Annotated in this window: 46 protein-coding genes, 1 pseudogene, 1 riboswitch and 1 other annotated feature (1 of these 49 running past the window's edge); of the genes and pseudogenes, 41 read left to right on the top strand and 6 right to left on the bottom strand. The window is 44.7% G+C overall.

Annotated features, from left to right (window positions below; translation table 11 throughout):
- From A8708_RS18550 to A8708_RS37195, 6 genes and pseudogenes are all read left to right on the top strand, one after another.
- On the top strand, positions 1–2,021 hold the 3' portion of the coding sequence (locus A8708_RS18550) for a glycosyltransferase family 39 protein (protein WP_082927621.1). The gene continues 1,225 nt to the left of window position 1, outside the view; the window shows 2,021 of its 3,246 coding nt (coding positions 1,226–3,246); its start codon lies beyond the left edge, outside the window; its stop codon occupies positions 2,019–2,021.
- A gap of 166 nt (positions 2,022–2,187) precedes the next feature.
- Positions 2,188–2,730 (top strand): NADPH-dependent FMN reductase, encoded by a 543-nt coding sequence (ssuE, locus tag A8708_RS18545; RefSeq protein WP_068666107.1) that lies wholly within the window; start codon positions 2,188–2,190, stop codon positions 2,728–2,730.
- A 241-nt stretch (positions 2,731–2,971) separates the two neighbouring features.
- Positions 2,972–3,847 carry a 5'-3' exonuclease gene (locus tag A8708_RS18540; RefSeq protein ID WP_068666105.1) on the top strand — a complete coding sequence of 292 codons (876 nt, stop codon included), beginning with the start codon at positions 2,972–2,974 and terminating at the stop codon, positions 3,845–3,847.
- A 568-nt stretch (positions 3,848–4,415) separates the two neighbouring features.
- Positions 4,416–5,759 carry an ABC transporter substrate-binding protein gene (locus A8708_RS18535; protein ID WP_068666103.1) on the top strand — a complete coding sequence of 448 codons (1,344 nt, stop codon included), beginning with the start codon at positions 4,416–4,418 and terminating at the stop codon, positions 5,757–5,759.
- A 182-nt stretch (positions 5,760–5,941) separates the two neighbouring features.
- A pseudogene (locus A8708_RS37200) lies at positions 5,942–9,333 on the top strand (rhamnogalacturonan lyase family protein); the annotation flags it as partial.
- Positions 9,334–9,486: 153 nt separating this feature from the next.
- Positions 9,487–10,551, top strand: a complete 1,065-nt coding sequence (locus A8708_RS37195; RefSeq protein WP_461824336.1) for an S-layer homology domain-containing protein — start codon at positions 9,487–9,489, stop codon at positions 10,549–10,551.
- 41 nt (positions 10,552–10,592) lie between these two features.
- Here A8708_RS37195 and A8708_RS18520 read toward each other — a convergent pair whose 3' ends face one another.
- A complete protein-coding gene (locus A8708_RS18520; RefSeq protein ID WP_068666097.1) occupies positions 10,593–11,435 on the bottom strand; it encodes an AraC family transcriptional regulator in 843 nt (280 codons plus the stop codon).
- 177 nt (positions 11,436–11,612) lie between these two features.
- Here A8708_RS18520 and A8708_RS18515 point away from each other — a divergent pair, with 177 nt between their 5' ends.
- Complete coding sequence (locus tag A8708_RS18515) at positions 11,613–13,097, top strand: tagaturonate epimerase family protein (RefSeq protein ID WP_068666095.1); 1,485 nt, start codon at positions 11,613–11,615, stop codon at positions 13,095–13,097.
- 59 nt (positions 13,098–13,156) lie between these two features.
- On the opposite strand, the gene A8708_RS18510 is transcribed toward A8708_RS18515, so the two are convergent.
- Entirely contained in the window at positions 13,157–13,468 is a 312-nt protein-coding gene (locus A8708_RS18510; protein WP_068666093.1) for a hypothetical protein, read from the bottom strand.
- 52 nt (positions 13,469–13,520) lie between these two features.
- A complete protein-coding gene (locus tag A8708_RS18505) occupies positions 13,521–13,814 on the bottom strand; it encodes a DUF3055 domain-containing protein (protein WP_068666091.1) in 294 nt (97 codons plus the stop codon).
- A 204-nt stretch (positions 13,815–14,018) separates the two neighbouring features.
- Between A8708_RS18505 and A8708_RS18500 the strand changes: the two genes are divergently transcribed.
- Both A8708_RS18500 and tyrS read left to right on the top strand, forming a co-directional pair.
- Complete coding sequence (locus A8708_RS18500; protein WP_068666089.1) at positions 14,019–15,032, top strand: HRDC domain-containing protein; 1,014 nt, start codon at positions 14,019–14,021, stop codon at positions 15,030–15,032.
- A gap of 65 nt (positions 15,033–15,097) precedes the next feature.
- Positions 15,098–15,360: a binding site (T-box leader), on the top strand.
- Between the two features lie 61 nt (positions 15,361–15,421).
- Positions 15,422–16,678 carry a tyrosine--tRNA ligase gene (gene tyrS / locus A8708_RS18495; protein WP_068666684.1) on the top strand — a complete coding sequence of 419 codons (1,257 nt, stop codon included), beginning with the start codon at positions 15,422–15,424 and terminating at the stop codon, positions 16,676–16,678.
- 83 nt (positions 16,679–16,761) lie between these two features.
- Here tyrS and corA read toward each other — a convergent pair whose 3' ends face one another.
- Complete coding sequence (gene corA, locus A8708_RS18490) at positions 16,762–17,700, bottom strand: magnesium/cobalt transporter CorA (RefSeq protein ID WP_068666087.1); 939 nt, start codon at positions 17,698–17,700, stop codon at positions 16,762–16,764.
- Between the two features lie 301 nt (positions 17,701–18,001).
- Positions 18,002–18,229 (bottom strand): hypothetical protein, encoded by a 228-nt coding sequence (locus tag A8708_RS18485; protein ID WP_068666085.1) that lies wholly within the window; start codon positions 18,227–18,229, stop codon positions 18,002–18,004.
- A gap of 241 nt (positions 18,230–18,470) precedes the next feature.
- A riboswitch (SAM riboswitch) is annotated at positions 18,471–18,597 on the top strand.
- A 109-nt stretch (positions 18,598–18,706) separates the two neighbouring features.
- Here A8708_RS18485 and metA point away from each other — a divergent pair.
- From metA to A8708_RS18440, 9 genes are all read left to right on the top strand, one after another.
- A complete protein-coding gene (gene metA / locus A8708_RS18480; RefSeq protein WP_068666083.1) occupies positions 18,707–19,651 on the top strand; it encodes a homoserine O-acetyltransferase MetA in 945 nt (314 codons plus the stop codon).
- A gap of 58 nt (positions 19,652–19,709) precedes the next feature.
- Positions 19,710–20,879 carry an aminotransferase class I/II-fold pyridoxal phosphate-dependent enzyme gene (locus A8708_RS18475; protein WP_068666682.1) on the top strand — a complete coding sequence of 390 codons (1,170 nt, stop codon included), beginning with the start codon at positions 19,710–19,712 and terminating at the stop codon, positions 20,877–20,879.
- Positions 20,876–22,054 (top strand): aminotransferase class V-fold PLP-dependent enzyme, encoded by a 1,179-nt coding sequence (locus A8708_RS18470; RefSeq protein WP_068666081.1) that lies wholly within the window; start codon positions 20,876–20,878, stop codon positions 22,052–22,054. Before A8708_RS18475 ends, A8708_RS18470 begins: the two co-directional genes overlap by 4 nt.
- Positions 22,055–22,201: 147 nt before the next feature.
- Positions 22,202–23,338, top strand: coding sequence for a cyclic dehypoxanthinyl futalosine synthase (mqnC, locus tag A8708_RS18465; RefSeq protein ID WP_068666079.1), 1,137 nt, complete (start codon positions 22,202–22,204; stop codon positions 23,336–23,338).
- Positions 23,339–23,910: 572 nt separating this feature from the next.
- Positions 23,911–24,876: a putative sporulation protein YtxC gene (locus A8708_RS18460; RefSeq protein ID WP_082927618.1), complete on the top strand. Its 966-nt coding sequence runs from the start codon at positions 23,911–23,913 to the stop codon at positions 24,874–24,876.
- A gap of 445 nt (positions 24,877–25,321) precedes the next feature.
- Positions 25,322–27,256 (top strand): threonine--tRNA ligase, encoded by a 1,935-nt coding sequence (gene thrS, locus A8708_RS18455; RefSeq protein WP_068666077.1) that lies wholly within the window; start codon positions 25,322–25,324, stop codon positions 27,254–27,256.
- A gap of 206 nt (positions 27,257–27,462) precedes the next feature.
- Entirely contained in the window at positions 27,463–28,125 is a 663-nt protein-coding gene (locus A8708_RS36865; protein WP_068666075.1) for a 3D domain-containing protein, read from the top strand.
- Between the two features lie 316 nt (positions 28,126–28,441).
- Positions 28,442–29,965 carry a methyl-accepting chemotaxis protein gene (locus A8708_RS18445; RefSeq protein ID WP_068666073.1) on the top strand — a complete coding sequence of 508 codons (1,524 nt, stop codon included), beginning with the start codon at positions 28,442–28,444 and terminating at the stop codon, positions 29,963–29,965.
- A gap of 78 nt (positions 29,966–30,043) precedes the next feature.
- Positions 30,044–30,424 (top strand): hypothetical protein, encoded by a 381-nt coding sequence (locus tag A8708_RS18440; protein ID WP_239696769.1) that lies wholly within the window; start codon positions 30,044–30,046, stop codon positions 30,422–30,424.
- A 45-nt stretch (positions 30,425–30,469) separates the two neighbouring features.
- Here A8708_RS18440 and A8708_RS18435 read toward each other — a convergent pair whose 3' ends face one another.
- A complete protein-coding gene (locus tag A8708_RS18435) occupies positions 30,470–31,759 on the bottom strand; it encodes an ammonium transporter (RefSeq protein WP_068666071.1) in 1,290 nt (429 codons plus the stop codon).
- A 271-nt stretch (positions 31,760–32,030) separates the two neighbouring features.
- On the opposite strand from A8708_RS18435, the gene liaF reads away from it, so the two are divergent.
- The 23 genes from liaF (at position 32,031) to A8708_RS18320 (ending at position 57,523) form a co-directional block, all read left to right on the top strand.
- Complete coding sequence (gene liaF / locus A8708_RS18430; RefSeq protein WP_068666069.1) at positions 32,031–33,092, top strand: cell wall-active antibiotics response protein LiaF; 1,062 nt, start codon at positions 32,031–32,033, stop codon at positions 33,090–33,092.
- A 24-nt stretch (positions 33,093–33,116) separates the two neighbouring features.
- Positions 33,117–34,142 (top strand): HAMP domain-containing sensor histidine kinase, encoded by a 1,026-nt coding sequence (locus A8708_RS18425; RefSeq protein WP_239696768.1) that lies wholly within the window; start codon positions 33,117–33,119, stop codon positions 34,140–34,142.
- Positions 34,139–34,789, top strand: coding sequence for a response regulator (locus A8708_RS18420; RefSeq protein ID WP_157264879.1), 651 nt, complete (start codon positions 34,139–34,141; stop codon positions 34,787–34,789). Before A8708_RS18425 ends, A8708_RS18420 begins: the two co-directional genes overlap by 4 nt.
- Before the next feature lie 102 nt (positions 34,790–34,891).
- Positions 34,892–35,305, top strand: a complete 414-nt coding sequence (locus A8708_RS18415) for a YugN family protein (RefSeq protein ID WP_068666066.1) — start codon at positions 34,892–34,894, stop codon at positions 35,303–35,305.
- Positions 35,306–35,443: 138 nt separating this feature from the next.
- The gene (locus A8708_RS18410; RefSeq protein WP_068666063.1) at positions 35,444–37,039 is read left to right on the top strand and encodes a S1C family serine protease; all 1,596 of its coding nucleotides are present in this window, start codon (positions 35,444–35,446) and stop codon (positions 37,037–37,039) included.
- Positions 37,040–37,154: 115 nt separating this feature from the next.
- Positions 37,155–37,844: a response regulator transcription factor gene (locus tag A8708_RS18405; protein WP_068666061.1), complete on the top strand. Its 690-nt coding sequence runs from the start codon at positions 37,155–37,157 to the stop codon at positions 37,842–37,844.
- A 1-nt stretch (position 37,845) separates the two neighbouring features.
- Positions 37,846–39,321 carry a sensor histidine kinase gene (locus A8708_RS18400; RefSeq protein ID WP_068666059.1) on the top strand — a complete coding sequence of 492 codons (1,476 nt, stop codon included), beginning with the start codon at positions 37,846–37,848 and terminating at the stop codon, positions 39,319–39,321.
- Between the two features lie 46 nt (positions 39,322–39,367).
- On the top strand, positions 39,368–40,324 hold the full coding sequence (locus A8708_RS18395; protein ID WP_068666056.1) for a 4-hydroxy-3-methylbut-2-enyl diphosphate reductase: 957 nt from the start codon (positions 39,368–39,370) through the stop codon (positions 40,322–40,324).
- 63 nt (positions 40,325–40,387) lie between these two features.
- Entirely contained in the window at positions 40,388–40,900 is a 513-nt protein-coding gene (locus A8708_RS18390) for a DUF2062 domain-containing protein (protein WP_239696767.1), read from the top strand.
- A 153-nt stretch (positions 40,901–41,053) separates the two neighbouring features.
- Positions 41,054–42,097 carry a 3-deoxy-7-phosphoheptulonate synthase gene (aroF, locus tag A8708_RS18385; protein WP_068666052.1) on the top strand — a complete coding sequence of 348 codons (1,044 nt, stop codon included), beginning with the start codon at positions 41,054–41,056 and terminating at the stop codon, positions 42,095–42,097.
- 238 nt (positions 42,098–42,335) lie between these two features.
- Positions 42,336–43,760: a type I glutamate--ammonia ligase gene (glnA, locus tag A8708_RS18380; RefSeq protein ID WP_068666050.1), complete on the top strand. Its 1,425-nt coding sequence runs from the start codon at positions 42,336–42,338 to the stop codon at positions 43,758–43,760.
- A 164-nt stretch (positions 43,761–43,924) separates the two neighbouring features.
- Positions 43,925–44,479, top strand: coding sequence for an NADPH-dependent FMN reductase (locus A8708_RS18375; protein ID WP_068666049.1), 555 nt, complete (start codon positions 43,925–43,927; stop codon positions 44,477–44,479).
- 126 nt (positions 44,480–44,605) lie between these two features.
- Positions 44,606–45,934: a DUF1800 domain-containing protein gene (locus A8708_RS18370; RefSeq protein ID WP_068666047.1), complete on the top strand. Its 1,329-nt coding sequence runs from the start codon at positions 44,606–44,608 to the stop codon at positions 45,932–45,934.
- Positions 45,935–45,945: 11 nt separating this feature from the next.
- Positions 45,946–47,178: a DUF1501 domain-containing protein gene (locus A8708_RS18365; protein ID WP_068666046.1), complete on the top strand. Its 1,233-nt coding sequence runs from the start codon at positions 45,946–45,948 to the stop codon at positions 47,176–47,178.
- Between the two features lie 20 nt (positions 47,179–47,198).
- On the top strand, positions 47,199–47,708 hold the full coding sequence (gene mug / locus A8708_RS18360) for a G/U mismatch-specific DNA glycosylase (protein ID WP_068666044.1): 510 nt from the start codon (positions 47,199–47,201) through the stop codon (positions 47,706–47,708).
- A gap of 80 nt (positions 47,709–47,788) precedes the next feature.
- Positions 47,789–48,877, top strand: coding sequence for a 3-phosphoserine/phosphohydroxythreonine transaminase (serC, locus tag A8708_RS18355; RefSeq protein ID WP_068666042.1), 1,089 nt, complete (start codon positions 47,789–47,791; stop codon positions 48,875–48,877).
- A gap of 592 nt (positions 48,878–49,469) precedes the next feature.
- A complete protein-coding gene (gene nrdI / locus A8708_RS18350) occupies positions 49,470–49,829 on the top strand; it encodes a class Ib ribonucleoside-diphosphate reductase assembly flavoprotein NrdI (protein WP_056609533.1) in 360 nt (119 codons plus the stop codon).
- Positions 49,816–51,900 (top strand): class 1b ribonucleoside-diphosphate reductase subunit alpha, encoded by a 2,085-nt coding sequence (gene nrdE / locus A8708_RS18345; protein ID WP_068666040.1) that lies wholly within the window; start codon positions 49,816–49,818, stop codon positions 51,898–51,900. The genes nrdI and nrdE overlap by 14 nt, the downstream gene beginning before the upstream one ends.
- A gap of 21 nt (positions 51,901–51,921) precedes the next feature.
- Positions 51,922–52,908 (top strand): class 1b ribonucleoside-diphosphate reductase subunit beta, encoded by a 987-nt coding sequence (gene nrdF, locus A8708_RS18340; protein ID WP_068666037.1) that lies wholly within the window; start codon positions 51,922–51,924, stop codon positions 52,906–52,908.
- Between the two features lie 898 nt (positions 52,909–53,806).
- Positions 53,807–54,436, top strand: coding sequence for a YhbD family protein (locus tag A8708_RS18335; RefSeq protein WP_068666035.1), 630 nt, complete (start codon positions 53,807–53,809; stop codon positions 54,434–54,436).
- Between the two features lie 13 nt (positions 54,437–54,449).
- A complete protein-coding gene (locus A8708_RS18330) occupies positions 54,450–55,130 on the top strand; it encodes a polymer-forming cytoskeletal protein (protein ID WP_068666032.1) in 681 nt (226 codons plus the stop codon).
- Between the two features lie 24 nt (positions 55,131–55,154).
- Complete coding sequence (locus A8708_RS18325; RefSeq protein ID WP_068666030.1) at positions 55,155–55,895, top strand: hypothetical protein; 741 nt, start codon at positions 55,155–55,157, stop codon at positions 55,893–55,895.
- Positions 55,896–55,972: 77 nt separating this feature from the next.
- Positions 55,973–57,523, top strand: a complete 1,551-nt coding sequence (locus A8708_RS18320) for an MDR family MFS transporter (protein ID WP_068666028.1) — start codon at positions 55,973–55,975, stop codon at positions 57,521–57,523.
- The last annotated feature ends 148 nt before the right edge of the window (positions 57,524–57,671 follow it).

Raw genomic sequence — 57,671 nt, 5'->3', positions numbered from 1 at the left:
GGAGGCTTTTCGTGAAATGGGATGGGAATGAAACTGTGAGGGAGACAACGCCTCCAGTTAACGACAAGGTCGAGAATCTTCCTCTGGAAGAAGTTGACCTGCAAGAGAAAACAACGAATCTAAGAGAAACTTCACCGTGGAAGGCGATTTTCCATAGGGCAGAGGATCATATAGAAAGAGGGAAGCGCGGCCGCTTTTTCTCACGTAAAGATGCCATGTATTTAGGCGCTCTTATGCTTGTTTATGTGATCATTGCGCTGTTCCATTTGGGGGGACATAAGGCTCCGACGACTTTTTGGCAGCCAACACAAGCAGGGGAAACGGTCATTGCAGATCTCGGCGGCCCGCATCAGATTACTCGCATTAATAGCTTTGCAGGCGTTGGAGAAGGTGCTTATTCCTACTGGTTTTCTAATGATGGTGAACAGTGGCAGGATGCCATGCCAGTTAAATCTGACCATACGAAGGTGTTCACTTGGCATACGGTAGAAGCTAACAAAGTGGCGCGATATGTGAAGATTGTGATCGATACACAAGAAAGTGCGAAGCTGCATCTTCATGAAATTGGGATTTTCGGAGATGGAGGGACGATACCACTACCAATTGCTAATGTGAGAGAGATCGATGTCAACGCCTCTGACCAGGGGGAAACCGCCCATTTATTTGATGAGGCAAGCGTTGTTCCTTATACACCTACCTATATGAATGGTACGTATTTCGATGAGATTTATCATGCAAGAACGGCTTATGAGCATCTCCACAAGATTGAGCCATATGAAAGTACGCATCCGCCGCTGGGCAAAATATTCATTTCCATCGGTATTTACTTGTTCGGATTAAATCCATTCGGCTGGCGTATTATCGGCACGCTATTCGGTGTAGGCATGATTCCGATTATGTATGTGTTCGCGAAGCGAATGTTTGGCCGTTCTGAATATGCCCTTATTGCTGCCTTTTTACTCAGCTTTGATTTCATGCATTTTGCTCAGACAAGAATTTCCACGATTGATGTATACGGCGTGTTTTTCATTATGCTCATGTTCTATTTCATGTATCGGTATACCACGTTGAGCTTTTACCGTGACAAGCTGTGGGCGACATTAATCCCACTAGGACTTTCGGGTCTTTTCTTCGGAATCGGCGCGGCTTCCAAGTGGATCGTTATATACGGTGGTGCTGGCTTGGCTGTCCTATTATTCATTTCGCTATGGGAGCGGTACCGAGAGTACCAATTTGCGAAGCGTATAAGGAGGGAGAACAGTCGTGATGAAGGGGAAGAGGGTAATGCCGGTTACGATGACCTTCTCTCTGTAGAGGAATCTACGAAGCTTCAGCATGTCCAAAAAGTTTTCGTACGAAACACTCTCCTTACGATTCTCTGGTGCGTGCTCATGTTTGTTATCGTGCCGGTAGGCATCTACACGTTATCCTATATTCCTTTCATGATGGTTCCAGGTCCTGGACATCAGTTGAAAGATGTTGTGACGTATCAGGTACATATGTACAAATACCATAAGGATCTCGTCGCGACACATCCGTTCTCCTCCCCATGGTGGGAATGGCCGATGATGATACGCCCGATCTGGTATTATCAAGCGAAGTTGATGCCTCAGGGCATGCTTTCGAGTATCGTCTCATTCGGTAACCCATTGGTATGGTGGCCAGGCTTTCTAGCCGTATTAATGTCTTTCTATCTCGCGTTCAAACGCAAAGATAAATTGCTTCGTGTGCTGCTAATTGCTTACTGTTCACAATACCTGCCGTGGATGTTAGTGCCACGACTCACGTTTATTTATCACTATTTTGCTATGGTACCATTCCTAGTGCTGATTCTGACCTACTACATCAAGGACTATTTGGAGCAGGGACAACTGAAACTGCAACGGAGAAGATGGGTCTATGGCTACTTAGCTGCCGTTTTCGTGTTATTCGCATTGTTCTATCCGATTCTATCGGGGATGATCATACCCGCGAAATATTCGTTCTTCTTACGATGGTTGCCGGGTTGGAATTTCTTTTAAAGGGACGGATTGACGTCGCTTAGAAGGCATGGTAATATAATTCCAAGTGAATTACTATGAATTGGAAGAAGTCGACCAAACAGCAGGAGACTCCCACTATGTACCCGAATACATGGAGGCGGAGTCTCTTTATTTACCCACAAATTGCTAATGGAGCGTGAATTCGATGGCTAAAGTAGTAATTATTTCAGGCAGTCCAACTCCAACATCCCGATTACATGGTGTAATTGAAGTGGCTAAGAGTGAACTTCTGCAAGCAGGACTAGAAGTAGATTGGATCAAGGTTCGCGATCTGCCTCCAGAGGATTTGTTATATGCGAAGTTCGACAGTGAAGCCATTGTTGATGCGAGTAAGCGCGTAGCTGAAGCTGATGCTGTATTCGTAGCTACACCTGTTTACAAAGCTTCCTACACAGGCGTGTTGAAGGCATTCTTGGATCTGCTCCCGCAAAAGGGACTCGAGCGTAAAATTGTACTCCCATTAGCAGTTGGAGGAACTTACGCGCACTTGCTCGCGATTGATTATGCACTCAAACCTGTGTTGTCTGTCCTAGGTGCCCAGAATATTTTACAAGGCGTATATGTGCTTGATAAACAAGTGACATGGGGAGAACAAGGACAAGCGATTCTCGACGATGAGATCACTGCTCGTTTGCAGGAGTCCGTATCCCAATTCATTCAGGAAATCAAATGGCATACAAGCCGCTAATCGTCATTGCTTAGAATAACGAAATGGGAGTTGTCTCAGAGGTCATGATGACCGTGGTACACTCCTATTTATTGTGGTTTGGCTGATGATTGGCAGCAAGAGGACTTATTTGAATAGTTAGGATAAAACCCGTCATTGGTAACTTTTGCTGATGGCGGGTTTTTGCGTGTCGGGGATGTATGTACCGTGCTATACTGGTTGTAATGAATTCATATCTTCACAGGAATGGGAGCAATTATTTATGTCACAACATTCATCTGAATCTGTGCTGCTTGTAGACGGCATGGCCTTATTATTTCGCGGGTATTACGCAACATCATCCAGTGGTTATATCATGAGAACCGATCACGGCGTGCCGATCAACGGTGTATATGGATTTCTGAAATATTTGCTCGATGCGATTGGGACATTCAAACCCACTCACGTCGTATGTTGTTGGGATATGGGAAGCAAGACCTTCCGTACGGAGAAATTCGAAGCGTACAAAGCGAATCGCGGACCTGCGCCTGAAGAGTTGATTCCACAATTTGACCTGGTCAAAGAAGTGACAGCTTCTTTCAATATTCCGAATGTCGGTGTTCCAGGTTATGAAGCAGATGATTGTATCGGCACTTTGGCTCGTTTCTACAGCCCGCATACGAAAGTCCAGATCTTAACTGGGGATCATGATATGCTCCAGCTGGTAGATGAGAATACCGAAGTTATTATTATGAAAAAAGGGCAATCCAACTACATGGTGTACACGCTAGAAACGCTCATGGAGGAGAAAAGCCTAACCCCAGCTCAAATCATTGATTTGAAGGGGTTAACGGGGGACACAGCAGATAATTATCCAGGGGTCAAAGGGATAGGTGAGAAAACAGCAACGAAGTTACTCAATGAGTATGTGAACATTGCTGGCATACTAGAGAACTTAGCTGCACTCCCGAAGGGCGTGCGTGCGAAGATCGAGGCGGAGCTGGATATGCTGCATCTTTCGCTAGATCTGGCGACGATTCGCTTGGATGCACCGGTTGCTTGTGCGCTTGAGGATTGCATGTGGGCGATGGATCGGGAGAAGGTCATTAGCAAATTCGATGAGATTGCCTACAAAGGACTAATCAGATTGATTGGATAGGATAGGTAATCGGGACAGTGCCTGTAATGGGGTGCTGTCTTTTTCTATACCGCATAAGGAGTAGAAGTTTGATCAGTTGAGTAGCTGGATTTATAAATAAATGTAAAAAGTACAGCTAATATTGGAAATTAACTTGAAATATTGCGAATAGATGGAAAATGTACAGCTAATCTGAGAAGAATAATTAGATTGGTGCATATTAGCAGAATTTAACTGTATGAAATCCATCTATTGCTCTCAAATAGCGTGAATCAGCCCAAATAACAACATAAAATCTATTTAATTTGTTTGGGGAGGCGGGGAAATGTTAAGTTGCGGTAGCAGAGGTGTGAGTGGAAGTAGATTTAGTTGAAGTTGAAGTTGAAGTTGAAGTTGAAGTTGAAGTTGAAGTTGAAGTAGCTGTAGAAGGAGAACGACATTAGGCATGGTTACTAAGTTACACCTAGCAGAATCGGAAATTTGAACAAAGATGACGGTTTTTTCAATTACGTAATGTTAATTTTTAGCAGATAATAGAAATGTAAGCGATTACGGTTTCTGACAAGTACGTACAAAGGGGAGAAAAACCATGAAAAAGGCAGTAGTTTCATTAATGTCATTATCCATGATTTTCACAGCAACCGCTTGTTCTTCGGGTACTTCTAGCAACTCAAGTGGAGGAGCTACAACTGCGCCCACTACAACAACAACGACTCCTAGTGCAACAGTAAGTGCAAGTAAGGAACCAGTAAAGCTTCGCATGGCTTGGTGGGGTGGTCAAGCGCGCCACGATTATACGCTGAAAGTAATCGAAATGTACGAGAAAGCACATCCGAATGTGAAGATTGAAGCTGAATATGCGGCTTTCGATGATTATTGGAAAAAGCTTGCGCCTCAAGCAGCTGCGAATCAACTGCCAGATATTATACAGATGGACATCTCTTATTTGACACAATATGGTGGGAGAAACCAATTAGCGGATTTAACGACTTTTACGAAAAATAAAGTTCTTAATGTGGATGATGTAAGCCCGAACGCCTTATCAGGTGGTCAAGTGGGTGGGAAGCTCGTCGCTATGAACTTAGGGGTTAATGCGTTAACGAGCATGATGGACTGGGATATGTTGAAAAAAGCAGGTATCGACACACCTACGAATAACTGGACGTGGACGGATATGGATGCATTAGCTACGAAAGCCAAGGCAGCCGGTAAAATCATGGGCGGTTTCCGGGATGATGTGTTCTTCCCTTACTATCTGCGTACCCTTGGTCAAAAGATGTATAACGCAGAAGGTACTGCGTTAGGTTATACCGACGATAAGATGTTTATCGATTATTTTAATCGAATTCAAAAGTGGTACGATGCTGGCGTCTTGCTGCCACTTGATAAAGCTGCCCAAAAGAAAGGCACACCAGAAGATGATGAAATGACTTTGGGAAATGCGATTTCCTCTAACGGTTGGTCTAATCAATACATTGGTCTAGCGAATGCAGCTAAACGTGATCTTGTTCTGCAGCCGATGCCAGGTCCAGACGCGAACAAAGGGTTGTTCTTGAAACCAAGTATGTATTGGTCCATAGCAAACAGTTCCAAAGTACAAGAAGAGGCTGCTAAATTTATTGATTTCTGGATTAATGATATCGAAGCCAATAAAATTATTAAAGGCGAGCGTGGAGTGCCTGTTGCTTCCAAAGTGAAAGAAGCTTTGAAGCCACTTTTGAGTCCGAATGAGATCAAAGTATTCGACTATGTTGCATGGGCTGAGAAAAATAGTTCACCGATGGATCCTCCGAATCCAGTGGGCTCGATTGAAATTGAGAAGCTGCTGAAAGATACCGGCGAGAAAATTTTGTACAAAAAAATAACTGTGCAAGAGGCAGCAGTCGCTTTCCGTAAAGATGCAACAGCTATTTTGGATAAAAATAAAAAGTAATAATACGTACTAGTGGGGGCCTTAATCGGTCCCCTGTTTAATTTTTACTCTAATTACAAAAATACCCTCTGAAAATTAAACGTTAAAGTCTGTTATTTCAATTCTGTTTTCGGAGAGAACTTCTATAATTGATTTCATCCCGTGTAAATACATGAGGAATAGAACGTTATTAGGAGGCTATAATGCTAATCACTAACAAGCTAAGAAGTGGTCAACGGTTATTGTCGAAGTTATTATCTTGTTCAATTGTGGTGACGCTGCTCATCTCCATGATGGTAGTTCCTGCTTCTGTTTCTGCTGCAGATGCCGCTCTTGTATCCGACGACTTTAGTAGCTATCCACCAGGCTCATTCACAATTGGAAGCGGCAATACATGGACCAAAGAGGGAACTGCTCCTGAGATTGCGATTGTGAAGCAACAGACAGTGTCTGGGGCAACCTATGCTTCCATTAGCCATGGTGTAGATGCCTCCTCCTATGTAGGACAGCGGTTTACCGCACAGAATGCAGGTATGATTTTCGAGTTTGATGTTAACTTACCTTCAAATAAGGGTGCAACGTTGTTCCTGATGGATGGTAAAATCAATGCAACGACTTCTGCAGCACTTCGATATCAGCTTGATGCAGGTATAATCAAACGCTATAACGGCACAAGTCAAATCACTTCTAATACGTCGCATTGGTATCGCTTTCAAATGATCTTTAATATTCCGCAAAGAACCAATAAGTGCGTATTCTCGATCTAAACGATGGTACAAGTGTGAATTGGTCGGAAACTTTTAATAATACGAATGTATCAAAAATAAGTAGCTTTGGATTCTCCATGACTCGTAGTGGAGGAAAACTTAATCTTGCGAATGTACGTGTAACGTCGTTGGACTTGAATCTAAGCAGTCTTCAGCTAAGCAGCGGTAGTCTTAACCCGCCATTAGTGCCTAATTTCGATCCGAAAGTCGACAGCTACTCGGTAGACGTTCCTTACTCCGTTAATACGCTCACGGTGAACCCGACAGCTAGCAATGCGAGCGGTTCAACTGTACGCGTTGGAGGAACGGAAGTGGCAAGTGGGGCATCATCAGTACCAGTTACCCTTACAGGAGCTTCAACAAGTATTGGAATAACGGTCACGTCAAATGTATACACCGATATTGCCAAGACATATACCGTGAACGTTAATAAATTGAATAAGGCACCGAATTTGGACTATGTCAATACGGAAGCACATGATGCCAAGGTGCAAATCGGATGGGAAGAAACGATGGATACTTCCTACGAGAAAGCCAATATCTATCAAGTAAATGAGGATCAATCCCTGACACTTGTGGATACGGTAGCCAAAGGCAAGTATATCTCAACTCTGACTGGGCTTTCGAATGGCACTGCATATACCTACATGGTGAAAGGTGTATATCATTATGACAATGAAGCACCAATTGAATCCTCTGGTGTGACGGTATCCGCAACGCCCAAAGCACTTCCTGCAAGGCAAATGGAAGGACTTAACCGTGGATTGGTCGCTATGAAAGATGGCAACAGCGTATATGTTGGATGGCGTATGCTAGGCACAGATCCAGAAAGTATTTCGTTTAATCTGTATCGCAATGGCGTGAAAATTAATCAAGAACCCATTACAGGAAGCACGAACTATGAAGATGCGCTAGGTAAAAGCGATTCGACATATTATGTTATTCCCGTGTTGAATGGCAATGAGCAGAATCGGTCTGAAACAGTTCATGTATGGGATATGAACTATTTGACCGTGCCCATCCGTAAACCGGCTGACGGTACGACACCGCTTGGCGAGGCATATTCTTATCGTGCTAATGATGCCACAGTAGGTGACCTCGACGGAGACGGACAGTATGAAATCGTATTGAAATGGGATCCTACAAATTCCAAAGATAATTCCATTTCTGGTTATACAGGAAATACGTATGTGGACGCATATGAACTGGATGGAACGTTCAAGTGGCGAATTGATTTGGGCAAGAACATCCGTGCAGGGGCTCACTATTTGGATGTCATGGTGTACGATTTGGATGGCGACGGCAAAGCTGAGGTTACCTTCCGAACAGCTGATGGAACAATTGACGGCCAAGGCAATGTCATTGGTGATGCAACGGCAGATCATCGAAATGCAAGCGGCTACATTTTGACTGGCCCAGAATTCCACACCGTATTTGAAGGCGCAACAGGTAAAATGCTCGCAACCGATGCCTATGAGCCTGAGAGAGGGAATGTTGGCGATTGGGGCGACACCTACGGTAATCGGGTTGACCGCTTTGGAGCAGCCATTGCTTATCTCGATGGAGAAAGACCGAGTATAGTTATGCAGCGTGGCTATTATACAAGAATGGTATTTGTTGCGTATAACTGGAGAGATGGACAACTTACCAAACTATGGACCTTTGATACGAAAGATTCTGGGAGTGCCAGCTATGCAGGACAAGGCAATCATCAACTGAGTATTGCTGACATCGATGGGGATGGCAAGGATGAAATCGTAACAGGTGCAGCAGCTATTAATGATGATGGCACACCGTTATGGAATTCACTATTAGGACATGGGGATGCGATGCACTTAGGCGACCTAGATCCGGATAGGCTGGGACTAGAGTTATTCGCTGTTCAAGAAACAACAACGGCTGCATATTCCTCAGATCTGAAGGATGCCAAAACAGGCCGAGTTCTCTGGGGACAGCCACAGCTTGGACTTGATGTAGGTCGCGGTCTGACGGCGGATATCGACCCGAGATACAAAGGTGAAGAGGCCTGGAACATTGGCGGTGAGTGGAACAGTAAAGCGGGTTCTTTATTCTCTGCAAAAGGTGAAAAAATATCAACTTCCATTCCTTCCTCTAATTTTGCCATATGGTGGGACGGAGATTTAGGAAGAGAACTATTAGACCATAATTGGTTAGATGAACCGCTGCGAGTCGGTATTCCAAAGATTGATAAGTGGAACTATCAAACCAATCAATTGGAAAACATATCGACGTTCAACGGCACTTACTCGAATAACGACACGAAAGGCAACCCGGCATTACAAGCTGATATCCTTGGCGATTGGCGCGAAGAGGTGATTGCAAGGACAGAAGATAGCACGGCGCTACGCATTTATTCGACTACAGAGGTAACAGATCATCGTATATACACGCTAATGCACGATCCTGTTTATAGACTCGGCATCGCTTGGCAAAATACAGGCTATAATCAGCCGCCGCATACTAGCTTTTATCTCGGTAATGGTATGGATGCACCGCCTAAGCCGAATATTCGGGCAACAGAAGTGCTTGCTTCAGCCGTTATGATAGCCAGTCCTGCGAATGAGATAAGAGTTGGACAACAGCTGAAATTTAGCGCAAGTGTTATACCAGAAGCCGTGACAAATAATACGGTGACATGGTCCGTTTCTCAAGAAGATGGTTCATTAACGAATGCAGCGACAATTAGCGTGGATGGGTTATTAACAGCTGTTGCGGAAGGCAAAGTAAAAATTACCGCTACAGCTAATGATGGTTCAGGGGCTATAGATAGTGTAGTCATTACAATTAAGACTAGTACGGATACAGGAAATACCGATACACCTGCTCCGACGGGAACCAGTACGGGCTCGATTCCACCAGTTTCACCTGAGTCGCCGACAGGATCGATTAAACAAGTATTGAATGTGGATACAAGCGGGAACGCAGTTGCAAATATTCAAGCTGCAGACCTAAATAAGGCTATGAAAGAGGCGAATGGTGGAACGGTTACAATCGAGCTTAGTTCCGCAACTGGTTTAAAGGCTGTCGAAGTGAAGCTGCCTGCTGCATCCTTTCATTCATCGGCAGACCCGAAGGTTCAAAAAGTAGAAATTGCAACTGGATTGGGTACAATCAGTCTGGATTCCCAGTGGTTCAACGATCATGTGAGTGATACATCTCAGCAAGTGGAGCTATCGGTTAATAAAGTTGATGTATCGACGCTTTCCACACAAGTTCAAGAGCAGTTGAAGGGCAGTCCAGTTTATGATTTCAACTTAACCGTGGATGGCTTAAAGGTAAACGATTTCAATGGCCATGTGCTCGTTTCGTTAGACTATACGCTGCAACCAGGGCAAGATGCTGGGAAGATCGTCGTCTATTATATAGATGATAATGGAGTCATTCAAACTGTTACGAATGGGTTTTATAATGCAGTGACTGGTAAAGTAGTATTTAAACCAGCGCACTTTAGCAAGTATGCAGCTGCGTACGTACAAGTTAGTTTCGATGATATTTCCCATGTTGGTTGGGCACAAGCAGGGATCGAATCGCTGGCGGCTCGAGGGGTCATTGATGGGATGGGAGACCATACATTTGTGCCAGACAATCAAGTGACCCGAGCACAATTTTTGAAAATGTTGATGGGAGCTTTCGAACTTGCTGATAGCAAGGCGACTAGCAAGCTAAGTGATGTTAGCGTTGGCGAGTGGTACTACAGCTCAATTGCCGCTGCGGAGAAACTAGGTATTGTGGAAGGCAAATCGGATGGAACTTTCGGTGTCAATGACCCGATTTCGAGAGAGGATATGGCTGTGATGGCCTATCGCGCAGCAGAACTGCTTCGATTAAATCTCAAGGGTTCAGCTTCCCAAGAGACGTTTATTGATAACGCCAGTATTGCGAGATATGCGGTTGCAGCGGTAGACGCTATGCAGCAGGGTGGAATCATTCAAGGCGATGCGGCTCATGCATTTGAACCGAAAAATGTTGCAACTCGCGCGCAATCAGCCGTCATTATTTATCGTTTATTCCAGAAACAACAATAGTAGAAAAGGGACACTGCTTATTCATAGGCAGTTGTCCCTTTTTAGTTTACGGATTGCCGATAGCGCAGCGGTGTCATTTTCGTCATTTGACGGAATACGCGTCCGAATTGCACGAGGGAACCGAAGCCGACTTGCTCTGCGATCACGATGACCTTCATTCTTGTTGTAGCTAGCAGCCTCTGAGCTTCTTGTACGCGAACGAGATTCACATATTCAACTAACGAAAATCCAGTGATTTCCTTAAACATCCGGCTTAGATAGGCCGAGCTGATTTCGAATCGCTCGGCAAGCTCCTCGAGCCGCATCGGTTCAGCGAAATGGGCGTTGATGAATCGCACGATGGTGGATATTTTCCGGTGGAGCGGAGAAACGTGTTCGGGCGAAGTAACCGGATGTATACGAACGAAACGTGCCGTGAATAGTAATAACTCGATTAAAAAGTGTGTTATGGCAAAATGTTGCCCCATCGCAGGCTCTTTGGCTTCATGAATTAACTTGCCTAGCATGTCTTCAACAAGTCGTCGAGTAGGTAAATCGAGCCGCAGTACAGGAGTATCATGCGTGAAAGCATCCAATAAAAAGGGTGCCGATTCTTTCGTATTTTCCAATAAGCTGTCACTAAAATTAATGACGACCCTCGCATGACCGAGCTTATCGGAGTCGGAAGTGGCATGAAGCTCTCGTCGATTGATGAGAACCAAATCACCTGGAAGAATGAGATAGGAACGATCACGAATGAAATACATGCGTTCACCTTCGTATAAATAATAGAGCTCATACATATCATGCATGTGCTGGGTCCTCTCGAAAGGGCCAGAGCGATGAATATGCTGGATGTAGAAAGGGCCTTCCTCTTCATTGCCGAAGGTGACGGTACGTGACATAGGCGCTGCTCCTTGTTTGGAAATGAGGTATCTAGAGTATAACATAAATTTCAGTGAAAAATATGAACAGTTTTTGCGGAAAATAGGAATAGATGAAGAGAAAACGCTCCTTACTTGCGATAAAATGAAGGTATCGATGAATTAGCAAACGCTTGCACAAATAGGAGGAAATTGAACATGAACGTACTTATAGAGGCTGTACGCGCAGGAAAAGTAAACGAGTTCTCATCCGAAGTTATCAAAGTTTATACGTCTTCCTTAACGCAAGTGGGAGATACAACATTGCTCATGGTTCGCACAACAGAGGGGAAACGACTCATCGTCGTGGGATCTGGCGAATTGTTCGACCAACTGCAAGGCGAGATCGTAGATGGCGAGAAAGTAGCTCCACTCACACATGAAAACCGTTTGATTATCAATCAATTTTTGCCATACACAGCGCCACAAGCATTCGGAACACAAGTGGCGACGATGGGTTTAGGTGATCGTCTTGGGATCGCAAGTCCTGGTCATATCCAAACGCTCCGCGGCAAAGATATTCGTCCTGTTTTGGCGCAACAAAGTATTCGTGAGCTTGCCTTGACTGGCCGCACGTATGAAGATGTATTGGATGCAGCGGCATACGCAGTTCTGCAAGAAGGCTACACAGACGGGTACGGGGCTGACGGTGACCACTTGAAGAAAGAAGAGGACATCGAGTACGCGTTGCGTCTTGGTTTTACCATGTTGACGCTAGATTGCTCCGAGAATATCGACAACACGATTGAATCTATGAGCGAAGCAGAAATCGCAGCGAAATACGAGCAACTGCCAGCAAGCTTGCGCAGCCGCTATGAAGAGCGCTATCTGCAAACAGCACCGAATGTACCAGGAGCTACCCTTGCTTATACAGCGGAAGCTTTGAAGAAAGATGTGCTGATCTATGATGCTGCAATCAATTTCATGGAAGCCATCTACCGCAAGTATATCGTTACGTTGGATCGTGCGGTTGATTTCGAAATTTCCATTGATGAAACAGCGACACCTACGTCCCCTGAGGCGCACTATTTGGTAGCCAATGAACTGCGTGATCGTGGTGTTACGATTTTCAGCATGGCACCACGTTTCTGTGGCGAATTCCAAAAAGGGATCGACTACATCGGAGATATCGCGCAATTTGAGCGTGAGCTAGCTAGTCATGCGGCGATTGCTGTTCATTTTGAATATAAGCTAAGCATTCACTCCGGTAGTGATAAATTCAGCGTGTTCCCATTGATTGGGCAATACACGAATGGTTTGTTCCATATCAAAACAGCCGGTACAAATTGGCTTGAAGCAGTACGTGTTGTAGCAAAAGTGAACCCTACGCTCTATCGCCGCATGCATCAATACGCACTGGATCACTTTGTCGAAGCGACAGCGTACTACCATGTAACGACGGATATTAGCGCGATAGCGCCACTTAGCACTGTATCAGATGCGCAGTTGCCGGAGTACATGGAAGAAAATAATGCACGTCAATTGCTGCACATCACCTATGGTCTACTTCTTCAAGCGAAAAATGAAGACGGAAGCCGCACGTTTGCAGATGAATTCTTCCAAACATTAGCAGACCAAGAAGATACCTTCGCCGAAGGCCTTCGTCATCATATCGGCAGACACTTAGAACTGCTTGGTAAATAATCAAGCGAACGAAAAACGCCACGAACATCCCTCTGACGGGTGCTCGTGGCGTTTCTTGGTTAGGACAAGCCTTCAGTAGACTCTCCGATTTCATCATCTGCTCCAGGATAGTCCCTTGTAATACCTTCGTGCAGCTCACGATTCTCATAAGCAAAACGGTTGGTAGGGCGTTGGTCCTCTCGCCAAGGAGTGCTCTTCCCAAGGGACTCTGACAGCATACTTGTGCCATAAGGCCCTTCTGGGAATTCCTCGGGGATCATATCATTTCGCTGCGATTCTACCGTCTCGAGGTCTGTGTAGGCAGCGAGGCGGTCTTCTGAGAGGAAGCCTAATCCCTCAACTTTGTTGGTGTGTGATGTCTTCTTACGCATGGATGAGCCTCCTTGTCAGGTTATGCTCCTTCCAGTGTCCCCCGACAATCCCTTAAATATCCGTGAAATGGATAGAACCGATTATTTGAGATAGGAAATCAGTAAGCTCTTGTGCTTGTTCTTCATTAATCTTGAACACATGCTCGAGGTAGCCTTCTTCGTTCAAATCGTCCGGTCCAATAACCGCGCTGCGCCCCGATTGCAAATCGATGACCAGTTTCTTGCCATAATAACGGGTAGTGGTCATGATAGCAAGGTCAAAACGGTGTAAAGCATTGCCAACGAAACAGACAAAACGCGTTGTAGTCTCTTCTTGATGATCGTATAAAAAGTCATAATCAGACATGAGGGCCCTCCATTCTCTTTCTAGTATGGGTCTATTATAACCGATAAGGGTCTGGTGGCAAAACGGTTCTTGCGCCTAACTGACAAACATGGTATGATTTGGATATTAGAAAGGGGAAGCACCTCTTCTGTCCTAACGGGCGGAAGAGGTGCTTTTTCGTTTTTCTGAACTTATTTCATATAAACGTCTGGAGGCATGGTAAGTATGAACATTGTATTTCTGAACACGCTAGAGAAGAATTCGGGGGATGGGCAAGTGATTTCCGCGCAAGTTTCGATTGTTGAAGAACAAGGGATTTGGAGTGTGTATTGGAGTGAACCTGACTCAGTTGGTAAGCTTACGCAAGATGAATGGTTTCAAGGCATAAGCTGGGATGAGATGCTATTCGCGTTCCGTCAAGGCTTACGTGAGAAAATTAGAAGCGGCTTCCGACCGTTGGTACACACGGAAATCGATCTTACGCAAGGACTATCAGGTAAGGCGAAAATGACGCAGATGCTAACCTATTACTGTGAGGAAAATCCGAACGAAGAGGTGTTCGAATCGCTGCGTGCATGGCGCCGTGAGCAGGCAGCTCGTGAGAAGAAGGCGCCTTATATCCTCGCAACGAACCGTGTCCTGCGGATGATTTCGGTGTTCTTGCCGCAATCCAAGGAAGAGCTTCAGCTCATTCCTGGATTTGGTGAGCAAAAAACAGCGCAGTACGCGGATCAATTGCTTAGCCGGATTGGCGAGTGCACACGAACGAACGGTTTTCCGTTGGATTGGGTTGCCAACTATGTAGATACGATGAAGTTTGAGGGTTGGCTCCTTGCTCAGAAGGAGGAGAAGTTGCGAATTGAGCTTGATCGTGAAATTAGTAAACGGAAGTTGTTAGAAATCGTAGCTGGCGGCGGGAATCTAGCTGATCTTCAGACGAATCTGACGATGCCGCGAAGAGAGCTGCTGTTATGGGTGGAAGATCTCGATCGTGAAGGCTACGATATGGATCCTCTCGTGGAAGCCGAACTTGCTTCAATTCCTGAGGAAGAGCAGATTAAAGCATGGAATGCGTATGAATCCGAGGGGGATCGCTATTTAAAGCCCGTCTTGAAGAGTCTCATCGGCACGGAAGAATTAAAAGGAAAAGAGCTGGACCGTGCCTATGAATGGCTGCGTCTGCTTCGCTTACGTTTTCGCAGAGAGAAGGAAAGAAATGTGATTCAAGCAGCTAGTTAATGTGCATTGACAAAGGCCTAAGGGATATGATTAAATGGTCAATAATCTAATATCCGTCAAAGCGATGACGAACATGGGCGAAGCCCGAAGTAGGACATATGCCGCTGGAACAGAGAGTCGGTGGAAGGTGCAAACCGATGCAAGCATATTGTTCGAATTACAGTTCTGAGTTGGTGGGGGGAACGTGCTCTATCGAGCATTAGTAGCTTGCACCCGGCAACTGATTTGCCGTTAATTTACTAAGTGAAAGAGAAGTGGCTTGCCAGTAGGCATGCAACCAATCTCTTTAATTAGGGTGGTACCGCGAGACAACTTTCTCGTCCCTTTGTGGACGTTAAGGTTGTCTTTTTTGCTTTCTTTTTTAACTAATTGAGTGGAGGGATTGTATGTTGTCATGGGATAAGCTTACTGTGGAGCAGCAGCAACAAGTGGAGCATCAATTAAGTATCCTTAAACGCGGAGCAGCGGAAATCGTGCCAGAAGAAGCGCTGAAAATGAAGATAATGAAGGCGGTTGTGACAGGTAAACCGCTGAAAGTAAAGCTAGGACTAGATCCTTCTGCACCCGATATCCACATCGGACATACGGTGGTCTTGCATAAGCTTCGCCAATTCCAGGATTTGGGACATGAAGTGCAGCTGATTATCGGCGATTTCACGGGGCGCATTGGTGATCCGACGGGGAAATCCGAGACGCGCAAACAGCTTTCGGAGGAGGATGTGAAGCATAACGCACAAACGTACCAGACACAGCTAGGCAAGGTACTGGATCTAAACAAAACGTCCTTTTACTATAACTCGACTTGGTTAGGTGAACTTCGCTTTGATGATGTGCTAAGACTTGCTGGTAAAGTGACGGTTGCTCGGATGCTGGAAAGAGACGACTTTGCCAAACGATATGCGACGAATCAGGCGATACATGTGCATGAGTTCTTCTACCCGCTTATGCAGGGCTATGACTCGGTTTCTTTAGAGAGCGATATTGAGCTAGGTGGAACCGATCAGACTTTCAATATCTTAATGGGGCGCACCCTTCAAGGGGCTTATGAGATGAAAGAGAGTCAGGTGGCGATCCTGATGCCGTTGCTTGAGGGATTGGATGGCGTGCAGAAGATGAGCAAAAGTCTGCGCAACTACATCGGAATCGATGAGCATCCCAATGATATATTCGGTAAAACCATGTCCATCCCGGATACGCTCATGCTCAAATATTATGAGTTAACGACGGCCTTGCCGAATACGGAAATCGAAGAGCTGCGGCATGGACTTGAAGCGGGCACGATTCATCCTAGAGACGCCAAGATAAAGCTTGCGAAAGGGTATGTGAAGATGTACCACGGCGCTATAGCGGCTGAGGAGGCAGAGCAGCACTTTATTACCGTTTTTCAAAAGCGTGCTTTACCCGATGAAATTGAGGAAGTAAGTCTAGAAGGTGGCCATCTGGAAGATGGAAGTTTATCCATTATCAGGTTGTTAGTCAGCTTATCCTTGCAAGCATCGAATGGGGAAGCCAGACGGAGTGTGGAGCAAGGGGCTGTGAAACTTAACGAAATGAAGGTTACGGATATTCATGCCCAAATCAAGCCAGTGGATGGCGATATTCTGCAAGTTGGGAAACGGAAATTTGTCAAAATTAAGCTTGTGTGAGTTAGATACACAACATACACAAAAGGTGACCTCTCAGCGTCGTGCTTGAAGTCACCTTGGTAGTAATAACTCATATAATTGGCTTATAGCCATTCTTTCTTACGGAAAAGCACATACATGGCAATGCCCAGTACACCCATAAAGGCTAACACAAATTCATCGCCATGTTCAGTCAGGTGCAAGCCAAGTATATTATCGAAATTCATCCCGAACACACCGGTAATGAAGGTTAAGGGCATGAAGATCGTTGTCAACGCGGTAAACACGCGCATGATATCATTGGCTCGGTTCGCGAGGCTGGATTGGTAAGCTTCTCGTAAGTTCCCCATCAGATCGCGGAGCGTATCAAATGTATCGACAATTTTGACGGCATTTTCATAAATGTCGCCGAAGTACTTTTGGAGCTGATGATCGATCAGTCTAAGTTCTTTTTTGCCAAGCGTCCCAATGACGTCACGTTGAGGCACGAGCACTTTTTTCAGCCATAAAATTTCAGAACGGAGACCGATAATCTCATTCAAATGCGACTTCTTCGTCGCCATCAGAATATCTTCTTCCAGCTTCTCAATTTTGGCTTCAATTCGGTCACCGACCGCCACATAGTTATCGACGACGAGATCGACCAAATGATATAAGAAACGATCGGCACTGTTGACTTCTTCCTCCCAGAGAAAGGGCTTAAGTGCACGCAGCTCATTAATTTTTTGGCGAGTTACCGTAATGATCACATGTTTGCTAAGAAATAGATTAAGTGCACGTAAGAAAATTTCTTCATCATCGAATCGAATGCTATTAATAACAATAAAATAATGAGAATCATAAAATTCAATCTTCGGACGCTGTTCTTCCTCACTAAGACAATCTTCTACGGCCAAATCGTGCAAATGGAAAAGAGGTTGAAGTAATTCCAAATCCTCGATCCCCGCATCAATCCAATAGAAGCCTTGACTTGGCGGTGTAAGCGCAGTGGTTACATCTTCAACTAACGTAAAAATACCATTTTGAACCAACCGTGTTTTCATCTGCCCACCCCTTCGAATGGAATCAGCCGGTTAGTTCATCTAGAAGAGCACAGCTCAGGATGATGGATTAACCGACTTCATTCCTACATTTTGAAATTGATTGCTCGTATTGCAGGTTCTACTCCTCGGTTCTCCGTCCAAGCGAATGCCCTCCTTTATTGTCCGTGTCGAATACTTGTCTAGTATACCCGTTCATATACCCTGTTTCAAGCCATAAAGTTGATGGAATAAGGGGAAACGTCGTTAAGTTAGTTTATGGAGAATAGGTAAACTCTGTGCTAAAAAAAATAAACCGCCAAACTTACTTGGCGGCATTTAAAATCTTATTTTTCACATCGGTATACATTTGAATAATTTCGGGTCCGCCGCGCCTCATCAAATCTTCTTCGCTTTCGGCTCCATATACGAGGTGAAGTTGTGAGACGGCAATTTGGGCTTGCTCTTGAGTCGGTTTATCGTTCTCAATTAAGGCAAAGTAACGATGTAAGGAAGCGAATGCAGAGAAGTTATCCGATGTTTGAGTTGACATTGTTGCCCTCATTTCATCAAAAATTCTTATTCGTTTAGAAACATCTGCTGTGTAAAGTTAATCCTTAGTAATAACCTCAAGTACCTAAAGTTAAACAGCTTGCCATAATACAAATTGTATCATTTTTGGGATCGCTTGGCTACACATAGTAATTTCTTATAATCACAGAAATGTTCAGGATTAACCATCTTGACTTTCGTTAATTTTATAGTATGATAATCGTAATCGCATACGTTTTATTTTCTTATCAAGAGTAGGTGGAGGGACTAGCCCGATGACACCCGGCAACCGACAAACCTTTGCAAAAAGGGGAGCACGGTGCTAATTCTTGCGGAAACGCTGTTTATAGCGAATCTGGGAGATAAGAGAAGGACATTGACTTTGATTTTTCATGGCCTTTCTCTGATTCCAGAGAAGGTCATTTTTGCGTTTATACATGTTTTAACTAACTCAAACTACAGAAGAGGAGTGAACAGGATGCCGATCAAGATTCCTGACAACCTGCCTGCCAAAGAAATTTTAAACCAAGAGAACATTTTCACCATGGACGAATCTGTCGCGTATCACCAGGATATACGTCCACTTCGCATTGCCTTGCTCAACTTAATGCCTACTAAAGAAACGACGGAGACGCAGCTGTTGCGCTTGATCGGGAACACGCCGCTGCAAGTAGAGTTCGTGTTGTTGCATCCCAAAACGCATACTTCCAAAAATACGTCTCATGAACATTTAGATATGTTTTACAAAACGTTCGATGATATCAAAGACGATAAGTTAGATGGTATGATTATTACTGGTGCTCCTGTTGAACAAATGGATTTCGAAGATGTGAATTACTGGGAAGAGCTAACGCAGATTCTTGAATGGAGTAAGGAGAATGTCACGTCCACCCTGCATATTTGCTGGGCTGCACAAGCAGGCTTATATCACCATTTCGGAGTACGCAAATATGCTCTGGAGAAGAAGATGTTTGGTGTATTCCCGCATACGGTGAGTGTTCCGAACACGAAGTTGTTGCGTGGCTTTGATGAAGTATTTAATGTTCCGCAATCACGGCACACCGATATTACTCGTGAAGATATCGAGCGATGTCCAGAATTAGAGATCTTATCAGAATCTGAAGATTCTGGTGTATATATCGTCGCTACGCGCGATGGCAAACATATTTTCGTAACAGGACACTCGGAATACGATGCTTGTTCCTTGAAATGGGAGTATGACCGCGATGTGGCCAAAGGGCTGCCGATTGCTATTCCGAACAACTATTACCCGAATAACGATCCGAGTAGACTGCCTTACAATACGTGGAGAGCACATGCGAATTTGCTGTTTTCGAACTGGCTGAACTATTATGTATATCAAGAAACTCCTTTCGAATTAACGGTTAACATTAATGAAAGCTGGGCAAGTTCGCAACTATAATACGTCTAAATCACTACATCTAAATCGAACCCACACATCCTGAGGAGGAATTCCCTTGTTGAAAATTGAAAGTCGTCTTGCTCAAATTGGCTCTATTGAAGAACCTGTTACAGGTGCTGTTAGCTTTCCAGTTTATCAATCAACTGCGTTTCGCCATCCTAAGTTAGGGCAGAGCACGGGATTTGATTATGCGCGTACCAAAAGCCCAACGCGTAAAGTACTAGAAGAGGCTATTGCTCAGTTAGAGTCCGGAGATGGGGGCTTTGCATGTTCCTCAGGCATGGCGGCATTGCAAACGATTTTCGCCTATTTCAGTCAAGGAGATCATTTGATTGTTTCCTTAGATTTATATGGCGGTACGTATCGTCTATTGGAAAGAATCATGTCCCGTTTCGGTGTGACGGCTACTTATGTAGATACGAATGATTTGGATGCACTAGAAGGTGCATATCAATCCAATACGAAGGGTCTTGTTATTGAAACGCCAACGAACCCCTTGATGATGATCACGGATCTTGAACTGGTATGTACATGGGCCCGTAAAAAGGGCATCGTCTCCATCGTTGATAACACGCTGCTTACACCGTATCTGCAACGCCCAATCGAGCTTGGAGCTGATATTGTTATCCATAGTGCAACGAAATATTTGGGTGGACATAATGACGTACTAGCGGGTCTGATTGTTACAAAAGGGAAAGAGTTGACGGAGCAAATGGCAATTCTCCATAACTCCATTGGTGCTGTGCTTGGACCACAAGACAGCTGGCTTCTTATGAGAGGCATGAAAACTCTTGCTCTGCGTATGGAGCGTCATGAACAGAATGCTACAGCCATTGCCCATTTCTTACTCGAGCATGCGTTGATTTCAGACGTGTACTATCCAGCGCTTGAATCACATCCTGGCTATGCCATTCAAAATAAACAATCCAGCGGCAACACAGGGATATTCTCCTTCAAGGTGAAGGATGCTCGCTTAGTCGAACCGATTCTTCGCCATATTAAGCTAATTGCCTTCGCAGAAAGCTTAGGCGGGGTTGAATCTTTGATGACATACCCAGCTGTGCAAACACATGCGGACATTCCACTTGAAATTAGAGAGCAAATTGGTGTCGATGATCGTTTGCTTCGATTCTCTGTTGGCATTGAGCATATTGATGACTTGATCGCGGATTTGTCGAATGCCCTGAATGCCGCGCAAGCTGAGTTGGAAGGAGCTTCACAATCATGAGCCATTCTCCTTCAGACAAAGAAAAACGCAAAGCACAAGGCAAATTTGCCACAAAATTGATCCACTTTGGCGCTGAAATTGATGAAGCAACAGGGGCATCCAGCGTGCCGTTGTATCAGGCTTCAACTTTTCATCAGGCGGATTTGGAAGCAAACCAAGCATATGACTACACACGCTCTGGGAACCCGACACGTCAGGCGTTGGAAGATTATATTGCCCTATTAGAAGGCGGAACGCGTGGGTTTGCGTTCGCTTCTGGGATGGCAGCCATCTCCTCTGCGTTGATGTTGTTGTCGCAAGGCGATCATGTGATTTGTACGGAGGACGTGTACGGTGGTACTTATCGTCTACTGACTACGATCATGAACCGCATGGGCGTGGAATCCACGTTTGTAGATATGACGAACATCGCAGAGGTGAGAGCGGCTTTACGTTCCAATACAAGAGCCGTATTCATCGAGACGCCTTCGAATCCAACGCTTCGCATTACAGACATTGGCGAGATTGCCGCATTTGCGAAGGAGCATGACCTGCTTACGATGTTGGACAATACGTTCATGACACCGTATCATCAACGTCCGATTGAGCTCGGTATTGATATCGTGCTGCACAGTGCAACGAAATTCCTTGGCGGTCACAGTGATGTGTTAGCAGGGCTAGCTGTCGTAGCGAATGATAGTCTGGGTCGTCGCATGAAGCAAATTCAAAATGGGATGGGGAACGTGCTCGGCATTCAAGATTCATGGCTGCTCATTCGTGGTATGAAGACGTTGCAAGCACGTATGGAAATGTCCGAGAAAGGCGCTCGCCGATTAGCGCAGTGGTTAACCGAACAGCCGGATATTGATGTGGTGTACTACCCAGGTCTTCCGAATCACCCAGGCAGAGAAATACATGAGAAGCAATCACTTGGTTATGGAGCTGTCGTCTCATTCGATGTTGGCTCTGGCGAGAAAGCGAAGAAGTTGTTAAGTAAAGTTAAGATCCCACTTGTCGCTGTAAGTTTGGGTGCTGTAGAGAGTATTTTGTCCTATCCAGCGATGATGTCACATGCGGCCATGCCGAAGGAAGTACGCTTGTTGCGTGGTATTACGGATGGTCTGGTGCGATACTCGGTGGGGTTAGAAGATATTGAAGATATTATCGAAGATCTGGAACAAGCATTGCGCAGTTAAGTTATGCTCCTGCTTCGCGGTATTCAGAAATTATTCATATTTGTCTAGGAATAACGACTGGAAAAAGCAGCCCTGTGCTGCTTTTTTGGTATGAATATGGTACGATTAACGAATACGAGCCTTCAGAAAGTAAAGGAGTGAGTTGCAATGAAACCGATCGATCGCATTTTAATTAAAGCACAATCAGGCGGACGAATTGATGTAGAAGAATGTATTACGCTGTTCGAATCCGATCAAATAGAGAAAATTGGCGACACGGCTAATCAGATTATGAAAAAATGGCATCCAGATCCGATCACGACTTTCGTGATTGGGCGGAATATTAACTACACGAACATCTGTGATGTGTATTGCCGATTCTGCGCATTCTACCGCCAGCCAGGTTCGGCGGAAGGTTATGTATTGCCAGATGAAACGATCTTTCAGAAGATTCAAGAAACCTTGGATGTTGATGGCACGGAGATTCTGATGCAGGGTGGTACGAATCCGGACCTGCCTTTTACTTACTATACGAATATTTTGCGCGAAATTAAGAAGCGCTTCGATATTACGATGCATTCTTTCTCACCTGCTGAAATTATGAAAATGAAAGAAGTTTCCGGCGGTTTATCGCTTCAGGAAATCGTTCGTCAATTGCACGAAGCGGGACTTGATTCGTTGCCAGGCGGCGGAGCAGAAATTCTGGATGACCGCACGCGTCGCAAGATCTCCCGCCTGAAAGGCTCGTGGCGCGATTGGATGGACGTGATGCAGACGGCTCACAAGCTCGGTATGCACACAACGGGGACGATGGTTATCGGCTTCGGCGAATCCATGGAAGAGCGCGCACTGCATATGCTGCGTATCCGCGATGCGCAAGATGATGTCTTGCTGCAGAAGCTGAACACGCCAGGCTTCCTGGCATTCATTCCGTGGACGTTCCAACCGGACAACACGAATATGAAGGCGGAGAAAGTTACGCCTGAGGAGTACTTGAAAACGTTGGCGATCTCCCGCATCATGCTGGACAACGTGCCGAACTTCCAATCCTCATGGGTCACAATGGGACCTGAGGTTGGTAAGCAGACGCTTAGCTACGGCTGCAACGACTTCGGCAGCACCATGATCGAAGAGAACGTTGTATCCGCCGCGGGTACAACGCATAAGGTTAACGTTAGCTCGACGCTGGACATCATTCGTCAAGCAGGCAAAATCCCTGCACAGCGGAACACGAAGTATCAAATTCTACGTGTGTTTGACGACGTGAATACGAAGATTGACCGTGATTTTGTGATGCAGAACTAAATCGAGAACGACAACGCTTATCCATTGAAATCCACTGGTTGGATTTCAATGGATAAGCGTTTTTTGTCGTTGATGTGGGTGGCTTCGAGATGAGATAGTCGGTGAAACCGAGGTCAACAGCCTGGAGATAGTCGAAAAATCCGACTATCTCGAGTGGAATCATCAATGGTTCCACCTATTCCTTACTTATTTTAAGGGAAAATTAAGCTTAGCTTCAGGTAACCGCGGGTCAATAAGCGTACAATGGGGGGACACCACAAATTCGAGATTGAAGATCGGAGTGATTTTTGTGAAATTGCTTAAAAGCTTTGTACAAGGATTTCTGTTTGCTTTCGTCTCCATTGGTGCTCTCCCATTCTTAATCGTGAAGGCCCTCCTGGAGCAGCTGTAACAAGCTATTTTATATTTGTGAGGAGCGTCCTAAGTGGCAGCTCCTTTTTTTCATGCTCACAACGCTAATCACTCGCGAAAACTCGTTATTGCAGCCTCCATCCACGTTCCCGCAAATGGCAAATTGTTCGTTGTATATCTCCCTCGCATCGACCATATACTCTTAAGAGGAGGATGCATAGATGGAAGGAGTGAGCACATTGGAACTGTTTGCAATTGCCCTAATGAATGTCGAGGAATCCTATGTACGTTCGCTGAGCGCACAGGTGAAGCAAGCGCTGCAGCATTTACATATTGCCCAGAATGGGTTAACGGCTACTTACACCTGGAGTGAAACACGTGCTTTTATTTATGTGGAAGCGGAAGCGGGGAGTGTGATCCATGATCCGCATATTCATGAAGTTCAAGTACGAGCTTGCTTAGCTGAAGTGTTGGCAAGCCACATCGTAGCGGACAAGGAATCCAACATTTTACGCAACTTGATTACCAAGGATTTTAAATATGAAAAGCAGTCAGATATCGAGTCTATCGAAGGTTACTGTAAGCAGTCCTTGACGCAAGAGAGTGAGCTGGAAGGGTTGCCGCTGATGAATAGCTCTCCAAGCAGGCTTCGTCGTATGGGGCTGCTCAAGGAGCAGATCAACGCATTGCTGGAGGAAAATCCGCAGATTAGCTTAGATGGCTTCCTCAAATTCCGAATTCAGGAGTATAGGGAAGAATTAAGGGAAATTGCCGAATATGCGATCGATGAATTCATGATGGACCGCCAGTATCAGGAATTTATTTCGCTTCTACAATATTTCGTCTACATTCAGGAAGCCAAAATACCAGCAGCACATCTCATTCACAAAGGAGGCCATGAGTTCGTCATTCTGAATGATCGAATGGAACTCATTGACGCGAATGAGTTTGATGCCAGCTTTCGAATGGAGATGCTGGAGAAGGATATCAATTTCGAGGATATGATCGTGAGTACACTGATCACCGTCTCGCCTGCCAACATTTACATTCATACACGAGATCCCGAATTAACCATCATCAAGACGATAGGTCAAATCTTTGAAGATCGTACATCAGTGTGCAGTTATTGCCGCACCTGCGACCTATATCTCGGAGACGCCAAGAAGCAGGATCAACTCTCCCCTTGACCTTGCCCCTCTCGCCATTTATAATAGTGATCGAAGGCGTTAGTATCAAAGACAAGAACTTTCTGTATGAACTGCTCAGAGATAGGAGACTAGGCTGCAATCTCCTTCAGCGATTCGGATTGTTTACCCCTTTGTAGCCGTATTGTGGAATTCGACCTGACTTGCAGGTGCGATACTATACAGTACCGGAATCATTCCCGTTAACGAATGCTGATGAGGATTCGACTTATCCCTTGGATAAGAGCGAATCGAACTAGGGTGGAACCACGAGCTGAGCGCACTCGTCCCTTTATGGGATGAAGTGTGCTTTTTTGCGTTCATTCTTAAGTTTAAGTTTTAAACTTTGCTTTGCATGAACCAAGATAAACGCGTCGTCTACAGGACAACGTAGTCGTTTATTCCGGTTCAATTCACTATTCACTTACACAATTAGGAGGCAGGGAAGATGGTTGTACAAGTAAAATTACCAGATGGCGCAGTGAGAGAGTATGCAGTGGGGACAACGATTGAGCAAGTGGCGGAATCCATTTCATCCGGTCTGAAGAAAAATGCCGTGGGTGGTAAAGTAAACGGGAAATCCGTGGATTTATCCTTCGCTTTGAATGATGATGCTGATGTTGAAATCTTAACGCTGGATAGCGAAGCTGGTTTAGAAATGTACCGTCATAGTACAGCGCATTTGATGGCCCAAGCGATCAAGCGTATTTATGGCAATACGGCAGTTAAGTTAGGAATTGGTCCTGTCATTGAAGATGGCTTCTACTATGATATCGATTTGGAAACTCCACTGAATCCTGAAGATTTGGTCAAAATCGAGAAAGAAATGGAACGCATCTCGAACGAAAACCTGGCGATTACACGCCGTGTGGTTTCCCGTGATGAAGCGATTCGTATTTTTACAGAACTGGAAGATCCGTTCAAGCTAGAATTGATCCGTGATCTACCGGAAGATTCCGTTCTTACGATCTATGACCAAGGTGAGTTCTTTGACCTCTGCCGCGGACCGCATTTGCCATCAACAGGACGCATTAAAGCATTCAAATTGTTGAGTGTTGCAGGTGCTTACTGGCGTGGAGATGCGAAAAACAAAATGCTGCAACGCATCTACGGAACTGCGTTCCCTAAGAAAGCGCAATTGGACGAGCATTTGCACTTGCTTGAAGAGGCGAAGAAGCGTGACCATCGTAAACTAGGCCGTGAGCTCAAAATGTTCGCATTCTCACGCGAAGTCGGACAAGGCCTACCACTTTGGCTGCCAAATGGTGCGAAACTGAGACGTACAATGGAACGTTATATCGTTGATTTGGAAGAGCGTCTTGGCTATCAACACGTATACACGCCTGTACTGGCTAACGTTGATTTATACAAAACTTCCGGACACTGGGATCACTACAGCGAAGATATGTTCCCGAAAATGGTTATGGATAATGAAGAACTTGTTCTTCGTCCAATGAACTGTCCGCACCATATGATGGTATATAAGAGTGATATGCGCAGCTACCGTGATCTTCCGGTTCGGATTGCTGAGCTTGGAACAATGCACCGCTACGAGATGTCAGGCGCATTGACAGGTTTGCACCGCGTTCGTGCCATGACGTTGAATGATGCTCACATCTTCTGCCGCTTGGATCAAATTAAAGAAGAATTCTCTCGCGTTGTTACATTAATCCGTCAAGTGTACGCAGACTTTGGCATCACAGACTACCGTTTCCGTCTTTCTTACCGCGATCCGAAGGATACTGAAAAGTACTTCCAAGACGATCAAATGTGGGAAACTTCCCAACGTATGCTGCGTGAAGTAGTTGAAGAATTGGGCTTGCCATTCTATGAAGCAGAGGGTGAAGCGGCATTCTATGGTCCCAAATTAGACGTTCAAATCAAGACGGCCCTGAAGAAGGAAGAGACGCTTTCGACTGCGCAAATCGACTTCTTATTACCTGAACGCTTCCAGCTTGAGTACACAGGGGAAGACGGTCAGAAGCACCGTCCTGTCGTCATTCATAGAGGGATCATTTCCACAATGGAACGTATGACAGCTTTCTTGCTAGAAAACTTCGCTGGCGCTCTGCCAACATGGTTAATGCCAACACAAGCGAAAGTCATACCAGTATCGCCTGCATTCGAAGAATTCTCTAATCAAGTGACAGACCGACTAAGAGAAGCGGGTATTCGTGTTGAAGCGGATAACCGGAATGAAAAGTTAGGTTACAAGATTAGAGAAGCTCAGTTGGAGAAAATTCCTTTCATGCTCGTCGTTGGTGAGAACGAAGTCAAGAATGACAGTTTGTCCATCCGTAAACGTGGTCAAGGCGATCTAGGAACACAACCGATTGATCAAGTCATTAACATGATTCTGGATGAAATCAAAAACAAACAATAACCCCATTTGCTCCTAGAAGAAGCAGAGAAGTGCTAGTCACTTCTCTGCTTCTTTGCGTTTTCCAAATCCTTTCGGGGGAGATTAAATGGTTTAAAGATGTGAATAAGTGGTTAAAAGAAGGACATGTTATACAGTGAGTCTGTATCTGGAGGTTTAGTGATGAAAGGAAATGGAAAACCTACAAGAGTAGGGGGAGGCTTAAAACGATGAAAATAACCGATACTTCGAAGCAATCCAAATGGATTTTGGCATGGATGGTGCTAACCGTTATGGTTGTGCTTTTCGGAGAAGAGGCTAGTTACCAAGGGAACTATAGGGCGGTAAACACCGATACCCATATACAAGAACAACGGGAAAATGAAGCGAGCGCGGTGGTTGCCGTTTCGATTGCACGCCCTGTTGCTCAGGAACATCAACAACAACAACAAGCAAGTTACCGTTATATTCCCAATTTGGATTCTGATTTATCGAAATACACGGCAGTTGAAGTGACAGCGACCGGGTATTCGGCGGGCAAAGAATCAACAGGAAAGAATCCGGACCATCCTACGTATGGCATCACCTATTCAGGTATGAGAGTCATGCGCGATGATAAGGCTTTATCGACAATTGCAGCGGACACTAAGGTGTTCCCTTTAGGTACCGTATTGTTTATACCAGGTTATGGGTATGGGGTTGTAGCAGATACAGGAAGTGCGATCAAAGGCAAGAAAATTGATCTTTATTTCAACACAAAGGATCAAGTGTATAAAGAATGGGGAAAAAAAACGGTTAAGGTGTTCGTCGTGAAAAAAGGGAACGGTAAAGTTACCGAGGTTATATGGAAGCAGTTGAAGGATGAAATACTTTCCCCGGCAAAAGCACTGTAATGGACAATTTTGACTAAAAAGATATTCATAAAAAATCCTGTTTGGGAAAAGATACTCATACAGGAGGTGATTGACATGGCAAAGAACAAGAACAACAAGAAAGCAGGGCAAGACGCTGAATTTGCTACTGAAGTAGCGGTACCTAATAAGCAGCAACAAAACAACACACAAAACCAAAATAAATAACAAATAGCGTTGTTGATTAGGCGGAGACCCGAGAGGGTCTCCGTTTTAATTCTTTTCAACCCCTCCTATATTCGATATAATGTAACAAAAACTAACATTTTGTTCCTTTTGGGAGGAGTTCCGGTTGCACATGTGGACGGAGTCAAAGCAGAAAGCATGGTTCTATGGTTGTGTTCTTATTGGTATGTTTGTAAATGTATTCGCTTTATTTTCTGCTTCGAAATGGGTAGCCGTAGTTAGTGTTGCTGTGTTCTTGTTACTGGGTGTAGGTGCTTGGCTGGGATCTAGAACATCTGGTAGAGAGCTAGAACAAGGAGTGCGGAATCAAGAAGAACAATTCCGTACGTTTATTCAAGAATCACAGGTTGTTGCGGATCGACTAGCAGCAGCAGTAGAAGAGGTTAACCGATCCATCGGGCATCTGCTTCAAATTGCGGATGCTTCCATCCAAGGTGAAGAAGAGTTGAAGGGGCGAAGCCAGCATGCCGCAAATCAACTCCAAGAGGCTTTTGCTGCGATTCAGCAAGTGGCTGCAGCTGCCGATCAGATTTTAGATTCGTCGTTGCATATGCATCGTGAAAGTGAACAAACCAAAGATACAGTAGTGGACGTCTGTCGCTCCTTGAATGCAACGGACGAAGTCATGAATGATTTACACGTGAACAATGATACAATGCAGAAGAAAATTCAAGATTTAACCGAGCATACGTCCAAAATAGAAGAGATCAACACGTTCATTACAGAGGTTGTTGCTCAAACATCTTTACTTGCCTTGAATGCTTCTATTGAAGCGGCTAGAGCCGGTGAGCATGGAAGAGGCTTCTCTGTCGTAGCGCAAGAAATTAAGAAGCTGGCTGCACAAAGCCATGAAGCTGTTCAGAAATCGTCTGAGCTTCTAGCTGATATCGAGAGCGGCGTATCGCAAGTTGTGGCCGCTGTGGCGGAAGAGAAAGCTTCTGTGACGCATGGCATTGATGAGATGAAAGTGATGAAAGGCAAGATCGATACGATCTTTTCATTGATTCTGCATGTAAACAGTCTAGTGGCTAGTACGACAAGTTCGACGCAGCACCAATCCTCTCTCGTGACTGGAACGCGGACATCCTTAGGGGAGGTCGTGGATTTGATGAATGAGACGATGTCGAGTGTTGAACGTACGCTGGATCAAATGAAGAAGCAACGCCATGAGGTTTCTAGGTTGCAGCATATTAATCAGAATTTAGACCGTTCTTCTGCTGAGCTTATCACGGCCATACAAGTTGTTGGTATGAAGAGTAAGCAAGGAACCATTCGTGTTAACATTGAAGAAATGAAACAATTGCTGAATGCGCTTGTACGCGTTCCTGACATCAAATCTCTACTGGAAGATAAGCATGCCTCGCATTTACATGGGATTTTGAAGAAAACGGTGGGAATTGAAGCGATATGGTCAAATCGCGGGGATGGAACTTTCATCTACTCGCAGCCAGAGGCAGGATTAGTAAATGCGAAGGGAAGAGAGTGGTGGAAGCGGGCAATGGCAGGTGAGCTCTTCATTTCGGACGAGTACGTGTCAGCTATTACGAAAAAACCATGCATTACGCTGTCTAAATCCATTATAGATGACATGGGAACGCCTATTGGTGTCGTTGGAATTGATTTAGTGTTAAATTAGTAGTTCTCAAACCGCTCTTTTTAGTGTAAAATAAGATTACTGTTATAAATCTTGACACGGAGAGATAGGTGATGGAACATGCAGCAAGCATTACGATCGGATGGTATGCCATTAAGAACAACTAGGAAAGCTGCGGAGGTACTTCCTTTCTTGGAGGCTTTCATTACGCGGAGAGAGCAGCAGGCTCGGGAAATTGAGCAGGTTGTTGAGCGATATGAAGTGAAGAGAATGAAAGAAGAGCGGGCTTATCAAACCATGTCATCTTTTCGACGCATGTTAACCGGTAAGAAGCCGGATCACCATCTTGCTGTTGAATATATCCATTATGTGAAGAAACCTATGGAGCAGGTAAGAAAGCTTCGCGCTGAAATCGAGCAAGCGAGACAAATCATGAATGCTTCTACGACTGGCGACGATATTACGTTCCCAGAGGAGTTTGAAGACATATTCTCATCCTAAAATAAAGAAGAGGACACTGCTTGTGCGGTGTCCTCTTCTTTCGATTCAAGGATTATTCTTCAAATGTTGTAAGTCCAAGAATCCTTCTTCTTGGCTATATGCTGGGACTCCGTGTGTACCAACATCTAGACCGATCAACTCTTCGTCGCGGCTTACGCGTAAGGGTACAATGAGCTTGATAAGCTTTAAGAAAGCCCAAGTAATGAAGAATCCCCAAGCGCAGACAGTGACGAGTCCAAGCGCTTGAACACCTAGGAGGTGGAAGCCTCCGCCATAGAATAACCCAGATGTTCCTTCACGGATTGCATCCGGTTTGGCACACAAGCCAACAGCGAGAGTGCCGATACTTCCGCTGATTCCATGTACGGGAAAAGCGCCGACGGGGTCGTCGATTTGTCTGGCTTCGAGCATTTCCGTTGCGTAGACCATGGCAATCCCGCAGATTGCACCAATGCAGATGGCTGCTGCGTCACTGACGAAGGCGCAGCCTGCCGTAATTCCGACGAGTCCAGCGAGTGCACCATTAATAACCATAGGTGGATCTGCTTTGCGATATCGCATCATGGTAAATAGGATGCAGGCAGCAGAACCAGCGGCTGCGGATAGCATTGTAGTGACTGCGATGTGTCCGATTGAAGCATTGGTAGCGCTTAATGTACTTCCAGAGTTAAAACCAAACCAACCGAACCACAAGATAAATGCACCTACAGAAGCTAGTGGCAAATTAGAAGGGGGAACAATGTTAGCTTTGCCATCCGCAGAGAATTTACCAATACGCGGGCCGATGATCATGGCTGCTGCGAGTGCAGAGAAGCCGCCAAGACCGTGAATAACAGCGGATCCAGCGAAGTCAACCATGCCAAGCTTGCCGAGCCATCCGCCTACACTCCAAACCCAATGACCCGCAATGGGATAAATTAATCCAGTCATGGCGATTGTATAAAGGATATAAGCGCGGAAATTGATGCGTTCTGCTACGGCTCCAGATACAATTGAAATAACGGCAATTACAAAAGCACATTGGAATAACCAATAGGTATCATGTGAGATTGTCAACGAGATGTGCGATAAATCTCCACTCATGAAAAAGCCTGTTGATCCAATGAGGCCTCCGATGTCTTTACCATACATAAGTGCAAATCCAAAGAAGTAAAAAATAAGGGCGCCGAATGAGATGTCGACAAATACTTTCATAATAATGCTTACAGCATTCTTTTGTCTGACAAACCCAGCTTCTAGTAAGGCGAAACCGCCTTCCATTAATAAAATCATGGCAGCAGTCAATACGACCCAAATGGTGTCTAGGCCAGAAGTAAGTTGTTGGATAGGATCCATCTCTGTAATCTCTCCTTATAATACTTGCGTTATCAGCCCAATTATACGGTTCTGATGATAACGATGTCAACGGAATACGTAAGAATACATAACATAAGCGAGTGAATGTTCGTCTTATACGACACTCATGTCAGGTTTTCGTTTGAGCCTTCAAAATAAATCAGTCTTGAGGCGGAGATGCCCTTCAATCTAACGTCTCTTTTCATTCCATCTTGTATCTTATAAACTAGAGTTATCTTAACAATGCTTTACACAAATGGAGGAAGAACGTATGAATCCGCATATGTTTCAAAGAATGATTTGGGGGCTAGTTCTCGTATCTGCGGGTACGCTCTTTTTACTAAATCAATTAGGAATAATTCAGATTGATATTGGCTATTTGGTGTCTACGTATTGGCCTGTGATTCTGATCTTTTATGGGCTGATAGGTTTTGCGTCACAACGAAAGTACCATTGGGGTGGATCCATAGGCAGCCTGGTGATGTGCGGTGTAGGTACGATATTCCTTTTGAAAAATTTAGAAGTAACCGACCTTTCTATTGGAGAAATGTTTAAATTTCTTGCGCCGGTGGCTTTGATACTTTTTGGCTTGAATGTGATATTTAAACCAGGCAAGAAAGAGTCGCCTGATTGGCCTTCGATTAAGAAAGCGAAAGATGAAGCAAGACAAGCTCGGCGTGAAGCGAATCGAGCACGACATTCCCACCATAAGCAGCAGTGGGATTCTGAGAATTGGAACATATCTGGCGATTTCTCCGGAAATTCCAAAGAACAGCTGGATCATACTTCAGCGAGTAATAGGAAACAGGGCCTTACTGATGAAGAAAAGGAAGTGCTGAAGGAAATCCACGGCACATATCCCAAAGAAGAGGACCAGAGTGAATGGACGGAACCGCAACCTAAACAACATCAACATAAATATGATGGCTTCGTTCGTAATTTTGATTCAGGTAATGTCCTGCATCGTCATGGTTTTATTGGCGATGTTCACCTTGGCCAAGAGGCTTGGGAGTTAAAACCTGTACAGATCTCACACTTTATTGGCGATTCCGTTATTGATTTAACACGTGCATCAATTCCGCGGGGGGAAACAACGATTCACGTCACTGCATTCATTGGGGATGTGAAGATTTTCATCCCGAATGATATGGATGTTGAGGTTCGTGTCATGGCGAGTTCCTTTATCGGAGATATGAAAGTTCTTGATCGTCGCGAGAGTGGGTTTCTGCGCAACATCAGAACACAAACTTCGCATTATGAAGAGGCAGAACATAAAATCGTCGTAACTACCAGTATGTTTATTGGTGATATTACCATTAAAAAGATCGGTTAAGGATGGGGCATGTACAAATTGCGAATGTTCAATATGAAGTGGCAGCTGCTGAATTACTTTCTACTGTCTAGTGTAGTAACGGTTTCGGGGATATATATTGTACTTGAATATTTCGACAAAGAACTGGCGTCTTGGGATTTTCGATTCTGGTTCACTTTTGGGATTCTAGTAGTCAGCTTAACCGTAGGTTTCATTGCAACTAGAAGGTGGCAGCGCAAGGTAGACGAGCTTCATGTCGCCATGCTGGAATTGTCTAAAGGGAATTTCGCTGTTCGAATCGATATGGAGCCAGTTGAGCCCTTCTTGTACTTATATGATGCTTTTAATAGTATGGCAACTTCCATTGAAGAACGCGTTCAACTCTTGCAAAAGTTAGGGGAAGCCGAAGCCATTCGGGATCAGGAGCTGACAGAGAGTGCAGTAATGGAAGAAAGACGCCGATTGGCCAGAGATCTTCATGATACTGTGAGCCAAGAACTGTTTGCGATCCATATGTCAGCATCTTCGCTTCCCAAAATATTGGAGAGGAACCCGGGAGCTGCACCAGCGCTCATAAACCAGCTCATTGAGATGTCGCATCATGCTCAGAAGCAAATGCGAGGGCTCATTTCACAACTAAGACCGATCGAACTCAAAGATATGAGCCTACAGGAAGCCCTGGAGAAATGGTTCCCGGAATATTGCCGGACCCATGAACTTCAGGGTCAACTTGATGTCTCGCTGCCTGAAATCATTTCCGAGGCGATTGAACATCAGTTTTTTCTCATTATTCAAGAAGGACTTGCGAATGTCATTAAACATGCTTCGGCCAAACAGGTCCGATTGGCGATCTATGAAAGAGAGCATCAATACGTGCTGCAATTGCAGGATGATGGTCAAGGATTTGAACGAAGAGATATCCCTTCTGCTTCCCATGGCCTGTCAACGATGAGAGAACGAGCACAGAAGTTAGGCGGAGAAGTGGAGATTGATAGCAAATTAGGCTCAGGAACTCGCGTACGCGTTCGTATTCCGCGATTTTCAGGGCATTCAGGAGGAAAACTAGAGTGAATCCGAACATTAAAGTGATGATTGTTGACGATCATGACATGGTACGAGTGGGTTTGCGTACTTACATTTCATTGGAACCTGGTTTAGAAGTAGTAGGGGAAGCGCCTAATGGTCAAGCTGCTTTTGATCAGTTGAAGGAAGCGAATCTAACATCACAGCCTGATGTTATTCTCATGGATTTGACGATGCCGGTGTTGGACGGGATCGGTGCGACGAAGCTTATTTGTGATATGTTTCCACAGATTAAAGTGATTATGCTGACCTCATTTCTGGAGGAAGCCAAGGTTCTGGAAGCTGTTGAGTCCGGAGCTATTAGTTACATGTTGAAGACCGTTTCTTCTGATCAATTAATACACGCGATTCAGAGTGCATACCGAGGTATGCCAGTTATGAATGCTGAAGTGTCCCAAGCATTGACTCGGGGAATTAGACAACGAAATGAATTACCGGAACAGGAAGGTCTGACAGCACGTGAGCGGGAAGTGCTTCTCTTGATTGCCGAGGGGAAAAGCAATAAGGATATATCTGAAGAACTCTTTATTAGTATCAAAACGGTTAAAACACACGTTAGCAACCTGTTGATGAAATGTGAGCTTGACGATCGAACACAACTCGCCATATTCGCACATCGCAAGGGATGGGTGTAACAGCGGGAACAATTTGAGGGATAATCGCACATAAAAACATCAATTTGGCACATTCTATGCGTAAGTAAAATAATATGAGCGCTTAAGGAGTGTCCACTTGCTATGAAACCACTATCTTCCTCACTGGAGCAGGTACAAGAAACATTTGATAAGGTGCGTGCTCAGTTAGAGCAGTTTAATTTTAACTTGGGTGGTGGTTGGGATTATGACCACGGCTATTTTGATCGATCGCTGGATGAAGCGAATAAAGTATGGTTGAGAATTCCCGTTCAAGTCGTCACGGGCAGAATTGAAGGGGATGCGGAATCGACGGATGCCCTCGTTGAGGTCGGTACTCCGTTCGTTCTGAAACATGTCTATAATGAAGGATTAGATCCAGAAGCCGACATGGAAACAGCGGGTGCATTAATTGATCAATTCCAAGCACCGCTGGATTCCGATGCTGGAATTGAGGATAAATGGGTGAATGAAGCTGCTAGTGTATTAAAATCCGTTGAAAGAGCATGGATTCATTAATTTTTCTCCTATTTTTACCTCCATTTTATTGATTTTTAATATTCGTTTAAGGTTGTGAGTGCATGATAGAGACATAAAGAACAACAAGATCCTTCGAGAGAACATGCACTTATAACTTTAACTATGGAGGTAAGATCTATGGACGAGAATAAAAAAGACTACAGCGACTTTTTCAAGCCGCAGAATAATGATAACAACGAGGAAACTACACAAGGGCAATCACGAGCGAACGAAGGGCAAGAGCCGAACAAAGAAAGACCTTCATACTACTATTCGTATGGGCCATACAAATCTGCTTTTAATGAAGAAAGTGAAGGTCAATCCCTAACGACCTCTTCCACAAGTTCTGAAGGCACTTCTAATGTAGAAGTAACTCCGCCTAAGACGCTTCGGCCTTTCAGCTTTGGTTCAGAGAATGCGCCTCAAGGTCCAGCAGCTTGGGATCCTAATGCGAAGAAGCGTTCTTCCGTAAAAAGCGTGTTTGCAGCATTCATGGCAGGAGCACTCGTCGTTAGTGCATTGATGTTTACCGCAGATAGAACGAATATGTTTTCGGGGAATCAACCTCTAGCTTCGGGTTCAAGTTCTGCGACAACAGTGGCAAGCGGCTCCAATAGCAATGGTGGTGAATTGAAGAATGCAGCGCTTGATGTCGTTCGCCCGGGTAACATCGCGGCAATTGCTCAGAATGCAGGGCCTGCGATCGTGAAGGTTGAATCACTCGTGAAGCCGAAGACGTCAAGTCGCAGCAACGGTGGAAACTCATTGTTCGATGATCCATTCTTCCGTCAATTCTTTGGCGATAACGGCGGTGGCCAAACTACCCCTAAGAGTGGTCAAAATGACTCAGGCAGCGGACAATTGCAACCAGCGGGTATGGGGACTGGCTTTATTTTCGAGAAAACAGGGTATATCCTAACGAATGAGCATGTGGTTGATGGTGCAGATGAAATTCAAATCACCGTAGAAGGATACGACAAGCCTTTTAAAGCGAAATTGTTAGGGAACAGCTATGATTTGGATTTGGCCGTACTCAAAATTGAGGGCGACAAAGATTTCCCGATCCTACCTCTTGGTAAAGCAGATGATGTTAACGTAGGTGATTGGGTCGTTGCGATTGGTAACCCTTACGGGTTCGATCACACAGTCACTGTAGGTGTGCTGAGTGCCAAAGAGCGTCCAATTAGTATCCCTGATGAGAAAGGGACGCGTGAGTATAAACATTTGCTCCAAACAGATGCTTCCATTAACCCTGGTAACTCAGGTGGTCCACTCTTGAACCTTAATGGTGAAGTAATTGGGATTAATACAGCCGTAAGTTCACAAGCACAAGGGATTGGTTTTGCGATTCCAACGAGTACAATCTCTTCCGTTCTAGAGAATTTGAAAAACAATGTGACGATTCCGAAAGAACCAGTTCCATACCTTGGGGTTGGTCTGCAAGATATCGGTCAAGATTGGGTTAGTGAATTGAAGCTTCCTAACACAGATGGCGCTTTGGTAGGCAGTGTTCAACGTAAGAGCCCAGCATTCACAGCAGGTTTGCGTCAATATGATGTGATCGTTGATTTGAATGGCACCAAGATCAAGAACTCTCAAGAGTTGATTACGAAGGTTCAAGGAACGAAGGTTGGCGACAAAGTAACGTTAGGCATTATTCGTGATGGCAAGCGTACGGAAGTTCCAGTTACGGTAGGTGACAAGAATACACTTGCTGAGACACCAGCACAGTAAGATCTAAATCTTTAATAGAAGGGAAGTAGAGTCCGCGGCCTCAAGCTTGCAGGCTCTGCTTCTTTTTGCTAGGCGGTAATTTTGCTACAATAGAGGGTAGAATGGGGGCGGACCAATGAGAGAGAATATTATGGTTATTGATGATGATGAGAAAATCACATCCATGCTGAGACGTGGACTAGCATTTGAAGGTTATTTGGTTACCACGGCAGCGAACGGTTTGGAAGGTCTCAAGCAAATGTTAGTGACAGAACCGCAGCTAATCATCTTGGATGTTATGATGCCACACATCGATGGGTGGGAAGTCGTTCGGCGAATCCGTGAAAGTGGCAGCGAGGTGCCTATCCTCATGCTGACTGCGAAAGACGATATTAGTGATCGTGTCAAAGGTTTGGATTTGGGAGCCGATGACTATTTGGTCAAGCCTTTTGCTTTGGAAGAACTCCTTGCGAGGGTGCGGGTATTACTTCGTCGAAGAACGGAACGGCCTGAACAAACGAACAATCGACTCAGCTTTGAAGATGCAATCCTGGATCTAGATACACGTGAGGTATTTCGCGGCGAGAAGTTGATTGAATTAACGACGAAAGAGTTCGATTTACTGCATCTATTTATGCAGAATCCGAAACGTGTGCTCTCGCGGGATATCATTATGGAGAAGATATGGGGCTACGATTACAGCGGTGAATCCAATGTGCTAGAGGTTTATATAGCTTTATTGCGTCAGAAAACAGAAGAATTTGGCCACAAACGTTTGATTCAAACGGTCCGAGGCGCTGGCTATGTATTGAGAGGGGAAAATTAAAATGTCGCTTCGCCTGCGGCTCACGCTATGGTATTCAGGCATATTGGCCATCACGATGCTGCTGTTTGGGATTGTTCTCTACTTTCTTCTGAACTTCTTCCTGTATGATCAAATTCGTGAGGATTTGAAGAAAGAAGCTGTCACTAGCGCGGAGCGTATTCAGACAAGTTACGTACTGTCTAAGAAAGGTCTTACGCTCGATTTAGAATTAGAGGCTAGGGATTTCTTATCTACAAACACCTTCTTGCAATTATATAATGTGTTGCTCAAGAGCTATAATCGATCAGCGAATTTGCAAAATTATCAACAGACATTACCTTTGAGTCAAGCAGTTATAGATAAATTAAAAACGGAGCCTGGTTTTTTTGAGAAAACCAAGTTTCTGAACCAAGATATCCTCATCTACCATTTAGGCATTCGATCAGACGATCAGACGAGGAATTTGATTGGTGTATTACAAACTGCCGTACCAATTGGGAGCTACGAAAGGACAGCTGTTACCCTGCGCAATACGCTGATTATATGGGCGATCCTTACGATTCTCGTTGCAGCTTCCCTAGGCTGGTTCTTGGCACGAAAAGCATTGAAACCAATTGAGCGTGTGATAGAGGCCGCCAATCAAATCGAAAGTGGGGATGATTTAGAGAAGCGCATCCACTACGATGGCCCTCTTGATGAAATTGGCCGGTTGACGAATACGATTAATGGCATGCTGTCCCGTATTCAAATAACGTATGTGGAATTAGATGAAGCCTACCGTGCACAGCGACGTTTCGTATCGGATGCATCGCATGAGCTGAGAACACCATTAACAACGATTCGCGGCAACGTGGACTTGTTGGAGAAGATGTGGAAGCAAACCTCGGGGACACAAGCTTTAGCAACGCCTGATCAGGTTCAAATGTCCTTGGAAGCCATGCACGACATTGCTGGGGAAGCACAGCGGATGAGCAGGTTAGTCAATGATTTGCTTGCGCTTGCGAGGGCGGATGCTGGTGTTCTTATGGAGAAACATCCAGTGGAGTTCAAGCCGCTAGTTCATGAAGTCGTCAGGAGGGCTCAACTGCTTGAGCATACGGCTGAATGGCAAGTTGGCAATCTTGATGCGCTCGAGGATGCTGTTGTTCAAGGAAACCGTGATTACCTGCAGCAATTGTTGTTCATTTTTATCGAAAATGCTTTTAAATATACGAAGGCAGGCACTGTAACAATTAATGCGATACGTCGAAACAGTTTTATTGGCATACGGGTCTCGGATACCGGCATAGGGATGGATAAAGAGGATATTCCTCATATTTTCGACCGGTTCTATCGTGCGGATTTGTCTAGAGGGATTACGACTGGGACAGGGCTTGGTTTATCTATTGCCAAATGGATCATTGATGAGCATGATGGATCTGTCGAAGTCACCACTCGGAAGGACGAAGGAAGTACCTTTTTAATCTGGCTTCCGGCAAACTTCCCACATGCCATATAATCAGATATAATTAGAAGAAATACAACGGTTTAGGTAGGTGGAACAGATGGAAGTTGTTCGAATATCCCCCAGAGGATACTGTTATGGGGTTGTTGATGCGATGGCGCTGGCCATGCAAACTGCTAAAAATTTAAATCTGCCCAGACCTATATATATCTTAGGCATGATTGTTCATAATGCGCATGTGACTGATTTCTTCAAAGAGGAGGGCGTCATTACGCTTGATGGCGAGAATCGTCTTGAGATTTTGCAACAAGTAGAAACAGGAACTGTTATTTTCACGGCCCACGGGGTTTCTCCTGAAGTGAGACGTTTGGCTCGTGATAAAGGGCTTACGGTTGTAGACGCCACATGTCCAGATGTAACGAAGACGCATGATCTAATTCGTGAAAAAGTTGCTGACGGTTATGACATTATTTATATCGGGAAAAAGGGACATCCAGAGCCCGAAGGAGCTATTGGCGTAGCACCTGACCATGTTCACTTGATTGAGAAGCTTGAAGAGGCTGAACAGCTTAATCTGAAGTCGAATCGAATCATCATAACGAATCAAACCACGATGAGTCAGTGGGATATTAAGCATATTATGAATCGGTTATTAACGCTTTTTCCAAAGGCTGAAATTCACAACGAAATTTGCTTGGCAACGCAGGTTCGTCAAGAAGCTGTCGCGGAGCAGGCGAAGGAAGTTGATTTGGTCATTGTAGTTGGAGATCCTAAGAGCAACAATTCAAACCGTTTGGCCCAGGTTTCGCAAGAGATTGCAGGCGTAATGGCTTACCGAATTTCAGATGTTTCTGAATTGAACAGAGAATGGTTAGCCAATGTTCGTAAAGTGGGTGTAACCTCAGGGGCTTCCACACCTACACCGATTACCAAAGAGGTCATTACCTATCTGGAAAATTACGATGCGAAAGATGAAACCAGTTGGGAAATCAAACGTACTATTAATATGAAGAAACTAATTCCCCCTGTTAAATCCAAAGCAGCAAGTAACGTGTAATTCCTGCTTATTCCACTCGACGGGATTGAAACTAGCATGCAAAGTACTCAGAAGGTGAAAATGATGAAAGCTCGCTACGATTGGAAAAGTACTAAACGTTGGTTTAAGTTCAAATATTTACTTCTTTTACGTGCCAAGGGCGGACCTTCCATGGTAGCAAGAGGCTTTTCGATTGGTCTATTCGTTGAGATGTTCACATTACCGACCGCAGGGTTTGCGTTTGTTCTTATCTTTCCTTTGGTTTATCTGCTAAGAGCGAACTTACCCGCGGCTTTAATTGGCTTTGTATTCGGTAAAGTCATCTATATACCATTTTCCATTCTAAATAAGCAGGTCGGGGAATATTTAGTACCGAAGCATTTTAAGATCTACTTGATCCATCATCTACCGCATCTTCTCTCTAATATTATTCGTAGCGGTTTGGATTTAATTGTCGGTGGGATGGTCGTTGGTCTTGTTCTTGGTATTATTGCTTATTTCCCAGTCGTGCTCCTGCTCAAATACCATACGAATCGCCGTAAAGAGAAACGTAGAATACGTAAGGATCAATTAGCTCCAGCGGAATCAAAAGAATAGGTAAATAATTAGCGCTTGACGAATTCTCGTCAAGCGTTGTATATTTACTTTAGTGGTTAAAAGCATAAAAGCGTAGAAGCGAACAAGCGTTGAAGCATGTCAGTGAATGATATTCAATTATCCCATCATAAATGAAATAGGAGCGTGGATCACATGATCGCAATTACATCAAACAAAACTTCGGATGAACGTATTCAGGAAATCGTGCAATTTATCGAAAGTAAAGGGGTTCAAGCCCATGTGTCCAAGGGCGAGGATCGAACAGTCATTGGGATCATTGGTCAAGCGGATCCGAAATTAGCGGAACAGCTTCGTCAAATGTCTGGTGTTGAACAAGTGGTAAAGATCTCAAAATCCTACAAGTTGGCTAGCCGTGATTTCCACCCAGCGGATACGGTTATTTCTATTAAAGGTGTTGAAATCGGTGGCGAGCAACTCGTGGTGATGGGTGGCCCTTGCGCGGTAGAAACACCAGAGCAGATCGATGAGATCGCTCGCTTGGTGAAAGCGGCTGGCGGACAGGTGCTGCGCGGCGGTGCTTTCAAACCAAGAACAGGTCCTTACAGCTTCCAAGGTGTGGGTGTCGAAGGTTTGATCATGATGGCTGAAGCGGGTAAGAAACATGGCCTTCTTACAATTACAGAAGTTATGACCCCAGAGTACGTTGATGTGTGTGCGCAATACGCAGACATTCTCCAAGTGGGTACGCGGAATATGCAAAACTTTGATCTTCTTCGCAAATTAGGAACGATTCAAACACCAGTCTTGCTTAAGCGTGGATTCAGCTCAACGTATGACGAGTTCTTGAATGCAGCAGAGTACATTCTAGCTGGCGGTAATCCGAATGTTATGCTTTGTGAACGCGGAATCCGAACATTCGAAACCTACACACGTAATACGTTAGACTTATCAGCAATTCCTGTGCTGAAGCAGTTGAGTCACTTGCCAGTTATCTCAGATCCAAGTCATGGCACAGGACGAAGAGAACTTGTCGTGCCCATGACGAAGGCATCTGTAGCAGCTGGAGCGGATGGATTAATTATAGAGATGCATACAGATCCAGACAATTCAATGACTGGTGATGGCGTACAATCCTTATTCCCAGACCAATTTGCCCATCTGTTATCAGATTTGGAGAAGTTAGCTCCATTACTAGGTAAAAAATTCGATACCAAGAAAGAAGCCATTTTGGCCTAATATACGGTTTTCATAAGAAGGGGTTTCTTCAGAAATGGAGAAACCCTTTCCTGTTTCTGGATACATGTGAAAATTGTGTGTAAGTGTAAGAATAGCTTACACTCATTTAAAAAATACCTGACATAAGTATTGACTGTGTTAGAGGAATCGCTATATAATATGTGAAAGAAAACAAGCAAAAGTTGAACATTAATCATGCAAAGTACGTTGAATGTACGGAAATGGGAGGGTTTTTTAAATGTCAGTTCAAAACGTGTTGAACCTTATCAAGGAAAAAAATATTGAGTGGGTAGATTTTCGTTTCGTTGGTCTTTCCGGTAAAGCGCAACATATCTCTTTGCCTTCTACAGAAGTAGATGAAGAAACATTCGTAAATGGCGTAGCTTTTGACGGTTCTTCCATCCCAGGATTCCGTGGTATTGAACAATCTGACATGGTAATGATGCCAGATACGGAAACTGCTTATGTGGATCCTTTCACAGCACATCCAACACTAGTCATTATGAGCAACATCCATACACCTGAAGGCGACCGTTATGACCGTGATCCACGTAGCATCGCTCAAAAGGCTGAAGAATATTTGCAAACAACTGGCGTAGGTACTACAGCATACTTCGCACCTGAATCCGAGTTCTTCATCTTTGATGATGTTCGTTTCGAGAACGGTATGAACAAATCTTACTTTGAAGTTGATTCCGAAGAAGCTGGTTGGAACACAGGCCGTAAAGAAGAAGGCGGCAACCTTGCTTATAAAGTTCCAGTAAAAGGCGGTTACGTTCCAGTAGCTCCAATCGATTCCCAACAAGATATTCGTTCCGAAATGTGTAATAAGCTTGCTGACGCAGGTCTACGCATCGAACGTCATCACCACGAAGTAGCGACAGCTGGTCAAGCAGAAATCAACTTCCGTTTTGACACATTGACTAAAACAGCAGACAACCTGCTTAAATACAAGTATATCGTTGCAAACACAGCGAGAGAATATGGTAAAGTAGCTACATTCATGCCGAAACCACTATTTGGTGACAACGGTAGCGGAATGCACGTTCATATGTCCATCTTCAACGAAGGCAACCCTTTGTTCTACGAAAAAGGTTCATATGCTAACCTTTCCGAAATGGCTATCAACTACATCGGTGGTATCTTGTATCACGCTCCAGCGTTGATCGCGATCACGAACCCAAGTACAAACTCCTTCAAACGTCTAGTTCCTGGTTACGAAGCTCCGGTAAACCTTGTATTCTCCAAAGGTAACCGTTCCGCAGCAGTTCGTATTCCAATCGCAGCTGTGACACCTAAAGGTTGTCGTATTGAGTTCCGTACACCTGACAGCACAGCTAACCCATACCTTGCTTTCGCAGCAATGTTGATGGCTGGTCTTGATGGTATCAAGAAGAAAATCGATCCGCGTGCTCTTGGATACGGTCCTTACGATACGAACATCTATGAAATGTCTGATAGCGAGAAAGCTGAAATTCGCAGCGTTCCTGGTACATTAGACGAAGCTTTGGATGCACTTGCAGCTGATTCCGACTTCTTGCTTGAAGGCGGCGTATTCACACAAGATTTCATCGATAACTACATCGACTTGAAACGCGGCGAAGCGAAACAAGTTGCAATCCGTATTCACCCGCACGAGTACAACCTTTACTTCGATTGCTAATTTTTAGCACTTATACAAATAGAAGCTGCCCCTTCATAGGACGCTATGAAGGAGCAGTTTTTTATTTATCGATTAATTATAATAATTATAAATAAGTATATACAAATTGGAAATGTCAGGTATAATTACGTTAAATAATCAGGTGATGGAAGGATGAATTTGGGATGAAAATTACGATTGTTGCAGGAAGCAATCAAAGAGGGGCTACGAGTACAAGACTTGCCACATATATTGGGTATTTGGCAGCACAGGATCAACACGAAGTCACACTGATTGATTTATATAAGACACCCTTACCTTTCTATACACCAGATGCTGCTGATGATCACCAATCACTGGGCGCATATAAACAGGCAATGTTGTCCGCCGATGCCATTGTCTTGGCAACGCCTGAGTATCATAGTGGCATGTCCGGCGTGCTCAAGAATGCGCTTGATCATGTTGGACAGGGGCATTTCCATAACAAAGCTGTACTGTCTGTCAGCTCCTCAGGTGGAGCGGTTGCAGTCAGCTCGCTGACACAGATGCAGACGACCGTTCGTAATCTACACGGAATTAACTCTCCAGAATGGATTTCAATTGGTGGCGATCAGCGCAAGAGTTTCCAAGAAGACGTTATCTTCGAAAATATTCATCCCGATGTAGATATGCGAGTTCGACGTGTTGTGGCTTCTTTCCTACAGCTTGCCGAACAGCTTGCGGGACCAACAAAACTGTAACAAATTGCACCTCATGGGCAATTCCATTCAGCAGACCAAGTCATTAGACTTGGTTTATTTGCATTTCTACACACTTTTGACACATTTATATGGTACAGTTTGGTGAAAAATGAACGGCGGTGGGCTATGGGCATCCAGTGGACCAATAAGGAAGTTGTTCATCTGTTATTGCGTGCGGGATTTGGTGTGACGCAGGAAGAAATTGCAGCATGCTTGGCGCTTGGACGCGTAGAAACGGTTCGACGTCTAGTATCAGGTGAAGCGTTGATCGATAAGTCTCCGAAACTAGCCTCCTTTGATGAGTTTCATGCGGACGGGAAGAAAGCCCTAGACCCTCTATTATTAGTAGATCAACAGATGTATTGGCTGTATCGGATGGTGAACTCGCCTACGCCGCTCATCGAGAAGATGACGTTATTCTGGCATGGTCATTTCGCCACTGCGAATTATAAGGTGAAGGATGCAACACTCATGGTGAGGCAAAATGAATTGTTTCGCAAATATGCCATGGGGAATTTCAAAGAACTGCTCACCGAGATCGGCAAAGATCCTGCCATGATGATATGGTTGGACGTGAATCAAAATAAGAAAGGCAAGCCGAATGAGAATTATGCTCGTGAAGTAATGGAGCTATTCACGCTTGGCATTGGTCACTACACCGAAATGGATGTGAAGGAATCCGCACGTGCTTTTACAGGGTGGATATACAATAAAAATGAACATAAGGTCAATTACAATGCCAAACAGCACGATAACGATGCCAAAACATTGCTGGGGGAAAGCGGCAAATTAGATGCGAATGATGTCATTGATATTCTATTTCATCAGAGAGCTTTGCCGATGTTTCTAGCAACGAAGTTGTTGAACTACCTGGCAACAGATAACCCTTCAGAGAGCTGGATTCAGTCTGTGGCGGGACTCATCACCCAGAAGAATACAATAGGAGAAGTGCTTCAGGAGCTATTCCTTTCTGAAGAATTCTATGCCGATATTCACAGGCTGGCACTTATTAAAGCACCAGCAGATTATGTAGCGGGTATCCTGAAGAGTTGCAATCTCGCCGTCGCAAAAGGGCACGCACAAGCGTTGCGCAAGATGGGGCAGGAACTATTCGTTCCTCCCGATGTTGCGGGCTGGAGAGGAGGCACCTCTTGGCTTACGACGAACTGTTTGTTGGCGAGGTATCAGTTCGCTGAGGGTGTCGCGAAGCAAATGAACGGACAACAGCTGAACTCGTCAGCGTTCCAGCCCATTCAAGTGGAGTCGCCTATGGAATGGGTAAGGCTCTATGCAGAACGCATGGGAATAACGGAACTATCTGAGCAAACACAAGCAAGCCTGCTTGCCTATGCAGATGACACCCTTGTACATACAACCCAAACTAAACAGAAACTAACAGGCATGCGCGGTCTCTTGCAACTCGTTATGATTAGTCCAGAAGCTCAGATGAAATAGGGGGGAATTTGATGAAATTAACGAGAAGAGATTTTCTGATCAAAGGTACGGCGTTGTTCGCAACCCTTGGGCTTGGTGGTGCACTTTTCACAGAAACGGGTAAATCACTATGGGCAGGGAACTCCGAATCTAGCGTGGAGGAACCTGTATTGGTTGTTGTGCAGTTGAGCGGCGGCAATGACGGGATTAATACGTTGATTCCCTATGGACAAGGCCTCTACTATGATTCACGGCCAACACTTGCTTATGAACAGAAGGAAATACTGGCGATCGATTCTCACGTAGGGTTACATCCTAGCCTCACAGGAATAGCCGCATTGTATAAATTAGGTAAAATGGCTATTATACAAGGAGTTGGGTATCCGGAGCCTAATCATTCACATTTTCGCTCTATGGAAATTTGGCAAACCGCAGAGCCGGCGAAAATGAGCCGCAGCGGCTGGTTGGCACGGTATGCAGAGTCTTCCTTACAGAGGAACTCGAATCCGCTAAAAGTGATTCAAATAGGCGGATCTGGCAGCAAGGCCTTCGCCTCTGATCAATCAAGCTTTCCAGTAATTCAATCTCTGGAGTCCTATCATGTATTCGATCCCAAGACAGCGTTGATGGACAAGAATAGAATAACCAAAGCGTTCTTGGATATGTATGGGGCATCAAATCAATTAGAGAAGCTGCGCGTCGCATCAACTAGAGGGTCAGAAGCTTATAAGAGTGTTGAAGCGATCCAATCGCTTGCTGCTACGTATACGAAGAAAATAGCGTATCCCAATACGAATTTTGCGAGGGACTTACAGCTCGTAACGAAACTGCTCGCTGGAAAGTCAGGTACACGGCTCTTTCATGTAGAAGTAGGTGGGTTCGACGACCATGCGGATGAGAAGGGGCAACATGCACAAATGCTGACACAGGTCGATGAAGGGCTGACTGCGTTCTACCAGGATTTGCAGGAACAGGGACTACAGGATCGGGTTGCTGTGATGGTATTTTCCGAGTTTGGACGTCGTGTGAAAGAGAATGGGAGCGGAGGAACGGACCACGGAACAGCGGCACCGATGTTTGTCATTGGCGGCAAAGTGAAGGGGGGTCTATATGGCGCTTATCCGAGCTTGAGTAACTTAGATAATGGGGATCTAAAGTACGAGGTTGATTTCCGTTCTGTATATAGTACATTAATTGACTCGTGGTTACATGGAGATACAGTAACTGTGCTAGGTAAAACGTATGAAAATTTAAAGTTTATATAATAGAAGAAGGAGGTGCGCGGTTGGAACTAGCGGCAATTTCAGATCATCTGGCTGAGGGGTTGCAAATTCTCTTCGTAGGCTATAATCCGAGTATTCGATCAGGGGAAACCGGGCATCATTATGCGAATCCTAACAATCGATTCTATCGTATCTTGTTGCAGGCGGGGTTAACACCGAGGCTCTATAAGCCGCAAGAGGATGGCGATCTGCTGGAAATCGGCTATGGCTTCACGAATATCGTGGCACGCCCTTCATTGACGGCAGCAGAAATTACGGCAGAAGAGTATCGTGAGGGCAGACGGATTCTGAAAGCGAAAATAGAAGCCTACCGCCCCAAGGTCGTTTGTTTCGTGGGGAAGGGTGTCTATGAGCAGTATAGTGGCCGAAGAGGCATCTCCTGGGGAAGCCAGGCGCAGCCAATGGTAGAAGGCGTTATTGATTATGTGTGTCCGTCTTCTAGCGGACTTGTACGAATGAAGCTGGAAGATATGGTAGCGATTTATCGAGGAATTCTGACAAGTCTCGTATAGCTTGTTTGAGGTTTTACTTGATGCTTGAACAGAATATTGCTATCATAGCCATAATACAAAACGCAAAGGTGTGGTCACTCATGGGAAACAGGGCCTATAACTTTAACGCAGGGCCTGCGGCTTTACCTCTCGAAGTACTTCAGAGAGCACAAGAAGAGTTTGTTGATTTTAAAGGAATTGGCATGTCCATCATGGAAATTTCTCACCGTAGTTCGGAATATGAGCAAGTGCACAATGAAACACAAGCGTTATTGAAGCGTATTTTTGGTATTCCTGATGGTTACCAAATTCTTTTCTTGACGGGTGGAGCTAGCTCGCAGTTCTCCATGATCCCTATGAACTTCTTGAAGCCAGGCAAGGTTGGCAGCTATGTGCTGACAGGCGCTTGGGCCGAGAAGGCTGTGCAAGAAGCGGCGCTATTCGGACAAGTTTCTCTTGCAGCAAGTTCGAAAGAACAGAAATTTATGAAAATTCCAGCACTAGACGAAATTAACCTAGATCCGAATTCAGCTTACTTACATATCACGTCCAACGAGACGATTGAAGGTGCACAATTCCAAAGCTTCCCGGAAACAGGCAACATTCCTTTGATTGGTGATATGTCCAGTGATATCTTGAGCCGTCCAGTTGACGTTTCGAAGTTCAGCATGATCTATGCGGGAGCACAGAAGAACCTTGGACCATCTGGTGTGACTGTTGCAATTATTAAAGACGATCTATTAGTTGATTTGCCAAAAACAATCCCCACCATGATGCGTTATGAAACGCATAGCAAAAACAATTCCTTGTATAACACACCTCCAGCATACTCCATTTATATGGTGAATCTGGTGTTGAAATGGATTGAAGAGCAAGGCGGATTGACGGTTATTCAGAAGAATAATGTAGAAAAATCAGGCCTTATTTATAGCGCAATTGATAACAGCAATGGCTTCTACCGTGGACCCGTAGATCTAGGAAGCCGTTCTGCGATGAATATTACATTCCGCTTGCAAGATGAAGAGCTGGAGAAGAAGTTCATTAAAGAAACCGAGGGGCAAGGGTTCGTTGGATTGAAAGGTCATCGCAGTGTCGGTGGTTTACGTGCTTCCACGTATAACGCTGTCCCTTACGCATCATGCAAAGCACTCGCTGATTTCATGACGGATTTCCAACAACGCAACAGCTAATCGATCCCAAAAGCTATTCATGGCACCCTCGTGTGCGCGTGAATAGCTTTTTTTGGTCTGAGGTAGGGATTGTTCGATTGAAAGCTTAAGAGGCCTTGAGGGGGTCGCTGAGAGGGTTTGAAGACGGTTGATGACGGGTAAGTTAGAACTAGATCTAGTGGATGAGAATAGGTCTAGTCATTTCGACATATCCGAAAAAATCAAGTAAAAAACGAAAATATTTTTTCTAAACCCATCGGGCCACGCCCCGCCTAGGATCTCGTGTTTTGGAATTGTAAATAGGTCGTTTTGCTCGTTGACAAACACAATATATTGATATAAATTTGAATCTATCAACTAGATGTCGTGATAAAAAGCGCATTGCGAGATTGCTAGCCGAAGGCTCATATCGAGCCGAAAATAGAGTAAAACCGCAGGTTTCAAGCTTTTTGGACCGCTTACGGAGCCGCAAATGATATGCAGATTCTGTCGATTCATGAGTAGTTGAACTCGCGAATGACAGGCGATAGAATTGGTATCTTTACTACATATAGGTTGCTCGCTAGTGATGGCACAAGATAGAGAGAATTGACAACGATAGGAGACGGAAGCTATGTTGATTGCTTACGATTCGAAGACTGGAAATGTTCGCCGTTTTATTGCGAAGCTCCAGATGCCCGCGGTTCAAATAGAGGAAGCGATGACGATGGACGAGCCATTCGTACTCGTGACGTATACAACTGGTTTTGGACAGATTCCTCCCAAGGTAGCTTCTTTCCTAGAAAGTAATTCCTCTCGTCTTCAAGGCGTAGCAGCAAGCGGTAATCGCAACTGGGGAGACGGCTTCGCCAAAAGCGCAGATACGATCTCAGCACTTTATGATGTTCCTGTTTTAACGAAATTTGAATTATCGGGCACTAAAAATGATGTAGAACGATTTGTTCAGGGGGTACAAGCAATTGCGGCACATTGAACTTAATAATGAATTAATGCAACGCGGTACGGATGGTTTTTTTCAATTAGAGAAGGATAAAGAAGCTGTTAAGGTGTTCATACAGGAAGTCCACAGCCGAAGCCTCACATTCCCCGATACCTCTTCGAAGGTTCGCTATATGATCGACAATAACTTCTATGAGAACGTTTATGACAATTACACCGAAGATGAAGTAAACAGCGTGTATCAAGTGGCACATGACAATCAATTCGAGTTCGCATCGTATATGGCAGCTTCGAAATTTTATACAGATTATGCTTTGCGCAGTGATGATAAGACGTTATACCTGGAGCATTTCCCTGATCGCGTAGCGATCGTTGCCCTGTACTTAGGTCGCGGAAACGCAGAAACAGCACGCGTACTTGCCCTATCCATGATGGAGCAACGCTTGCAGCCGGCGACACCTACATTCTTGAATGCAGGCAAGAGCCGTCGCGGTGAATTAGTATCCTGCTTCTTACTAGAAATGGACGATTCCTTGAATTCCATCAACTATGTATTAGCAACATGCATGCAGCTTTCCAAAATTGGCGGCGGTGTAGCTGTGAACTTGTCGAAGCTTCGTGGGCGCGGTGAAACGATTAAAGGTGTTGAGGGCGCAGCGAAAGGCATTATTCCTGTTCTTAAGCTGATGGAGGATGCGTTCTCCTACGCGGATCAAATGGGTCAACGCAAGGGCTCAGGCGCGGCGTATTATAACATTTTTGGCTGGGACGTTATGGAGTTCCTTGATAGTAAGAAAATTAACGCGGATGAGAAATCCCGCTTGAAGACTCTCTCGATTGGACTTATTGTTCCTAATAAATTTTATAAGCTGGCGGAGGAGAACAAACCTCTACATATTTTCGCTCCTTACACTGTTCTGCAAGCCTATGGCAAGCATATGGATGATCTAGATATGGATGAAATGTACGATGAACTCTTAGCAAACCCCAAGGTAAAGAAGAAAGTAATCATGAATGCACGAGATATGCTGACCAAAATTGCGACAACTCAACTGGAATCCGGTTATCCATATATGATGAATCGTACGAATGCGAATAAGGATCATGCTCTGAAGGGGATTGGGACGATCAAGATGTCCAATCTATGTACAGAGATTTTCCAATTGCAGGAAACGTCCGAAATCAATGATTACGGTCAAGAAGACACGATTCTTCGCGATATCTCCTGTAATCTAGCTTCAATGAATATTGCCAACGTCATGGATCGTAAAAAGCTGCGCGAAACCGTGCACGAAGGCATGATCGCCTTAACTTCCGTGAGTGATATGACGACGATCCATAATGCGCCAGGTGTTGCCAAAGCGAACCGTGAGCTGCATTCTGTCGGTCTTGGCGTGATGAACTTGCATGGTTATTTGTCCAAGAACAAAATTGCCTACGAGAGTGCCGAAGCGAGAGATTTCGTTCGCACCTTCTTCGCAGCGATGAATTTCTATTCCATCGAAAAAAGTATGGAAATTGCCAAAGAATCCGGGCAAACGTTCGAAGGCTTTGAGCTATCGGAGTATGCGAATGGGAACTATTTTACCCGTTATATCGAAACAGATTACCGTCCACTGTCAGACAAAGTGAAAGCATTATTCGAAGGCATGCATATTCCATCGCCTAGCGATTGGAAAGCATTGCAAGCTGATGTTCAGAAGCACGGTCTGTATCATGCGTATCGTTTGGCTGTAGCGCCGACGCAAAGTATCTCGTATATTCAAAATTCAACGTCCAGCGTGATGCCGATCGTTGAACCGATTGAGACGCGTACGTATGCGAATTCGACAACGTATTATCCGATGCCATTTATGGCACGCGACAATTTCTTCTACTATAAATCTGCCTATCAAATGGACCAGTTCAAGATTCTTGACCTCATCTCGGAGATTCAGACGCATGTGGATCAAGGGATCTCAACCATTTTACACGTAAACAGTGATGTTTCGACAAGACAACTTGCTAGATTATACTTGTATGCGGCACACAAAGGACTTAAATCGCTCTACTACACACGAACCAATCAACTATCCGTTGAGGAATGTGTAAGCTGCTCCGTATAATGAGGAAGGGGACTACCATTCATGACAAGTGCACCAACCATCAATAAGCCTATCGTCAAAAAAGCGGTGAACTGGAACCGGCCGGATGATGATTTTACAATAACGTTCTGGAATCAAAATATTATGCAATTCTGGACAGATGAAGAAATACCGTTGTCTGATGATAAAATGTCCTGGATTACGTTAAGTGGACAAGAGCGCGAGCTGTACATGAAGGTGCTTGGCGGCCTGACTTTGTTGGATACGATGCAAGGCGGCGTCGGGATGCCGAAAATTCTTGAGCATGTGGATGGGCTGCAGCGCAAAGCTGTGCTTAGCTTCATGGGCATGATGGAACAGATCCATGCGAAGTCTTATAGTTCGATTTTCACTACGCTGTCTACGACAGAAGAGATTAACGAGCTGTTCCAATGGGTGGAGCGAAATCCACACCTGCAGTTTAAGGCGAATAAGATTTCACATTATTATGAAAATATTAATACGACCAAAGAGCTGTATCTCGCGATGGCATCGTCTGTTCTGCTAGAAAGCTATTTGTTCTATAGCGGTTTCTATTATCCGTTGTATTTGGCTGGCCAAGGTAAAATGACGAGCAGCGGCGAGATCATTGACTTGATCTTACGTGATGAGAGCATCCACGGATTGTATATCGGCGTGTTGGCACAAGAGGTCTACGCGGAGCTTAGTCCTGTTGAGCAAGACGAGGCGTACGCGACGCTCTGTGCGTTGCTGAAAGAGCTTCATGCGAATGAAGAAGGCTACACGGATAGTCTCTACGGACCACTGGGGCTAGCCGAAGAAGTAAAAGCATTCCTTCGCTACAACGCGAATAAGGCGTTCATGAACCTTGGCGTGGAACCGATGTTTCCTGAAGAGGATATCAACCCGATTGTGTTGAACGGTCTGAGCACGAAGACGAAGCAGCATGACTTTTTCTCCAAAAAAGGCAATGGTTATGTGCGCACGATTCACGTTGAAGCGCTAACGGACGATGACTTTGTATTTTAAGATGTTAGTAAATAGATGAAGAACAAACCACCTGGGATGACTGGGTGGTTTGTCGTTTGTTCGAGGGAATGAGAATGATAGGTGAGGTGCTGCTGGTTGGTGAGAAGCGTGTGAGGGTTGTTGGATTTGAAGTGAGAGGAGTATGAGTATGAGTAGAGGGAGAGGAAGGAGTAGATAAGTATATGTAGAGTAAGATAGGTTGGTTGGAAGAAGTTTGCTTAATATCGTGTACTCCAGGGAATAGCTGGATTTTCTACAGCTAATTTTTGGGAAATTCTGCTTAAACACAGAATAGATGGAAAACCTCCAGTTAAATTTAACCAAATTGCCCGATATGAACGAAAAAGGCAGTTTTAACTACATATTTTACAGTTAAATTGAAGTTTCAGGAAAATTCCACTCAAATAACTGTATATTTTCCAGTTAATAAAAGTGCGCAGGCAGCTAGCCATTCTAAATCTCCGCAACCCACTGCAATCCGCCGATACTCACCGCAACTCACAACTCACTGCAACTCACTGACCCCACAAACCCACAAACCCACAAACCCACAAACCCACAAACCCACAAACCCACAAACCCACAAACCCACCGAAATCTGTGTAACCCGTAGCGATCTTCCCCAATGCCACTGTTTACGAACAGAGAGTAAATGTTTGCAGAGCAAGATAGTTTAGTTTGTTTGTTAGATAGTTAGTCAGTTTTTAGTCAGTTAATTAATTAGTCTATATATTGAATGTTAGTTAGTATGTTAGTTTGTTTATTTATTTGTTTATTGTATCTAGTTCAGTTTGTTGTATCCAGCTCCTCCTCTAGCTCACTCTCCAGTTCAGCCTCAAGTCTGATTTACGACGTAACAATGTTATGTTAGATTGAAGTAGCGAGGGAGGGATGTACGTTGGATGAAGATTTGATATCGAAAAAAGAGCTGCTCGAGCTAACAGGGATATCTTATGGTCAATTATATCGCTGGAAACGCAAGAATTTGCTTCCAGAGGAATGGTTTATCCGAAAATCAGCGTTTACGGGGCAGGAAACATTCTTTCCGAAGGGGCAGATGCTGGCGCGTATCGATAAAATTGTGAATATGAAAGATGATTTATCACTGGATGAATTAGCGGATGTATTCTCTATTGTTCCTAGTGACATGAAAATAGATAAACTAGAGCTTATTAAACGAAACATTGTTTCTCTGCAAACGATTGATTACGGGTCTCCGTTTTTGGAAGTGGCGGCGGTATACAGCTTTGAAGAAACATTGTTTCTATTCCTGCTCGAGGATTGCTTGCAATCTGGCGAAGTGACGCTCGAAGAAGGGAAACACTTGCTGCTGACAATGAAAGAACAATATGCCAAATTTGAAGGCAAGCCGTGCGATTTGATTTTTATACGTAAGATGGGCTTAACTTTGGTTCTACTCGTTACGACAGGATGTGAATTGTTCTTCGAGCAAGGCGTGAAGGTTGTGCTCCGCGTGCAGGTAGCGAAGAAAATTGAAGAATTAAAACTGAAAATAACAACAATGTAAGGAGGTGATCCCCATGCAAACAACAGAATCTAAACGTAAATTACTGATTTCCGGAATAGGATCTTCTAATGGCGGGAGCTTTCGAACGGTTAAAATTGATGGTATGGGACGGTTGGAAGGCGATGTTACATGCTCAGATTTTACGCTGAATGGGCGAGCGGAAGTGAATGGCAGCATTATATCTGAAACGGCAGAAATGAATGGCACGCTAACGATTCAGGGGAATCTCAAAGCAAAGCGTACCCGAATTCATGGCAAGGTTAAGATTGACGGCAATTATGCGGGCGAGAGCCTTGAAATAAACGGTGCTTCGACGATCACGGGCAATTGTGAGGCTGAGAAGTTTAATGCCAATGGCAAACTGCAAGTAGGCACACTGAATGCAGACACGATCCTTGTTACCCTGCATGGGCATTGTAGAATTGCTGAGATTGGCGGAGAACGCATACAGATACGCAAACAGCGAGGGATGGGCTTGGCAAGTTGGTTGAAGATCCTGCCGCTGGCTATCGGTAATCATTTGTCAGCCCAAACGATCGAAGGCGACCATATCTACTTGGAATATACAACGGCTGATGTAGTCAGGGGAGCGGATATTACAATTGGTCCTGGGTGTGAAATCGGACTTATTGAATATACGGCCAAACTCGAGCAAGATAAGCGATCTAAGGTGAAACGCAGTGAAAAAGTGTAGCAATGAGAGGAGGGATTATGTATAATGCAAATAGATGCAAACAAACGTTCGTCAATTGGTAATTTAAGGATTACGGGTAGCTCTACCGCGGCAGGAGGCCTCTATGATCGAGTGAAAATTGTTGGTGAAGGCATCGTTGAAGGCGATATGAAATGCCAGCATATGAAATGTGTCGGAACCTTAGAGATGGAAGGCGATTTACAGGCGGGTCAAGCGGGAATTGTGGGTACTTTTGCATTGACGGGAAATGTTCGAAGCGATAGAATGAAAAATTCGGGGACGGTGAGTATCAGTGGTGATGCCGTAATTGGCACACTTACTGGATCAGGGACGGTTGAAGTGAAAGGCCATCTGCAAGGCAACCAGATCGCGCTTCATGGACATATTGCTACAGGAGGGGATTGCGAAGTCGATGAGTTTCATTTGAAGGGAATGTTTGATGTTGGAGGGCTGCTTAACGCTGGCGCGATTAACATCAGGATTTTCCAAGATTCAACGGCGAAAGAGATTGGCGGAGAGAAAATTAGAATTCGCAAAGCAAGCCTGCTTCATCCATTTAGCCTCTTCTTCAGACCCTCCCCACATGCCAAGCTAGTGGTTTCGGTTATAGAAGGGGACGATATCTACGTGGAACATACGAGAGTGAATGTTATTCGAGGCAACCAAGTCGTCATCGGTCCTGGTTGTGAAGTTGGACTGGTAGAATACAAGGTACACTTAGAGAAGAAGAAGGATGCCATTGTGAAGGAATCACGCAAGATGTAAGTGCAAGGATCAGCCTGTAAGTTAAGCTGTATGTTTAGCTGTATGTAGACAAACCAATCGTAAAGGAATGTGTAAGAATGACGAGTTCAAAAAATAAAGTAGGCTTCGTCCTAGCAGGTCTACTCTTAGCCATGTTAATGGCGTCCATGGATAATACAATCGTTGCGACAGCGATGGGAACCATTGTAGGAGATCTTGGTGGACTGGATAAGTTCGTATGGGTAACTTCAGCCTATATGGTCGCTGAAATGGCGGGTATGCCGATTTTTGGGAAGCTGTCCGATATGTTCGGGCGCAAACGATTTTTCATTTTTGGATTAATTGTCTTTTTGATCGCCTCCATATTGTGTGGAACGGCAGAAAGCATTGTACAGCTTAGTATCTACCGTGCACTACAAGGAATCGGTGGCGGTGCATTGATTCCAATTGCATTCACCATCATGTTCGATACAGTACCCGTTGAACAACGTGGGAAATTAGGTGGTTTGTTCGGTGCTGTATTCGGTTTGTCGAGTATTTTCGGACCGTTGCTTGGCGCCTATATTACGGATTATATTAACTGGCATTGGGTCTTCTATGTCAATATTCCTCTTGGTATTTTGGCTCTTATTTTTATCGCGGTCTACTACAAAGAATCGCCGATTCATACGAAGCAGAAGATCGACTGGTGGGGGGCCGTTACCCTTGTTGGCGCAGTTGTCAGCATGATGTTTGCCCTTGAGCTTGGTGGTAATAAATATGCATGGGATTCCAGCCTAATTATTGGACTGTTTGCAGCTTTCACTGTGCTGACCATATGTTTTATCATAATTGAAAGAAAAGTCATTGAACCAATTATTTCATTCCCGATGTTTAAGATACGTTTGTTTACGACGAGTAATGCGCTTGGCTTATTGAGTGGGATGGGCTTCATTACGGCATCTGTGTATATCCCGATTTATATTCAAGGGGTACTTGGTGGAACAGCTACCAACTCTGGACTCGTCTTATTGCCGATGATGGTTGGTTCTGTATTCTCAGCGGTAGGCGGCGGTTTCTTAATGAACAAGATGCCATACCGGAATATTATGATGATCTTTGTTGTGATTTTAGCCGCAGGTATGTTCATGTTAACACAGCTTGACCCGGATACTAGTCGCTTGTATGTAACTATGTGCATGATCGTCGTTGGTGTTGGGATCGGTGCAAGTTTCTCCGTTCTATCCAACGCGGCGATTCATCACTTTGATCCATCACAACGGGGCTCGGTGAATGCAACTGTGTCCTTCGTTCGATCCTTAGGTATGACTTTAGGGATTACGTTATTCGGAATCATTCAACGGAATGATTTCACAGCGAAGCTCAAGGGAATTTTTGCTGGAAGCGGGCAAGGGAACATGGCTGACAATCCAGCGTTTAGTGATCCTAGAGTGCTGCTGGCACCTGATATGCGTGCCCAAATTCCAACGCCTGTCCTAGATAAAATTGCAGCAGGATTATCATCCTCCATCTCTTATACATTCATGTGGGCGCTGATCCCTACGGCTCTGGCTGTCGTAGCAGCGGTTCTCATGAGTAAAGAGCGCTTGACCGAATCACTGGAGCACAAGCAAGCGGAGCAAGCCGCAGCAGAACTGAAAGGTCAATAGTAATCTGATCAATTACTTCAGCTGATATGTAAATATCCTTCAAGAGCACTTTCCTTCTAAGGAGTGCTCTTTTGTGCGCTTGGCAGCGCAACGACTAAGGAGTGAAAGTCTCCAGTACACCGCGAGGTGGCGGAAGTACATAGCCGAC

The organism is Paenibacillus oryzisoli (assembly GCF_001653565.1).
Classification (GTDB): domain Bacteria; phylum Bacillota; class Bacilli; order Paenibacillales; family NBRC-103111; genus Paenibacillus_E; species Paenibacillus_E oryzisoli.
The sequence above is the reverse complement of the archived record's forward strand: the minus strand, read 5'-3'. Positions and strand labels throughout refer to the sequence as shown.

Coding starts and splice junctions, on each gene's coding strand:
- A8708_RS37195 (WP_461824336.1), top strand. CDS start 9,487: ATGAAAGAGGCGAATGGTGGAACGGTTACAATCGAGCTTAGTTCCGCA.
- A8708_RS18460 (WP_082927618.1), top strand. CDS start 23,911: ATGGAAGGAGTGAGCACATTGGAACTGTTTGCAATTGCCCTAATGAAT.
- A8708_RS18410 (WP_068666063.1), top strand. CDS start 35,444: ATGGACGAGAATAAAAAAGACTACAGCGACTTTTTCAAGCCGCAGAAT.
- A8708_RS18445 (WP_068666073.1), top strand. CDS start 28,442: ATGTGGACGGAGTCAAAGCAGAAAGCATGGTTCTATGGTTGTGTTCTT.
- A8708_RS18375 (WP_068666049.1), top strand. CDS start 43,925: ATGAAAATTACGATTGTTGCAGGAAGCAATCAAAGAGGGGCTACGAGT.
- A8708_RS18510 (WP_068666093.1), bottom strand. CDS start 13,468: ATGCGTAAGAAGACATCACACACCAACAAAGTTGAGGGATTAGGCTTC.
- mqnC (WP_068666079.1), top strand. CDS start 22,202: ATGAAACCGATCGATCGCATTTTAATTAAAGCACAATCAGGCGGACGA.
- A8708_RS18520 (WP_068666097.1), bottom strand. CDS start 11,435: ATGTCACGTACCGTCACCTTCGGCAATGAAGAGGAAGGCCCTTTCTAC.
- A8708_RS18320 (WP_068666028.1), top strand. CDS start 55,973: ATGACGAGTTCAAAAAATAAAGTAGGCTTCGTCCTAGCAGGTCTACTC.
- thrS (WP_068666077.1), top strand. CDS start 25,322: ATGGTTGTACAAGTAAAATTACCAGATGGCGCAGTGAGAGAGTATGCA.
- A8708_RS18505 (WP_068666091.1), bottom strand. CDS start 13,814: ATGTCTGATTATGACTTTTTATACGATCATCAAGAAGAGACTACAACG.
- A8708_RS18540 (WP_068666105.1), top strand. CDS start 2,972: ATGTCACAACATTCATCTGAATCTGTGCTGCTTGTAGACGGCATGGCC.
- A8708_RS18440 (WP_239696769.1), top strand. CDS start 30,044: ATGCAGCAAGCATTACGATCGGATGGTATGCCATTAAGAACAACTAGG.
- ssuE (WP_068666107.1), top strand. CDS start 2,188: ATGGCTAAAGTAGTAATTATTTCAGGCAGTCCAACTCCAACATCCCGA.
- A8708_RS18395 (WP_068666056.1), top strand. CDS start 39,368: ATGGAAGTTGTTCGAATATCCCCCAGAGGATACTGTTATGGGGTTGTT.
- glnA (WP_068666050.1), top strand. CDS start 42,336: ATGTCAGTTCAAAACGTGTTGAACCTTATCAAGGAAAAAAATATTGAG.
- A8708_RS18405 (WP_068666061.1), top strand. CDS start 37,155: ATGAGAGAGAATATTATGGTTATTGATGATGATGAGAAAATCACATCC.
- A8708_RS18325 (WP_068666030.1), top strand. CDS start 55,155: ATGCAAATAGATGCAAACAAACGTTCGTCAATTGGTAATTTAAGGATT.
- A8708_RS18500 (WP_068666089.1), top strand. CDS start 14,019: ATGAACATTGTATTTCTGAACACGCTAGAGAAGAATTCGGGGGATGGG.
- A8708_RS18390 (WP_239696767.1), top strand. CDS start 40,388: ATGAAAGCTCGCTACGATTGGAAAAGTACTAAACGTTGGTTTAAGTTC.
- A8708_RS18515 (WP_068666095.1), top strand. CDS start 11,613: ATGAACGTACTTATAGAGGCTGTACGCGCAGGAAAAGTAAACGAGTTC.
- A8708_RS18425 (WP_239696768.1), top strand. CDS start 33,117: ATGTTCAATATGAAGTGGCAGCTGCTGAATTACTTTCTACTGTCTAGT.
- A8708_RS18535 (WP_068666103.1), top strand. CDS start 4,416: ATGAAAAAGGCAGTAGTTTCATTAATGTCATTATCCATGATTTTCACA.
- A8708_RS18470 (WP_068666081.1), top strand. CDS start 20,876: ATGAGCCATTCTCCTTCAGACAAAGAAAAACGCAAAGCACAAGGCAAA.
- nrdI (WP_056609533.1), top strand. CDS start 49,470: ATGTTGATTGCTTACGATTCGAAGACTGGAAATGTTCGCCGTTTTATT.
- nrdF (WP_068666037.1), top strand. CDS start 51,922: ATGACAAGTGCACCAACCATCAATAAGCCTATCGTCAAAAAAGCGGTG.
- serC (WP_068666042.1), top strand. CDS start 47,789: ATGGGAAACAGGGCCTATAACTTTAACGCAGGGCCTGCGGCTTTACCT.
- corA (WP_068666087.1), bottom strand. CDS start 17,700: ATGAAAACACGGTTGGTTCAAAATGGTATTTTTACGTTAGTTGAAGAT.
- A8708_RS18400 (WP_068666059.1), top strand. CDS start 37,846: ATGTCGCTTCGCCTGCGGCTCACGCTATGGTATTCAGGCATATTGGCC.
- A8708_RS18330 (WP_068666032.1), top strand. CDS start 54,450: ATGCAAACAACAGAATCTAAACGTAAATTACTGATTTCCGGAATAGGA.
- A8708_RS18365 (WP_068666046.1), top strand. CDS start 45,946: ATGAAATTAACGAGAAGAGATTTTCTGATCAAAGGTACGGCGTTGTTC.
- aroF (WP_068666052.1), top strand. CDS start 41,054: ATGATCGCAATTACATCAAACAAAACTTCGGATGAACGTATTCAGGAA.
- A8708_RS18485 (WP_068666085.1), bottom strand. CDS start 18,229: ATGTCAACTCAAACATCGGATAACTTCTCTGCATTCGCTTCCTTACAT.
- A8708_RS18370 (WP_068666047.1), top strand. CDS start 44,606: ATGGGCATCCAGTGGACCAATAAGGAAGTTGTTCATCTGTTATTGCGT.
- A8708_RS18435 (WP_068666071.1), bottom strand. CDS start 31,759: ATGGATCCTATCCAACAACTTACTTCTGGCCTAGACACCATTTGGGTC.
- liaF (WP_068666069.1), top strand. CDS start 32,031: ATGAATCCGCATATGTTTCAAAGAATGATTTGGGGGCTAGTTCTCGTA.
- metA (WP_068666083.1), top strand. CDS start 18,707: ATGCCGATCAAGATTCCTGACAACCTGCCTGCCAAAGAAATTTTAAAC.
- A8708_RS18415 (WP_068666066.1), top strand. CDS start 34,892: ATGAAACCACTATCTTCCTCACTGGAGCAGGTACAAGAAACATTTGAT.
- A8708_RS36865 (WP_068666075.1), top strand. CDS start 27,463: ATGAAAATAACCGATACTTCGAAGCAATCCAAATGGATTTTGGCATGG.